Source organism: Streptomyces marokkonensis (genome assembly GCF_039539045.1).
Lineage (GTDB): Bacteria > Actinomycetota > Actinomycetes > Streptomycetales > Streptomycetaceae > Streptomyces > Streptomyces marokkonensis.
This window is the reverse complement of record NZ_BAABCQ010000032.1, coordinates 1-54,207: the sequence shown is the minus strand read 5'-3', so window position 1 is coordinate 54,207 and position 54,207 is coordinate 1. Positions and strand designations below refer to the sequence as shown.

39 protein-coding genes and 5 pseudogenes are annotated in these 54,207 nt (G+C 70.8%); 19 read left to right on the top strand and 25 right to left on the bottom strand.

Annotation, left to right across the window (positions count from 1 at the left end; all coding sequences use genetic code 11):
* Positions 1-38: 38 nt before the first annotated feature.
* Entirely contained in the window at positions 39-473 is a 435-nt protein-coding gene (locus ABEA26_RS11085) for a nuclear transport factor 2 family protein (protein WP_345591482.1), read from the top strand.
* Between the two features lie 35 nt (positions 474-508).
* On the opposite strand, the gene ABEA26_RS11080 is transcribed toward ABEA26_RS11085, so the two are convergent.
* Entirely contained in the window at positions 509-1,174 is a 666-nt protein-coding gene (locus tag ABEA26_RS11080) for an IS5 family transposase (protein ID WP_345591480.1), read from the bottom strand.
* Between the two features lie 744 nt (positions 1,175-1,918).
* Here ABEA26_RS11080 and ABEA26_RS11075 point away from each other — a divergent pair.
* Both ABEA26_RS11075 and ABEA26_RS11070 read left to right on the top strand, forming a co-directional pair.
* Positions 1,919-3,409, top strand: coding sequence for a UDP-N-acetylmuramoyl-L-alanyl-D-glutamate--2,6-diaminopimelate ligase (locus ABEA26_RS11075; RefSeq protein ID WP_345591478.1), 1,491 nt, complete (start codon positions 1,919-1,921; stop codon positions 3,407-3,409).
* 56 nt (positions 3,410-3,465) lie between these two features.
* Positions 3,466-4,734 carry an IS701 family transposase gene (locus ABEA26_RS11070; protein WP_345591476.1) on the top strand — a complete coding sequence of 423 codons (1,269 nt, stop codon included), beginning with the start codon at positions 3,466-3,468 and terminating at the stop codon, positions 4,732-4,734.
* Here the strand turns inward: ABEA26_RS11070 and ABEA26_RS36315 are convergent.
* Positions 4,686-4,838: pseudogene (locus ABEA26_RS36315) on the bottom strand (IS701 family transposase); the annotation flags it as partial. The gene ABEA26_RS11070 and the pseudogene ABEA26_RS36315 overlap by 49 nt on opposite strands.
* A 275-nt stretch (positions 4,839-5,113) precedes the next feature.
* Positions 5,114-6,022: an NAD(P)-dependent oxidoreductase gene (locus tag ABEA26_RS11065; protein WP_345591474.1), complete on the bottom strand. Its 909-nt coding sequence runs from the start codon at positions 6,020-6,022 to the stop codon at positions 5,114-5,116.
* Between the two features lie 59 nt (positions 6,023-6,081).
* Between ABEA26_RS11065 and ABEA26_RS11060 the strand changes: the two genes are divergently transcribed.
* The gene (locus tag ABEA26_RS11060) at positions 6,082-6,555 is read left to right on the top strand and encodes a MerR family transcriptional regulator (protein ID WP_345591473.1); all 474 of its coding nucleotides are present in this window, start codon (positions 6,082-6,084) and stop codon (positions 6,553-6,555) included.
* Here ABEA26_RS11060 and ABEA26_RS11055 read toward each other — a convergent pair.
* Both ABEA26_RS11055 and ABEA26_RS11050 read right to left on the bottom strand, forming a co-directional pair.
* Positions 6,536-6,820 (bottom strand): hypothetical protein, encoded by a 285-nt coding sequence (locus ABEA26_RS11055; RefSeq protein WP_345591472.1) that lies wholly within the window; start codon positions 6,818-6,820, stop codon positions 6,536-6,538. The genes ABEA26_RS11060 and ABEA26_RS11055 overlap by 20 nt on opposite strands.
* Positions 6,798-6,938: pseudogene (locus ABEA26_RS11050) on the bottom strand (LysR family transcriptional regulator); the annotation flags it as partial. The pseudogene ABEA26_RS11050 and the gene ABEA26_RS11055, both read right to left, overlap by 23 nt.
* 211 nt (positions 6,939-7,149) lie before the next feature.
* Between ABEA26_RS11050 and ABEA26_RS11045 the strand changes: the two are divergent.
* The 3 genes from ABEA26_RS11045 (at position 7,150) to ABEA26_RS11035 (ending at position 10,985) form a co-directional block, all read left to right on the top strand.
* Complete coding sequence (locus ABEA26_RS11045) at positions 7,150-8,496, top strand: MFS transporter (RefSeq protein WP_345591470.1); 1,347 nt, start codon at positions 7,150-7,152, stop codon at positions 8,494-8,496.
* Between the two features lie 51 nt (positions 8,497-8,547).
* Positions 8,548-9,615, top strand: coding sequence for a zinc-dependent alcohol dehydrogenase family protein (locus ABEA26_RS11040; RefSeq protein ID WP_345591468.1), 1,068 nt, complete (start codon positions 8,548-8,550; stop codon positions 9,613-9,615).
* Between the two features lie 95 nt (positions 9,616-9,710).
* Complete coding sequence (locus ABEA26_RS11035) at positions 9,711-10,985, top strand: DUF4380 domain-containing protein (protein ID WP_345591467.1); 1,275 nt, start codon at positions 9,711-9,713, stop codon at positions 10,983-10,985.
* Between the two features lie 74 nt (positions 10,986-11,059).
* On the opposite strand, the gene ABEA26_RS11030 is transcribed toward ABEA26_RS11035, so the two are convergent.
* The 9 genes and pseudogenes from ABEA26_RS11030 to ABEA26_RS10990 form a co-directional block, all read right to left on the bottom strand.
* A complete protein-coding gene (locus tag ABEA26_RS11030; RefSeq protein WP_345591466.1) occupies positions 11,060-11,932 on the bottom strand; it encodes an SMP-30/gluconolactonase/LRE family protein in 873 nt (290 codons plus the stop codon).
* Positions 11,933-11,962: 30 nt separating this feature from the next.
* Positions 11,963-12,952, bottom strand: a complete 990-nt coding sequence (locus tag ABEA26_RS11025; protein ID WP_345591464.1) for a sugar kinase — start codon at positions 12,950-12,952, stop codon at positions 11,963-11,965.
* On the bottom strand, positions 12,949-13,617 hold the full coding sequence (locus ABEA26_RS11020; RefSeq protein ID WP_345591489.1) for a bifunctional 4-hydroxy-2-oxoglutarate aldolase/2-dehydro-3-deoxy-phosphogluconate aldolase: 669 nt from the start codon (positions 13,615-13,617) through the stop codon (positions 12,949-12,951). The genes ABEA26_RS11025 and ABEA26_RS11020 overlap by 4 nt, the downstream gene beginning before the upstream one ends.
* A gap of 47 nt (positions 13,618-13,664) precedes the next feature.
* The gene (dgoD, locus tag ABEA26_RS11015) at positions 13,665-14,810 is read right to left on the bottom strand and encodes a galactonate dehydratase (RefSeq protein WP_345591462.1); all 1,146 of its coding nucleotides are present in this window, start codon (positions 14,808-14,810) and stop codon (positions 13,665-13,667) included.
* Positions 14,811-14,890: 80 nt separating this feature from the next.
* Complete coding sequence (locus ABEA26_RS11010; protein ID WP_345591487.1) at positions 14,891-15,667, bottom strand: SDR family NAD(P)-dependent oxidoreductase; 777 nt, start codon at positions 15,665-15,667, stop codon at positions 14,891-14,893.
* 190 nt (positions 15,668-15,857) lie between these two features.
* Positions 15,858-16,595, bottom strand: coding sequence for a FadR/GntR family transcriptional regulator (locus tag ABEA26_RS11005; protein WP_345591461.1), 738 nt, complete (start codon positions 16,593-16,595; stop codon positions 15,858-15,860).
* 87 nt (positions 16,596-16,682) lie between these two features.
* Positions 16,683-17,155: pseudogene (locus ABEA26_RS11000) on the bottom strand (ATP-binding protein).
* A gap of 124 nt (positions 17,156-17,279) precedes the next feature.
* Positions 17,280-19,175 carry a CASTOR/POLLUX-related putative ion channel gene (locus ABEA26_RS10995; RefSeq protein WP_345591460.1) on the bottom strand — a complete coding sequence of 632 codons (1,896 nt, stop codon included), beginning with the start codon at positions 19,173-19,175 and terminating at the stop codon, positions 17,280-17,282.
* Between the two features lie 182 nt (positions 19,176-19,357).
* A complete protein-coding gene (locus tag ABEA26_RS10990) occupies positions 19,358-20,341 on the bottom strand; it encodes a LysR family transcriptional regulator (protein WP_345591459.1) in 984 nt (327 codons plus the stop codon).
* A 294-nt stretch (positions 20,342-20,635) separates the two neighbouring features.
* Between ABEA26_RS10990 and ABEA26_RS10985 the strand changes: the two genes are divergently transcribed.
* From ABEA26_RS10985 to ABEA26_RS10970, 4 genes are all read left to right on the top strand, one after another.
* A complete protein-coding gene (locus tag ABEA26_RS10985; RefSeq protein WP_345591457.1) occupies positions 20,636-21,166 on the top strand; it encodes an ATP-binding protein in 531 nt (176 codons plus the stop codon).
* Between the two features lie 69 nt (positions 21,167-21,235).
* A complete protein-coding gene (locus ABEA26_RS10980; protein WP_425587816.1) occupies positions 21,236-22,681 on the top strand; it encodes an aminopeptidase P family protein in 1,446 nt (481 codons plus the stop codon).
* A gap of 106 nt (positions 22,682-22,787) precedes the next feature.
* A complete protein-coding gene (locus tag ABEA26_RS10975) occupies positions 22,788-23,531 on the top strand; it encodes a GntR family transcriptional regulator (protein ID WP_345591455.1) in 744 nt (247 codons plus the stop codon).
* 351 nt (positions 23,532-23,882) lie between these two features.
* A complete protein-coding gene (locus tag ABEA26_RS10970; RefSeq protein ID WP_345591453.1) occupies positions 23,883-26,477 on the top strand; it encodes a collagenase in 2,595 nt (864 codons plus the stop codon).
* Between the two features lie 72 nt (positions 26,478-26,549).
* Here the strand turns inward: ABEA26_RS10970 and ABEA26_RS10965 are convergent, their stop codons facing one another.
* From ABEA26_RS10965 to ABEA26_RS10945, 5 genes are all read right to left on the bottom strand, one after another.
* Positions 26,550-27,551 carry a proline racemase family protein gene (locus ABEA26_RS10965; protein WP_345591452.1) on the bottom strand — a complete coding sequence of 334 codons (1,002 nt, stop codon included), beginning with the start codon at positions 27,549-27,551 and terminating at the stop codon, positions 26,550-26,552.
* 2 nt (positions 27,552-27,553) lie between these two features.
* Positions 27,554-28,450, bottom strand: a complete 897-nt coding sequence (locus tag ABEA26_RS10960) for a dihydrodipicolinate synthase family protein (RefSeq protein ID WP_345591450.1) — start codon at positions 28,448-28,450, stop codon at positions 27,554-27,556.
* A gap of 94 nt (positions 28,451-28,544) precedes the next feature.
* The gene (locus tag ABEA26_RS10955) at positions 28,545-29,969 is read right to left on the bottom strand and encodes an FAD/NAD(P)-dependent oxidoreductase (protein ID WP_345591448.1); all 1,425 of its coding nucleotides are present in this window, start codon (positions 29,967-29,969) and stop codon (positions 28,545-28,547) included.
* A gap of 56 nt (positions 29,970-30,025) precedes the next feature.
* Positions 30,026-30,283, bottom strand: a complete 258-nt coding sequence (locus ABEA26_RS10950) for a (2Fe-2S)-binding protein (RefSeq protein ID WP_345591446.1) — start codon at positions 30,281-30,283, stop codon at positions 30,026-30,028.
* Positions 30,280-31,452: an NAD(P)/FAD-dependent oxidoreductase gene (locus ABEA26_RS10945; RefSeq protein WP_345591445.1), complete on the bottom strand. Its 1,173-nt coding sequence runs from the start codon at positions 31,450-31,452 to the stop codon at positions 30,280-30,282. Before ABEA26_RS10945 ends, ABEA26_RS10950 begins: the two co-directional genes overlap by 4 nt.
* Before the next feature lie 401 nt (positions 31,453-31,853).
* Between ABEA26_RS10945 and ABEA26_RS10940 the strand changes: the two genes are divergently transcribed.
* Both ABEA26_RS10940 and ABEA26_RS10935 read left to right on the top strand, forming a co-directional pair.
* Positions 31,854-32,699 (top strand): SDR family oxidoreductase, encoded by an 846-nt coding sequence (locus ABEA26_RS10940; RefSeq protein WP_345591485.1) that lies wholly within the window; start codon positions 31,854-31,856, stop codon positions 32,697-32,699.
* 271 nt (positions 32,700-32,970) lie between these two features.
* Entirely contained in the window at positions 32,971-34,314 is a 1,344-nt protein-coding gene (locus ABEA26_RS10935) for an MFS transporter (protein ID WP_345591443.1), read from the top strand.
* Between the two features lie 114 nt (positions 34,315-34,428).
* Here ABEA26_RS10935 and ABEA26_RS10930 read toward each other — a convergent pair whose 3' ends face one another.
* The gene (locus tag ABEA26_RS10930; RefSeq protein WP_345591442.1) at positions 34,429-36,150 is read right to left on the bottom strand and encodes a carbohydrate-binding module family 20 domain-containing protein; all 1,722 of its coding nucleotides are present in this window, start codon (positions 36,148-36,150) and stop codon (positions 34,429-34,431) included.
* Positions 36,151-36,436: 286 nt separating this feature from the next.
* On the opposite strand from ABEA26_RS10930, the pseudogene ABEA26_RS10925 reads away from it, so the two are divergent.
* Positions 36,437-37,855: pseudogene (locus ABEA26_RS10925) on the top strand (UvrD-helicase domain-containing protein); the annotation flags it as partial.
* Positions 37,856-37,990: 135 nt separating this feature from the next.
* Here ABEA26_RS10925 and ABEA26_RS10920 read toward each other — a convergent pair.
* A complete protein-coding gene (locus ABEA26_RS10920) occupies positions 37,991-43,981 on the bottom strand; it encodes an AAA domain-containing protein (protein ID WP_345591439.1) in 5,991 nt (1,996 codons plus the stop codon).
* A 314-nt stretch (positions 43,982-44,295) separates the two neighbouring features.
* On the opposite strand from ABEA26_RS10920, the gene ABEA26_RS10915 reads away from it, so the two are divergent.
* From ABEA26_RS10915 to ABEA26_RS10900, 4 genes are all read left to right on the top strand, one after another.
* Complete coding sequence (locus ABEA26_RS10915) at positions 44,296-45,144, top strand: hypothetical protein (RefSeq protein WP_345591438.1); 849 nt, start codon at positions 44,296-44,298, stop codon at positions 45,142-45,144.
* Positions 45,145-45,260: 116 nt separating this feature from the next.
* Positions 45,261-47,810 carry a GmrSD restriction endonuclease domain-containing protein gene (locus ABEA26_RS10910; RefSeq protein ID WP_345591436.1) on the top strand — a complete coding sequence of 850 codons (2,550 nt, stop codon included), beginning with the start codon at positions 45,261-45,263 and terminating at the stop codon, positions 47,808-47,810.
* A gap of 33 nt (positions 47,811-47,843) precedes the next feature.
* Positions 47,844-48,449, top strand: coding sequence for a flagellar basal body-associated FliL family protein (locus tag ABEA26_RS10905; protein WP_345591435.1), 606 nt, complete (start codon positions 47,844-47,846; stop codon positions 48,447-48,449).
* 6 nt (positions 48,450-48,455) lie between these two features.
* Positions 48,456-49,298 carry a BRCT domain-containing protein gene (locus ABEA26_RS10900; RefSeq protein ID WP_345591434.1) on the top strand — a complete coding sequence of 281 codons (843 nt, stop codon included), beginning with the start codon at positions 48,456-48,458 and terminating at the stop codon, positions 49,296-49,298.
* A gap of 105 nt (positions 49,299-49,403) precedes the next feature.
* Here ABEA26_RS10900 and ABEA26_RS10895 read toward each other — a convergent pair whose 3' ends face one another.
* Positions 49,404-50,057: a PASTA domain-containing protein gene (locus ABEA26_RS10895; protein ID WP_345591432.1), complete on the bottom strand. Its 654-nt coding sequence runs from the start codon at positions 50,055-50,057 to the stop codon at positions 49,404-49,406.
* Positions 50,058-50,795: 738 nt separating this feature from the next.
* Here ABEA26_RS10895 and ABEA26_RS10890 point away from each other — a divergent pair.
* Positions 50,796-52,292, top strand: a pseudogene (locus ABEA26_RS10890) (N-6 DNA methylase); the annotation flags it as partial.
* A 206-nt stretch (positions 52,293-52,498) separates the two neighbouring features.
* Here the strand turns inward: ABEA26_RS10890 and ABEA26_RS10885 are convergent.
* From ABEA26_RS10885 to ABEA26_RS10875, 3 genes are all read right to left on the bottom strand, one after another.
* Positions 52,499-53,083 carry a hypothetical protein gene (locus tag ABEA26_RS10885; protein WP_345591431.1) on the bottom strand — a complete coding sequence of 195 codons (585 nt, stop codon included), beginning with the start codon at positions 53,081-53,083 and terminating at the stop codon, positions 52,499-52,501.
* Positions 53,084-53,185: 102 nt separating this feature from the next.
* A complete protein-coding gene (locus tag ABEA26_RS10880; RefSeq protein ID WP_345591430.1) occupies positions 53,186-53,593 on the bottom strand; it encodes a hypothetical protein in 408 nt (135 codons plus the stop codon).
* A gap of 102 nt (positions 53,594-53,695) precedes the next feature.
* On the bottom strand, positions 53,696-54,207 hold a 512-nt coding region (locus ABEA26_RS10875; RefSeq protein WP_425587815.1), incomplete at its 5' end, for an ATP-binding protein.

Sequence of the window (54,207 nt, the reverse complement as noted above, 5' to 3'; positions counted from 1 at the left end):
AGAACGTTAGTGACTCTAACTCTTTGAAGGGAAGCGTCATGACCAGCATCGAAACGCTGATCCGCGACCTCGCTGACCGCACCGAACTGGCTGACCTGGTCTCCCGCCACAGCTTGTGGATCGACGAGGGCCTCTATGACCAGACCGACCGGCTCTTCGCCCCAGACGTCGTCGTCAAGTCGCTCCGTGGGGAGGCTCACGGCATCGAGGCGCTCATCGAACTCGTCCGCGCGCGCCATGACGACTACGCCCGCACCCTGCACAACAAGTCCAACCTCGTCATCGACATCGACGGCGAGACAGCCACGGTGCGGGCCCACGACATTGCCGTCTTCATCATTGATGACAAGACAGAGGCGATCGCAGCCGCGATCCACCATTACGGAGCGCGCCGCTCCGAGGACGGCTGGCGCTTCGACCGCCTCGAAATCACCCCAGTCACGCTGACTGAGGCCCTCGACCGGGCCCTTTAGGGCGAGACTGCAACAGGGTCACAGCGACTGCCGTATCAGAGTGAGTTGGACGTCGCTTCGTAACGGACGGCCAGCTTGTCGTAGCGGGTCGCGACGCCGCGGGCCTGCTTGAGCAGTCCGATCCGGCACTCGACCTTGTGTCTGGCCTTGTACTTCTCGCGGTCGAAGCCGGGCGGTCGGCCGCCCGCCGAGCCCCGACGGAGCCGGTGTCCGGCCTGGTCACGTTTCTCTGGGATTGTGTGCGGGAGCTGTCGCCGACGCAGGTACTCGCGGATCTCGCGAGAGGAGTAGGTCCGGCTCGGCCGCCAAGCCGTCCGCGGGCGTCCCGCCTGGACAATGAGCCCCCTTTTGCGAGCTCCGGCAGCGTGCTGGTGGGCCCGGCAGACCGTCGAGTCCACCGACACCTCCCACTCGATGTGCCCGGCCGCATCGGCCTTGACCTGCAACTTCTCCAGGATGCGGGCCCACGTCCCGTCGATCTGCCATCGCCGGAAGACCGAGTACGCGGTCTCCCACGGCCCATACCTCTGCGGTATGTCCCGCCACGGCGAGCCCGTCCGAGCTCGCCACCAGATCCCGTCGAAGACCTGCCACCGATCCCGCGGCTTGCGCCCCATCGCCGCCAACGGCGGCAACACCGACTCCAGACGCAGCCATCGGTCGTCCGTCAGATCTCCGCGAGCATCCCGAGATCGTTTCACGGCCTTGATCAACATCTCAAACACGGCCTAGGGGGATGGACGTGGGGAGGTGTTCGACGTCGACCTGGCGGCCGCGGTCCCGAAGTGCTCGGGTGAGCCGGGGCGCGTGAGTTGGAACCCTGGTCTCGTTTGTTGGAACCACTCGGTTCCACTGCCGCTGTCGATCTTCCGGGCGAGGTGATCAGCATGGTGGATGAGGTGATCGCCAAGGCCGCGTGGTGGGGCATCGGATCGGGGCGGGAGAGCTGGGCTCCTGCATCGCCGCGCCGGAGACGCAGGGTATGCATGGGTTCCTTGGGGTGGGCGACTTCGGTCGGTCGCGCACTCCGTTCCCGTAGGCGCGGGCGCTCGGGGCACGTACACTCGCCGTATGGGGCATACACATACGGCGGCGGAGGGCTCGGTCCGGGCCCCTCAACCGCTGGGTCCCGTCGCGCCCCGTGCGCGCTGCCGTGCGCTGCACGGTCACGGCTAGCAACTTTCCCGACGGGCCCGCGCATCCGGTTCTCCCGCCTCCCTCGTCCCGCCGTGCGCAGGCGCCCGCAGGCAGCACCTCCACGGCGGACCCGGCGCGCCGCGGCCTCCTCCTGAGCCTTTGCCGAAGGGTTCCGCGGGCTCCCGCACCGTGTATCCCTGAACCGCACATTCCCCCTCCCGCACTTCCCCCTGCGCCCGCGCCCCTGGCGTGCCGCCGGTGTCGCTTCCCGCGACCCGGCGGGTCGGCCGCATCCTGAGAGGACCCCTGTGAAGCTGAGCGAGTTGCTGGCCGGGCACGATCACGAACTGCTTCTGGGCGATCCGGGGACGAGAGTCACCGCGGGAGCATGCTTGGATGCCCACCGCGTCTCGCCGGGTTCGCTCTTCCTCGCGGTGCCCGGGCACCGCGAAGGCGGCCCCGAGGCCGTCGGTTCCGCGCTGGCGCGGGGCGCCGTCGCGGTGCTCGTCGAGGAGCCCCCGGCCGGTCTTCCCGCAGCGGTATGGCCGTCGGCACAAGGTGCCTGCGTCGTGCGGGTGGCCGACACCCGTAAGGCCGCAGCGCTGATCACCTCGCGCTACTACGGGGAGCCCGGCCGGTCGATGGACATGGTGGCCGTCACCGGCACCAACGGCAAGACGTCCGTCTCGTACATGGTGGAGTCCGTGCTGCGGATCGCCGAGGGCGGGAAGGTGGGTGTGATCGGGACGGGCGGGAACCGGATCGGGGACGAGCTGATCCCGATGCCGCGCTCGGTCCTGACCACTCCGGAGTCACCGGACTTCCAGTATCTGCTGGGGCACATGCGCGATCACGAGGTGGGCACCGTGGTCCTGGAGGCCACCTCGATGGGCCTGCTGAACCACCGGATCGACCACTCCTTCATCGACGTGGGCGTCTTCACCAACCTCACCCAGGACCACTTGGACGACCACGGCACGATGGAGCACTACCGGGACGCCAAACTCCGGCTTTTCGACGGACTCTGCCGGCGCGCGGTGGTCAACGCGGACGACCCGGTCGGCGCGCTGATTCCGGCGATGATGCCGGGTCTGGTCCGTACGTACGCCCTGGACGCCGAAGCCGACTACCGGGCGACCGACCTGGACATGGATGCCTTCGGCACGCGGTTCACGCTCCACCACGAGGGGCGCAAGTATCCGGCCGCGATCCCCGTGCCCGGCAGGTTCTCGGTTTCCAACGCCCTGGCCACCCTGGCCGCATGCCATCTGCTGGACCATGACTTGGCCGGTCTGGTGGCGGCGCTCGACCGGATGCCCCCGGTCCCCGGGCGGCTGGAACGGCTCGAGACCCCGCAGGGCGCTTCCGTGATCGTGGACTACGCGCACTCGCCCGACTCCTTGGACAAGGTACTCGCCGCCATCAGGGACTTCGCCGCTGCACGCGTCATCACGGTCTTCGGCTGCGGAGGAGACCGGGACGTCACCAAGCGGACCCAGATGGGCGAGATCGCCGGGTCCCACTCCGATCTGTGCGTGCTCACATCGGACAACCCTCGTGACGAGGACCCCGAGGCGATCATGGACCAGATCGCTCCGGGACTCACGGCCACCGGCACCCCCTTCGAGCGGATCGCCGACCGCCGCGACGCCATCGCCTTCGCCCTGTCCGCCGCCGGGCCGGCCGACATCGTGCTGGTCGCGGGGAAGGGCAGTGAGCCGTACCAGATCGTCGGCGACCAGCTGATCCCGTTCAGCGATATGGCGACGGTGCGCGAGCTGTCCGCCGTACGGGACTAACTAGTAGCGCTTCGTTACGTTGAGTGATCGCGGCTGATCACGGGCAGCTTCCCGGAATGAGGTTGGGCAAAGTGGAACGGCTCCGGGGCGAGTTTTCGGTCGTTGCCGATGTGTTCGGGTCGTTTCCGCGGCGGGATCACCGGCGGTGGGACGAGTGTCATCTGCGGGGCCTGATGCTCGACGGTCGGCGCAAGTCGATCCAGCCGATGGCCGAGCGTCTGCCGGACGGGAACATGCAGGCCCTGCAGCAGTTCGTGAACCAGTCGCCATGGGATCCGCTGCCGGTCAGGCAGCGGACCGCCGAGCGGCTGTCCGGAGTTGTCAGGCCCGAGGTGTGGGTGATCGACGATGTGTCGTTCCCCAAGTGCGGCAAGGCGTCGGTCGGGGTGGCCCGCCAGTACTGCGGAGCGGTCGGCAAACGGGCGAACTGCCAGGTCGCGGTCAGTGTCCATGCCGCCACCGACACGGCCTCGTGCCCGTTGGAGTGGCAGTTGTATCTGCCGCGTGAGTGGACGGACGAACCGGAGCAATGCCGCAGGGCAGGAGTCCCCGACGACGTGGTGCACCAGGAGAAGTGGCGTCTCGCGCTCGGTCTGCTGGACACACTCGCCCAGTGGCAGTTGAAGGCACCGGTCGTGGTCGCCGACGCCGGCTACTGCGTCAGCACCCCGTTCCGGCTCGGCCTCGAGGAGCGTGGGCTGTCCTATGTCCTGGCCCTGACCGGGAAGGAAGTCGCCCACCCGGAGGATGTTGAGCCGTACCAGCCTGCTTACGGCGGGCTGGGACCGCCCACCCTTCCCCGCTACCGCACCCCACCGCGAGCCGTCTGCGTCCTCGCAGCGGAGGCCGGTGCCGACCGGTTCACCGAGGTGACCTGGAGGCAGAGCAGCAAAGGCGCGATGACCTCACGCTTCGCGGTCCTGACGGCCCGGCCTGCGGGCAAGCAGTCCCTGGCCGCAGCGCAGGAAGCGGGCGGCGGCCGCAACCGGTGGGACGGCGTCCTGCCCGTCCAGACACTCCTGGTCGAATGGCCGGGCGGCCAGGACGCTCCGACGGACTACTGGATATCGAACCTGCCCGCCACCACACCGGCCGCTGACCTGGTGCGGTGGGCCAAGATGCGCTGGCGGATCGAGCACGACTACCGCGAGCTCAAGCACGGCCTCGGACTGGACCACTTCGAGGGCCGCACCTGGCGCGGCTGGCACCACCACGTCACCCTCGTCACCGCCGCCCAGGCATTCCTCACCCTCAGGCGGCTCGACCCAAAAGTCCGTTGCCAACCGCTCTTGCGGCCGACCGGGCCCAGCAGGGCACGGACGTAGTCGCGCATGCGGCGTCACAGGTCGGCGCGGCCGAAGCGGTGGCCGATGCGCAGGAAGAGGTCGTCGAGTTCACAGTCCCAGGTCGCGTCGGCAAGGTCGTCGATCACGCAGGGAGACTGCCCTCATCACAGCTCGGACAGTTCTCGATGCCACTCGTTGGAGGGGCGGTCCGGCAAGACCACCCCTGACATCACATCAGCCCACTACACTCCCCACGATGCCTCTGACCAGGCCAGATAGCGAACCGCTGCTGGAGTATTGGGCATCACGGTCCGGTACTCGAACAGCACGAAGGAACTGAGGGTCCCCACTCGGCGCCGCTACGAAGGAATTGGGCAACGTTCGTCCTGTCAGTAGTGCGCCTCAACGCCACATGAGGTCATGAAGGCGGTGTCGCCTTTTTGAAGACTTCGAGCACGGCCAGGTAGTTCTTGCCGCTGGAGCCCTCGGCGATCGCCTGCTCAGCGATCGCCTTCATGAGCCGCGGCTGTTCGGAGTGAATGCCCTGCTCCACACAAGTGCGGGTGATGTGCTCAAGCGCGTTGAGGTTCATCTCCATGGTGCCCACGTCGCCGGGATAGTTGCCCTTGTCCAGGTCGGGAGCCTGCTCGGTGAGGGTTGAGTCCACCACCGAGGGCATGAACCAGTTGAGCGCGAGATCGGCGAACGTGACCGCCGAGACGTTCGCCGACCCGACCAGCGCGGTGGCGTGCAGAAAGCCGTTCATGGTCGCGTACATCATGTCGAGCAGTGCCGCGTTGTACAGCACCGCCAGGCTCGGGTCGGAGCCGAGGTACCGGGGGTCGCCCATGCCCGCCAGCGTCGCCCGATGCTCGTCGAATACATCCTGTGAACCGCTATAGAGGAAGACGGAGTCGGGGTGCCCGACGAGCGGCGGCGGCACCATGATCGCGCCGTCCATATAAGCGGCGCCTCGCTCGGTTGCCCAGCCGACCGCAGCGTGTGCCTCATTCGGGGTACCGGAGTTGAGGTTTACCAATGCGCGGTCCTTCAAGGCGTCACCAGCGGTGTCGAGGACCGCGTACATGGTCTCGTAGTCCTTCAGGCACACGATCGTGACAGGGCTCGCGGACACCGCCTCGGCGACGGTCCCCGCGCGGTGGACGCCCTTGGTGACGAGGCTGTTGGCTTTCTCCGGGGTGCGGTTCCAGACGGTCGTGGGGTGGCCGTGTTCCAGAAGCGTCTCGGCGAGGGCGAGACCCATGGGACCGAGGCCGATGACGGTAACGGGTGCGTGCTGCGGGCTTGCTGATCGATGGCTCGTCATGCGGCATAGACTGCTTTCTCACATCGATGTGAGAGTCAACTGAACGTGGTGGTCGTCACATGCGCATGGGGGAGTTCTCCCGGCGGACCGGGGTCAGCCAACGCCTGCTGCGCTACTACGAGGAGCAGGGGCTGCTCAAGCCATCGCGGCGGCCAAGCGGATATCGCGAGTTCACGGAAGAGGACATAGCCACAGTGCGGGGCATCCGCATGCTGCTCGGCGCCGGTCTCAACACCGCCACCATCGCCGAACTGATGCCCTGCATGGTCGACGACGGGCAGACTCTGGCGCCGGCCTGTTCTGGCATGCTGCCCGACCTGAACCGGGAACGTGAACGCATCAACGAGGCCGTCGCCGGCCTGCTGGCCGCACGGGACACGCTGGACGCCGTCATCGCCGCCACGGCGCCGACCGGAGGCGACGATCCGGAAGCCTGCTCTGCGGCCGGTGCCGCAAAGCGGCCCGGCGACGCCACTGCGGTACCGCTCGGCATCAGGTCTGACCAGCGTCGGATCAGGCGACGTCGACCCTGATCACGACGGCGCGGAGGCGCCGGTCGTCGGCTGTGGCGGTTTCGCCGGGTGATGTGGAGGCGGAGCATGCTGCCCTGTTCCTTGTGGTCGGCGTGATCGGTGCGTCGAGGGCACCCACCAGCCGCACGGCCGCGCCCGGCGGTCCGCCGTGCGTGTCCGTCACCTCGATGCGCAGGCCCTCGATGCGCAGGCCCTCCGTGCGTAGCGGGAGGCGGAGTTCGAAGTCCCGGGCGGGTACCCGGCCGGGAGGGCATCGAGGCAACATCCAGGCGTCCGGTGCGCAGTTCGTGGACGGCTGCGACGCTCGCGGGTGCGGTCTCCAGGCTGCGCACGGCCGCGCGGGCCGGTTCGATCAGCGCCCTGCCCGCCTCCGTGAGTAGGGCACCGCCGGATCCGGACGGGGGCGGTTCTCGTGGCCAGGGCAGACAGCGTCCCCGGCGTCCGCCCCGCCCACCACAAGCCATGACCACCGACTTCACCGCGTCCTGTGACCGCTACCACCATTGAAACCCCAGATTAATTCATATTTAATGGCTGCGCTGCCGCTTCCGGCTACGTCCCCGGCCTGCCCCGGGCCTCAGGAAGGAACCATCGATGAGCACAGCCCCCGGCGCGCCGACGGTGCCGCGCAGCGCGCTGCCCTGGATGGAGCGCATAGGCATCCCCCGCCCCCTGATGTGGGGATACGTCGCGGTTCTGATCTTCATGATCGGCGACGGCGTGGAGTCCAACTACCTGGAGCCGTACCTCCGCGACAGCGGCTTCACCTCCTCCGGCGCGGGTCTCGTCATCAGCGTCTACGGCGCCTTCGTCGCCCTCGGCTCCTGGCTTTCCGGTGCCCTTTCCAACGTGTGGGGACCGCGCCGTGTGATGCGGATCGGCTCGGTGCTCTGGATCGTCTTCGAGGTCCTCTTCCTCACGGTGGCCCTCCCCAGCGAGAACCAGCTCCTCGTCTACGTCTTCTACGGCCTGCGCGGCATCGCCTATCCGCTGTTCGCCTACGCGTTCCTGCTGTGGATCCAGCTCACCGCCCGCAAGGAACTGCGCGGTTCCGCCGCGGGCTGGTTCTGGTTCGCCTACAGCGCGGGGCTGCCGACCATCGGCTCCGCCATCGCCGCCGTCAGCATCCCGCTGGTCGGCGCCTACTCCACCTTCTGGCTCTCCCTGGGGCTGGTCGCGGTGGGCGCGGCGATCGGCTCCTTCGCCGTCAAGGAGGCCCGCGGCACCCGGCCGATGGTCGACACCACGGCCCCGGACTTCTCCTTCCGAACGGAACTGCTGCGCGGTGTCAGCGTGCTCAAGCGCCACCCGCGCATCGGGATCGCCGCGGTGGTCCGGATGATCAACACCACCCCGTACTTCGGGTTCTTCGTCTTCCTGCCGTCGTTCTTCACCGACGACATGGGCATCAGCGAGTCCAAGTACCTCGCCCTGGTCACCTTCATGGGCGTCATCGGCATCCTCGCCGACCCGTTCTTCGGCCGGATCAGCGACCGGCTGGGCTGGCGCTCCACCATCGCCTGGGCCGGCGGCGTCGGTTGCGCGCTCGGCGTGGCTCTCGTCTACTGGGTGCCGCAGCTCGCACCCGGCAACTACGCCGTCGCCCTGCTGGCCACGGTCGTCTACGGCATCATGCTCGCCGGATACATCCCGCTGTCCGCGCTGCTGCCGTCCCTGGTGCCCGAAGAGGACAAGGGCAACGCCATGGGCATCTACAGCCTCGCCGCCGGACTCTCCACCTTCGTCGGGCCCCTGACGTACTCCGTCGTCGACCCGCTCGTCGGCCACACCGGCGTCGTCATCGTCTACATCGGCATGTACCTGGCGGGCGCCGTACTCACCTGGCGCTACCTGGACGTGCCCGAGGACCCGGGGTCGCACCGCACCGATGGTGCCATGCCGTCGGTCTCCCCCGCGCCGAAGAACCTCCAAGCGTCCTGACCGGCCGCGTCCTCTCCCCCACACCCAGTACCCGAAGCAACGAGGAACGACATGAGCACACCCTCCAGCACCGCCACCATGACCGGCGCCTTCCTGCCCGGTGATGGCACCGTCGACCTGCGCGAGACGCCCCGGCCCCGGGCCGGTCACGGCCAGGTCGTCCTGCGCACACGCGCCTCGGGTATCTGCGGCAGCGACATCCACTACATCTACAACGGCCACATCGGCGAGGGCGGCGCCCGCTACGACGACGTGGTGGCGGGGCACGAGCCGGCCGGCGAGGTCGTCGAAGTGGGCCCCGGCTGCAAGCGACTCAAGCCCAGCGACCGGGTCGCGGTCTACCACATCTCCGGCTGCGGCCAGTGCGACGAGTGCGCGCGCGGCTACTTCATCGGCTGCACCTCCGAGTCCCGCGCGGCCTACGGCTGGCAGCGCGACGGTGGCCACGCCCCGTATCTCCTCGCCGAGGAGAACACCTGTGTCCCGCTGCCCGAGCCGCTCACCTACGTCGACGGCGCCTTCATCGCCTGCGGCATCGGCACGGTCTACGAGGCACTCTCCCGGATCGCGCTGAGCGGGGCGGACCGACTGCTGGTCACCGGGCTCGGCCCGGTCGGCGCGGCGGCGGCCATGGTCGCCCGCGCCTTCGGCGTGCGTACCGTGTACGGCGCCGAGGTCGTCCCCGAACGGATGGAGTGGGCACGCTCGCTCGGGTTGTTCGACGAGGTGCTCGACTCCTCCGCCGAGCCGCTGGACCGGGTGCTGGAGCTGACCGGTGGCATGGGCGTCGAAGCGGCCGTGGACTGCTCCGGTCACCCTGCGGCCCGCTCCCTCGCCCTCAAGGCGCTGCGGGTGCGCGGCCGGCTCGCGCTCGTCGGCGAGGGCGGGCAGATGAATTTCGACGTCTCGGACGACGTCCTGCACAAGCAGGTGCTGATCTCCGGCTCCTGGGTCACCTCCGTGCAGGGCATGACACGGCTGGCCGAGCTGCTCGCCCGGCAGGAACTGCATCCTGAGCGGCTGGTCAGCGACCGCTTCCCGCTCACCGAGGCCCAGCGCGCCTACGAGGCGGCGGCGGGCCGCGCCGCGGGCAAGGTCTGCCTCGTCTTCGAGGACTGACCGCACGCGCCGCGTCATTCCTTTCCTTCCGTACGGCCCGGACGGCAGTGACTCCACCGCTGCCGTCCGGGCCCGTTCTTCAGAGGAGCACCTCCGTGAGCAGTACACCCGCACACCGAGCCGGAGAGGTCCGGGTCAGCGCCGTCCGGCGGGCGCGCGCCGGCCACGAGGTCGTGGAGGTGGACAACGGCCTGGTCCGGTTGGTGATCGCTCCCGCGTTGGGCGGCCGCGTCCTGTCGGCGGTCCGCGACGGCCGTGAGTTCCTCCACCGGAACCCGGACCTTCTGGACGACGCGCTCAACGCCCGGGACCCGCGGGCCGTCGGCCCGCACGACGGCCCGATGTCCGCCTGGCGCAACTGGGGCGGCGACAAGACCTGGCCGGCCCCGCAGGGCTGGTCGGGGCCCGGGGAGTGGGCGGGTCCCCCGGATCCCGTCCTGGACTCGGGCGCGTACACCTGCGAGGTGGATGTCGCGGCCGACGGTTCGCGCGCCGACATCACTCTCGACAGCGGCGACGATCCCCGTACCGGGCTCCGCCTGACCCGCCGGATCACGCTCGCGGCCGGCCGCTGCGACTTCGCGCTGCGGCTCAGCGCCCAGAACGTCTCGGCACGGACCGTTCGGTGGGCGCTGTGGAACGTCACCCAGTTGCCGGGCCACCCCGCCGAGCGGCCGGGTGACGGGGTGTGGCTGGGGACGACCGGGTCCGGCACGCCGGACACCGTGGACCTGGTAGCGGGCACCGGAAGGCCGCGCCTCGAGCGCCACGGCGACGTCCTCCACGTCCCCGCGCAGGACGTGGTCGGCAAGGTCGGCTTCCCCACTGCGGCAGGATGGATCGCCCACGTCGGCCCGGCCGGCACCTGGACCTACCACTTCCCCGTCGACCCCGCCGCCCCCTACACCGATGACGGTTCGCGGGCCGAGGTGTGGATGGAACACCCACTGGACGCGCCGCTGGAACACCTGGGGGGCCTGCGGCCTCGCCACCGGGTCGTGGAGTGCGAGGCGCTCGGCCCCTACCGCGAACTGGCACCCGGCGACACCGCCGCACTGGACGGCACCGTGTCCCTCGGTCCCCGGCTCGGCGCGGTGACCTCGGTCGGCAGGCACGCCTGGTGGAGCGAGCCGCTCACGTACACCGACGACGGGCAGGTGACCGGCGTGTGCGTACCGGCGGGCGCCGGCTCGGCGGCCCTGCTGCTACGGGACTCCACGGGCCGGGTGCTCCGGCGGCAACCACTCGGTGAGTGCGCAGCGGGTACGCCCCTGGTACTGGCCGTCCGAGTGCCGGCCGACCCGGACGCCGTACGCGTGGAGGTGTGCTGCGGGACGGACGTCCTGGGAGCGCTGGTCGTGGCCGGCTGACCCGCTCCGCTCGTACACGTGTGCCCGGGACCACGAGGGATGTGGTACCGGGCACACGTGTACGGGTACTGCGGTCAGGTCGCCATGGAGCGGTAGGCGGCCGTCGGCAGGCCGGGCACCTCCACCCGGGCCCGGAACACGGCCCCGTCCAGCGGCCCGGGCGCGGCGAGTCCCACCCGGGCCGTCGTGACGTACAGGGTGCGTCCGTCGTCTCCGCCGAGGCAAAGGCCCGCGGGCTGGGTCACGGGCAGGCTCAGTACGGTCGCCAGGGTGCCGTCGGGCAGGTAGCGGCGGACCTCGCCCGCGCCCCAGACCGCCGTCCACAGGGCGCCTTCGCCATCCACGGTCATACCGTCGGGGCTGCCCTCGGTGACCCGGGCGAACTCGTCGCCCTCGGTGAGACCGCCGTCGCTCGGGTCCACGGAGTAGCGCCGTACGAGACCACGCGCGCTGTCGGCGAGGTACATGGTGGTGCCGTCCCGGTCGAAGGCGGGACCGTTGGGGGTGGTGATGTCGTCCAGGGCCCGGGTGAGCGTGCCGTCGGGGTCGGTCCGGTACAGGGAGCCGGCGCCGGGTGTTCCGTCGTAGGACATGCTTCCCGCCCAGAAGCGGCCGTGCGGGTCGGCGCAGCCGTCGTTCATGCGCATCGCCGTCGGCGCGTCCTGCTCGGGGTCGGCCAGCCACTCGGGGCCCGTGCCCGGGGTGAGCAGGCAGATCCCGGTGCCGGCCGCCGCGATCCAGGTGCCGGGCCGGCCGGTGACCGGGGCGACTGCGCCGAGCGGCACGTCCAAGTGGGCAAGGACGCGCAGCGGGGCGGCGCCGTCCCCGTCGGGGGTGAGCAGGCGGCCGGTGAGGATGTCGACGCAGAGGAGCCGGCCGTCGGCCCAGCGGATGCCCTCGCCGAGTTCCAGGCGGTCCGGTGCGCCCAGAGGCGACAGATCGGTCATGGTGAGGCGCTCCCGGTGATCGTGGACGGGTCAGCGGATCGTGGCGCCCGGGGCTGCGGTGAGCAGACCCAGTTCGTCACGGCGGGGCAGGCCCTCCCAGTCGCCGTCCGAGGCGACGGCGAACGCGCCGAGGGTGTTGGCGCGGTCGAGGCGTCCGTCCGGAGACAGTCCGTCGAGCAGTCCCGAGAGGTAGCCGGCGCAGAACGCGTCGCCCGCTCCCACCGTGTCCCGTACGGGCACCCGCAGGGCGGGGACCGTGTGCCGGTAGCCGGCCCGGTCACGGAAAGCGGCTCCCTCTCCCCCGCGCTTGACTACCACCTCCCGCACCCCGGTTGCCAGCAGCGCGTCGACGGCGGCTTCCTCTCCCCGCGGCGGCTCGGCGAAGGCGCCGGTGACGACGGGGAGTTCGTCGTCGGAGGCGATCAGGACGGTGACGTGCTCCAGCAGCGGCAGCAGTGCCTCTCCCGCGTCCTCGGCACTCCACAGGCGCTGCCGGTGGTTGACGTCCAGGGCGACGGTCCAGCCGTGGGCGTGCGCGTGGGCGGCGGCCTCGTGCACCGCCTCCAGCGGGCCGGGGCCGAGGGCGCAGGTGATGCCTGTCAGATGCAGGACGCGGGCGCCGGTGCGTAGAGCGGGTGCGAGGTCGGCCGGGGTGAGCAAGGAGGCGGCGGAGTGGCGGCGCCAGTAGTGGACGCGGACCAGGTCGGCGACGCGTCGCTCGCGGAGCATGCCGCCGGTGGGGGCCTCGGGGCGGACGCCGGCGGGGGAGGTGTCCACGCCTTCGCCACGCAGCGTGCGCAGGATCAGCCGGCCGGGTTCGTCGCCGCCGACCAGGCCCGCCCAGGCGGCCCGGTGGCCCAACCGGGCCAGGCCGATGGCCACGTTGGACTCGGCACCGGCGATGGTGGTGCGGGCCTCGGCGCCGATGGCGAGCGGCCCGGGCAGTTGCGCGGCGAGCATGGTCTCGCCGAACGTCAGGACGTCGGCGGCTGCCTGTCCGGTGTGCGGACCGGTACTCATGCCCGCCCCCGCGTGGTGTCACCGGCGCAGAGCGCGACGAAGCGGCGGGCGCGTTCGCGCAGGGCCTCCAGATCGCCGCCGCGCGCGGCGTCGCCCACCAGTGGGGAGCCGACGCCGACCGCGACGGCGCCGTGCGCGAGGTATTGCTCGGCGCCGGTCAGGTCCACCCCGCCGACCGGTACGAAGGGCAGGTCCGGGAAGGGGTCGCGGAGCGCCTTGAGGTAGGAGGGGCCGCCGAGCGAGGCGGGGAACAGCTTGACGGCGTCGGCTCCGGCGCGCCGGGCGGCGACGGCCTCGGTCGGGGTGAGCGCGCCGGCCAGCACCGGCAGTCCGACGCGGACCGAGGCGGCCAGGGACTCCGTGAGCGCGGGAGTCACGATCCAGCTCGCGCCGGCCTCCCGGGCGCGGGCGACGTCGTCCTCGGTCAGCACGGTGCCCGCTCCGACGAAGGCCGAGGGGCCGGCCTCGGCGACGGCCCGGCGGATGACACCGAGGGCGTCGGCCGTGTTGAGGGAGACCTCGACGAGGGACACGCCCTCGTCGAGCAGGGTCAGGACGGTGCGCAGCGCGGCGTCGGCGTCAGGGCCGCGCACGATGGCGGCCAGCCGGGTGCGCCGCAGCACGGCGGAGAAGCTGTCGGTGGCGCGGGGCTGCGGGGCGTTCATGGTCACGTCCAGGAAGGTCGGGGTCGGGCGGGGGTCACCGGGCGGGGTCACCATTCGGCGAAGGAGCCGTCGGTGTGCCGCCACAGCGGGTTGTGCCAGTCCGCGACGGTGTTGTCGGCGGCGCGGACCGCCTTCTCGTCCACCTCGATACCGAGGCCGGGGACGGCGGTGCGCAGCAGGTGGCCGTCGTGGAACCGCAGCGGCGTGGTGTCGATCAGGTAGTCCAGCGGACCGGCGCCCACGTTGTAGTGGATGCCTATGCTCTGCTCCTGGATGAGGAAGTTCGGGGTGCCGAAGGCGACCTGGAGGCTGGCGGCGAGCGAGACGGGTCCCAGCGGGCAGTGCGGGGCCAGCAGTACGTCGAAGGTCTCGGCAAGCGCGGCGATCCGACGGACCTCGGAGATGCCGCCGGCATGAGAGAGGTCGGGCTGGAGGACGGCCACCCCAGCGGTGAGAGCGGGCAGAACGTCGGTCCGCGAGTAGAGGCGCTCGCCGAGGGCCAGCGGTACGGGGGACGACGCGGTCAGGTCCCGCAACCGGTGGGTGTACTCGGGGAGTACGGGTTCCTCGACGAACAGCGGGTTGTACGGGGCCAGGTGCGGCAGCAGCTTGGCGGCGTTGGCGAGGGTGAACCGGCCGTGGAAGTCGACGGCGAAGTCCCGGTCGTCGCCGAGGGCCTCGCGGGCGGCCGCCGCACGGGAGACGATCTCGTCGATGTCTCGGACGGTCGCCAGCCGGTTCATCCGGCCTCCGGCGTTCATCTTGACGGCGGTGAAACCGGCTTCCACCTGCTCCCGGACGGCTTCGGCGATCTGGCCGGGCTCGTCGCCGCCGACCCAGGTGTAGGCCCGGACCCGGTCGCGCACGGGGCCGCCGAGCAACTGGTACACGGGGGCGCCGTACACCTTGCCGGCGATGTCCCACAGCGCCTGGTCGAGTCCGGCGACCGCGCTGGAGAGAACGGGGCCGCCGCGGTAGAACGACCCCTTGGTCATGGTCTGCCAGTGGTCCTCGATACGCAACGGGTCCTGGCCGACGAGGAGTTCGGACAGCTCTTGCACGGCGGTGCGTACCGTGGCCGCACGGCCCTCGACCATGGGCTCGCCCCAGCCGACGACGCCGTCGTCCGTCTCGACACGGCACAGCAGCCAGCGCGGCGGCACGGCGAACGTCTCGACGCGGGTGATCTTCATGCTTCTCCTTTGTGCGGCCGGGTGCCGTCGGCCGGTCGGGATACCGGACACGGGCGTCCTCCGCGGGGGGCAGGCACGGTTCAGGCAGAGGTCTTGTAGGCGCTCCAGCCGCCATCGACGACCAGCGAGGCGCCGGTGACGAAAGAGGCGTCGTCACTCAGCAGAAAAGCCGTGGCCCCGGCGATCTCTTCGGGACGGCCGAGCCGTGCGGCGACGGTCTGCCCAGCGCTGCGCTGCCGGTCCTCCTCGCCGATGCCGTCCCAGGCGCGCGTGAGCACGGGCCCGGGCAGCAGCGCGTTGACCCGTACGTCGGGCCCGTACTCGACGGCCAACTGGCGGGCCAGTCCGGTGAGTCCGGCTTTGGCGGAGGCATAGGCGGGGCGGCCGGGCAGTCCGACGAGGGCGTGGACCGAGGAGACGAGGACGGCGCTGCCACGGGTGGCGCGCAAGTCGTCCAGGCAGGCACGAAAGCCGAGGAAAGCTCCGGTCAGCGTTACTCCGAGCTGCTGGTTCCACTGGTCGAGCGTGGTGTCGTGGGCGGGCGCCACACGCACGGAATAGGCGTTGGAGACGAGAGCCGAGACGGGGCCGTAGGCGCCGCGAACGGCGTCCAACGCCGCGGCCCAGGACCCTTCGTCGCTCACGTCGGTCGGGTGGAACATCGCCTCCCCGCCGGCGTCCCGGATGGCGCGGGCCGTGCGCTCCCCTTCCGACGCGTCGATGTCGGCGACGAGAACGCGGGCCCCCTCGTCGGCGAGCCGTCGGGCTACGGCCGCACCGATCCCCCCGGCCGCGCCCGTGACCACGGCGACGCGCCCGTCAAAACGGGGCCAGGCCCCGGAAGGCTGCGGATACATGGACGGCATGGGCGGCTCCGAAGGCTGCGGCGCGGACGGGACGGTTGTGGTCGGCGGTCATGGCCGCCTCCCCAAGGATATTAAATATGAATTATTGAGTGAGGCCAAGATGCCTCAGCGAGGCACCGATCACAATGGAGGAACGCGCCGCCCCGGCGTACCGGCGGCGGCGCGTCGAACCGGCGCCGAATCAGCGGGCCCGGGCGGGGCTGCCACCTGCGGCGCCGACCGCCCGCCCAGCGAGCTGATCCAAGTCTTCGACCGCCTTCGCCAGGAGATCGAGCATGGCGAGTTCGGCTCGGGCGGCGTCACCGTCGCGCACGGCATCGAGGACGGCACGGTGGCTGGGCACGGGATCGTCGACGGACTCATGGGCGTGAACGAGACGGTCCCGCTCCCGCAGGCCCGGTTCGAGCAGCATGTCCATGCGTGCCAGCATCTCGTTGCCGGTGGCCACGAGAAGCGCGCGATGGAAGGCCGCGTCGGCCTCGGCCGCGTCGGACGAGTCCGTTCGAGCCCGCCCCATGAGGCCGAGTGCCGCCTCCAAGGCGTCGAGGTCGGCGGCGGTCCTGTGCAGGGCGGCACGGTGGGCAGCAGCGGGCTCGATTATGGACCGGACATCGGCGAGGTCTCGCATCAGATCCTCGCCGGCGCCACCTTCGACGCGCCAACGGATGACATCCGCGTCGAGCAGGTTCCAGTCCTTGCGCGCCCTGACGAACGTGCCCCGCTTCTGCCGTGCGTCGACGAGCCCCTTGCCGGCAAGGACCTTCAGCGACTCCCGCATCACGGTCAGACTGACATCGAGCTCCTCCCCCAGCGCCCGCACATCCAGCGTGGTGCCCTCCGGTACGGCGCCGCCCACGATGCGCGCTCCGAGCGACTGGACCACCTGTCCGTGCACGCCGCGAGTACTGTAGGCCGCCATGTCGCCATCTCCTTGACATCGGGCGCACCCGAGGCGCGCGGGGTTGGCGCCGCAGGCGCGATCGCGGGCCCATGATAGCGCCACACATTAATTATTAATACATGACAGGCCCGTGAAGGCGCGAGTGAAGTGCGGCCCGGTCCAACCGGTGGCGGTGGCCACCTCCCGCGCGATGTCGACGACGAGCCGCCCGTCCGTCGCCTTCGCGGGCGGTGGCATCGGAGGCGGTGAGCAGGACTCGTGTGATCCCCGCCCCCGCCCCCATGGCGCGCTGGAACATGCCCGTCGCCTCCGGCAGCACGCTCATGGTGTTCGTATAGATCAGGCGTCGGTAGCCGCGTTGGGCGAAGTTCGCCCACACGGCAGTCAGATTGCTCTCGGTGATCTCCGCGCGGTGGGGGTCTCCCTCCGGAGCCGGATGGACCTGGCCCATGAAGTCGCCCGTCGATGATCGCGTGAGCGACCGCCTCGGAGCGCAGCAGCGCCGAAACCTCCCATCCCACCGTCGTCTTGCCGACACCGGCTCGTCCTCCGATGAGCAGTACTTCCGTGTGATCCATGGGAGCAGCGTGTCAGCGGCGGCCACCTCACGCGATCCGATATCGATCCGGTCACCGGCCCCGGCCATACGGTCTTCCGCCATACGATCTCCGGTCAGCGATCCGGCCCTGCCGGGCCTGTTCGTCAGTCCTTGCCGATGACGATCACCTCGTCCTCGGCCGTCCACCGGCGTCGCTCGCCCTTGGGTGGATTGATGCGCACGCCGCCGGAACCCGTCTGTGCAAGTGCGCGGCTTCGGTAACCGATGGCGCATTCACCCCGACGACGTGCCGCGGCCACCACTGTGGCGAAGGCCGTATCGCTGCCTGGCAGCACGTAGTCAGTGGCCGGCCGCAGGCGGACCCCGGTGCCGTCGGCGGAGAACAGTTCCTCGAACACCGCCGCCAAGTGCCGGTTCTGGGAGATCTGCGTCATGAGCAGGCCAATGAGCTTGCCGCTGATGATCACGTCGGCTCCGGGGCTGATGGGGGCCAGCGCCCGGTTCCGGTCGTCGGTCAGTTCGGTGACCACCGGCAGTTCCCGCCCGGTGGTTTCCTCCAGTTGACGCAGGAGCAGCAGGGTGACGAGCGTACGGTTGTCGGGTTCGTCCGTCGGCTGTCCGGGGGCGGGGTCACGGCCGAGCACGATCACGCTGTCGTAGGAGTGAACGTCCAGGCGTCGCAGGGTCTCGGGACGGGTGATGTCCCCGTGGCGCAGTGTCAGGCTCAGACCGGTCCCGCCGCACTCGTCGGCGTCGCTCACCTGACTGATCGTCGCCTCTCCGGGTTCCGCCACCACGTCGACGACTGATCCGGGCCGGGCCCGGCGGCGCAGCTGGTCGACCATGAGCGGTGCTCGGCGGTTCCAGCCCAGCAGGAGGACCCGCTCCGCGCGGGCGGGCGTCGCGGGGCCGGATGCCATGGCCGCCTCCTCGGCCAACTCTTCGCAGTCGTCCAGCCAGACCGTGTCGTCGTCGTGGGAAACGACGACGAGCAGGTCGTCGGGAACGATGGGTGTCTCCGGCGGCGGGTTGAGCAGGGGACTGTCTCCTCGCACCAGTCCGACGACACTCGACGTCGAGTAGGACAGCAGCGCGTCGCCGAACGGGCGGCCGATCAGGGCCGGCTCGGTGATCAGGTAGAACTCGTCGCCGGCGAAGTCGAGCAGTTCCTGGTGGACGAGGGAGATCCCGGGGCGGCGGGCGGCCTGGACGATCAGCCGGGCGGTGATGGTGTCGCTCTCCAGGACGACGCCGCCCGGCCCGGCGGCGAGCCGCGCGGCCAGGCGGTACCGGTCGTCGCGGAGGGCGGCGACGACGGGCGGACGGGTTCCCTCTCCGACCAGAGCCGCCCTGAGCGCCAGCAGCGTCTTGACCACCTCGGCGTCGGCGTCCGGCTCGTCGTGCGGCAGGATCAGCACGACACCCGCCGTGGCCGGACTGGTCAGAGGGAGCACTGCCGGGTCGGTGGTGGGGCCGCTGCGGCAGATCAGCCGAGTACGGCCGAAGGAGCCCACCTTCGTGCTCAGTGCCTCCTCCATGACGGTCTTGTCCCGGTCGGCCAGCACCACCACCGCCGCACGCCGCTGGTTGGCGTTGGCGGCCACCAGCTCGCTCACCACCGTGAAGACCTGTTCCGACCACCCCAGGACCACGGCATGCCCCTGTTCGAGCACGGTGGAACGGCCCCGCCGCAGCGCGTTGAGTCGCTCCGTGAGCGCCGTCGTGATCAGGCCGACGAGCGTCGAGACGTACAGCAGGGTGACCAGTGCGAGCAACACCGACGTCAGCGCCCGCAGCGGCGTACCCGTCGCACCGCCCAGCCGCAGTGTCTCCCCGGTGAGGTGCCATACCTCCGCCAACCGGTCCCTCAGGGACGCCGGTGCGTCGGGGTCGGTCCACACCACCACCGCGCTGGCCGGGACGACGACGGCCAGGCACAGAAGTGCCATCCAGCCGACCAGAGCCGCAGCGCCGCGGGCCAGCGTGCTGTCGAACCAGTAACGGGCTCTGTCCTTGAACAGCGTGTGCCGCTGCGCCACCCTTCCCCCTCCATCGCCTCGCACTCTCGCGAGGGCGCGTCGGCGCCACGTACGCGGTGCGCCGCGCAGGCCCGCCGGGGAGCACGGATGTGGATACGCACGTCGCAGTCTGGAGGATCGATCACAAGGGCAGACGGAGATCCCTCAGCGTTCATCCTTTCGGGTTTCCCGGGCCGTTCCCCTCACGGTCCGACGGCATGGCGTGGCGACGGCGGGCGGCCGCCGTAGGCCCGGGCCGCCCAGCTCTGCAGGTGGGGGGCCTGCGCCAGGAGGTGCCGGTAGACGCGCACGGCGTGGTGGTGCAGTGCCTCGGCCACCGCCGGCTCCACGGCCTCCCGGCGCCAGACAAGCAGGTGGCGCTGCCAGAGGGGGTCCCCGGCCAGCGGTTTGACCAGGACGCCGTCGATGGGCCGGATGGTCGGCTGCACGACAGCCACCCCGAGGCCCATGGCGATCATCGCCTGGAGTTGTTCGAGGATGTGGAACTCATGCGTGCTCTCTGGGACGAAGCCCGCCGCGTCGCACGCGTCGAGGAAGGCGGCGGGCCACCCCACTCCGTCGTCGGAGGAGACGAACCAGGTGTCCTCGGACAGTTCCTCCAGGGGGACCTCCACGCGGTGTGCCAGGGGATGGCCGGAGTGCATGGCCACGAAGACCGGAACGGTGTTGATGGCGCGGTGCGCCAGGGCGGCGGAGTGGCGCAGGGGCAGGCCGGGATAGTCCATGCCGAGTGCCGCGTCGAGTTCACCGGCCTCCAGGAGCCTGAGGAGCTCGCCGGTGGCGTACACACTGCAGACGGAGACCGTGAGGTCCGGGCACCCTTCGCGCAGGTTGCCCAGCAGGTCGGGCAGCACGGGGGTGTTGGTGACTCCCAGCCGCAAAGTGCGGCCTCCCGCTCCGGGCGAGCCGTTGCCGTGCCGTCGGCCGAGCGCCTCGGCCCGGGACAGTATGTCCCGTGCCCGGCTGACGACCTCGACGCCGTACGCGGTCAGTTCCACGCCCGTGTTGCCGCGCACGAACAGCCCCTCGCCGAGCAACCGCTCGATGCGGCGCAGCTGGGTACTCAGCGCGGGCTGCGTGAAGCCGAGTACGGCAGCGGCCCGTCCGACACTGCCGGAGTCCGCGATCGCGCACAGGACCCGCAGATGACGCAGCTCAAGTTCCACAGCACACCTCGACGCTCGGGAAGCCCGACCATTATGCGACGGGCGGACGGACGCGTGGACGCGGCGCCCCGCCTCTGCGTCCGTGCACTGCGGTCCGGTGTCCCAGGGGCTGCGTGGCGGGTCGGGGTTATGCCTCGTCCGCCCCTTCTCTTATGGCCGGACCCGTTGTCGGAGCGGATCCGGTCGTGGAAATCTCCATGTCGCGCGCTCACTCCCCTGGAGCGCGGACCTCGTCACCGGCCGCTGTGCCCGCCGACGGCAGTGCGGGGACATCATCTTCCGAGGAGACGCACCATGCCCTCCCCCCAGCTCCGCTTCACCCTCGAGGCAACCGCGGCCGCGGTCCGCGGCGCCCGCCACCGTGTCTCGGCGGCCGTGGTCTCGCTGGGGGTGCCCATGGACGAGGGCCTGCTCTTCCGTGTGGAAGTGGTGGCCTCGGAACTGCTCACCAACGGGCTGCGGCACGCCGGCGGGCCCCTGACCGTCGAGGTGTCGTGGGATCAGGGCCTGCTCGTCGTCGCGGTGCTCGACGGCAGCCCGGTGCTGCCGGGCCGCCGCGAGGCGGACGGCGACCGTGAAGGGGGCCGTGGTCTCGCCCTCGTCGACGGACTCTGCCTGCTCCACGGTGCCGAGCGCACCGCCGGCGGCAAGCGCTGCTGGGCCGTCGTACCGGTCCCCGCGGCGGTCGGACGCAGTCCCGAGGCGATGTGCGAGGGCGGTCGCGACGTCGGTGATCCGGAGCGCTCCGGACTCTGGTCGATCACTCCCGGCGGAGTCGAACTGCTGATGAGACTGCTTCCGGCGACGTACGCCCTGGAGCCGTGACGCGCCTCGTCCGGACGGTGCCCGGCGCCGTCGGGCATCCACGTACACGAACATGGAGGTGATCCGGTGATGGAACAGCACAACGGCCCGCCCGGGCCGGACGGTCGCGACGGTGGGGCTCCCGCCCCGGCGCGCGATCCCTTCCGCGGCGGGTGGGCGGACACTGGCATGAGACCGCCGCCACTGTCGGGGGCGGCGTGGGCGGCCAAGCGGCGCTCCGCGGTGTCCGAGCGGTTCCCCGGCGAGCGGATCGTCGTGCCGTCGGGCGGGCTGAAGGTCCGCAGCAACGACTTCGACCACGCCTTCCGCCCCCACTCGGCGTTCGTCCATCTCACCGGCGAGCAGGGCACACAGGCGGTCCCGGACAGCGTTCTCGTCTTCGAGCCCACCGGCAGCGGGCACGCGGTCACGCTGTTCACGCGGCCGCGATCGCCGCGTGACGGCGGGCCGCACGGCGCGGAGTTCCACAGCGACCGGCGGTACGGCGAGTTCTGGGTGGGACGGCGGCGGACACTGACCGAGACGGCGGACGCTCTCGGCCTCGAGGTCGCCGCCCGCGACGGCCTGGAGCGGGCCCTCGCGCACCGTGTCCCGACCCGGGTGGTGCGCGGGCAGGACTCCCTGGTCGACACACTGGTGCCGTCCAGCGGTCCGGCGGAGGCGGAACTGGCGAGCTTCCTGGCGGAGTCGCGGCTGGTCAAGGACGAGTGGGAGGTCGAGCAACTCCGTGCCGCCGTGGGCAGTACGGTCGCCGGGTTCCACGACGTCGTGGGCGATCTGCCCTGCGCCACCCGCCTGGCGCGGGGTGAGCGCTGGATCGAGGGCACCTTCAACCGGCGCGCCCGGCTGGACGGTCACGGCCTGGGTTTCGAGACCATCGCGGCGGCCGGGACGCATGCCTGCGTTCTGCACTGGATGCGCAACGACGGCCCGGTGCGGGACGGTGATCTGCTGCTGCTCGACGCCGGCGTCGAGGCGGACTCCTTCCACACGGGCGACGTCACCCGGACGCTGCCGGTCGGCGGCCGCTTCACCGATGCCCAACGGCGCGTGTACGACCTCGTGTTCGCGGCCCAGTCGGCCGGCATCGCCGCGCTGCGGCCCGGCGTCCCGTACGGAGAGTTCCACGAGGCCGCGATGCGTGTCATCGCCGAAGGGCTCGACGGCTGGGGTCTGCGACCGCCCGGCGGTACGACGTCGACCCCCGTGTCCGAGCGGTACCGCAGGTACACGGTGTGCGGCTCGGGCCATATGCTCGGCCTGGACTGCCACGACTGTACCGGCGCCCGCGACGAGACCTACCAGGGCGGGAGGCTGGAGGCCGGTCATGTCCTCACCGTCGAACCCGGTCTGTACTTCCAGCCCGACGATCTGACGGTGCCCGAGGAACTGCGCGGTATCGGCGTGCGGATCGAGGACGACTTCGTCGTCACGGCCGACGGGGCGGTGTGTCTGTCCTCGGGTCTGCCGCGCGGTGCCGACGAGGTGGAGGAGTGGGTGGCGTCGTCCCGGTGAGCGCGGAGGCGAGCAGAGGTCTCCGGGGTCGAGCCCAGGACCGAGCCTGAACAACGTGACATTGTATGGTGGGAGGTGATCGGACCGAGGGCTCGGAGGAGCGCAGATGGCTCATCTCACATCACAGACGATCTCGGTCCAGACACACCTGCGCGACCAGGTGGCCGACGCGCTCCGGGCCGCGCTCATCGCCGGCGAACTGCGTCCGGGTGTCGTCTACTCCGCTCCCGCCCTGGCGGCCGAGCTGGGTGTCTCCGCCACTCCGGTCCGGGAGGCCATGCTCGATCTGGCCCGGGAGGGTCTGGTCGAGGCGGTCCGCAACAAGGGGTTCCGCATCACCGAGATGACGGACCAGGACCTCGACGAGTTCACGGAGATCCGTACGCTCATCGAGGTTCCCATCGTGGGCCGGGTCGCCGGGACGGCGTCCGCGGAGCAGTTGGAGGCGCTGCGCCCGCTCGCGCGGGAGATCGTGACGGCGGCCCGGAAGCAGGACATCCTCAGGTACCTGGAAGCCGATCACCGGTTCCATCTCGAACTGCTGTCACTCGCCGGGAACCAGCACCTCGTCGAGGTGGTGGCCGACCTGCGCAAGCGGTCGCGACTGTACGGGCTCGGCCATCTCAACGAGTCCGGGCACCTGGTGGCCTCCGCTCAGGAGCACGTCGAGCTCCTCGACCTGATGGTGGCCGGCCGGGCGCGGGAGGCCGAGGACTGCATGCGCCGCCACCTCGCGCACATCCGCACTCTGTGGGCGGACGGATCGGCGGACGGATCCGCCACCGGGTCCGCGGGCGGATCGGCCGGCACCGAGGGCGGCGAGCAGTCGCTTCGGACCGGCAAGCGGTAGGTCCCGCGCACCTCGCCGGGCGGCGAACGGGCGCGGCCCGTCCCTTCCCGCCCTGTCGTGTCCGACAAGGACACCGCAACATCACGACACTGCCGAACCAGGCCCGTTCACCGTTCCCCGTGCACCGGTCGTCGGCGATGCGGTAACCGCTCGTTCGGTCGGACGGCTTCCCTGAAACATGCCAACTGTGCAATGGTACATGTCACAGATTAGTCGTGGGCATGCCAAGCAAGCACTCTGCCGGCGTTCCGTTCAGCCGAAGGCGCGGCCCTCTCCCCCGACTCGAGACCCCGTCAGTTCATCCCATCGATCACGCGGTCGCGTGACCCGATCCCCTCATGGGAGGCACCAGTGAGAACCACCCTCGTCCGGCGATGTCTGGGTGCGGTACTGCCCCTGACCCTCGCCTGGGCACTGGGCGCGAGCCTGCTCGCCCACCCGGCCGATGCCCGAGCCGGCACCGCCGAGCCTTCCGCGTCCACCGCGTCCCGAGGTGAGCGGCACTCCGGTGCCGCGCCCGTGGCGCAGACCGCCACCGCCGACGGCGCGCATGTCGGTGAGGGGCGCCTGGAGGCGTCCCTCATACCGCCGTTGGCGGCGGGCAAGGACGTGCTCAAGCAGCCCTACGGCAGGACGGCGGCGCCACCGCCCCGGCCCTCCGCGTCGAAGGACGCCACCGCCGACCGCGGCCGGAGCGCGAAGGAGTCCGCCGCCGCCTGCGACACGTCCGACTTCACCGGCCGTACCGGCGGCGAACTGGTGCGGCAGATCAAGGCGTCCACGGCCGACTGCGTCAACACCCTGTTCAGCCTGACCGGAAGCGACGCCCACGGCGCCTTCCGGGAGGCCCAGATGGTCTCCGTCGCGGGAGCGGTGCGCGACGGGTCGGCGTCCTACCCCGGTGATGCCAGTACCGGCATGCCCCAGCTCGTGCTGTACCTGCGGGCCGGCTACTACGTGCACTATTACAACCCGGACGCCGTCGGCGCCTACGGCGACACCCTGCGGACCGCGATCCGCTCGGGCCTGGACGCGTTCTTCGCCGCCGCCCACTCGCACGACGTCACGGACGCCAACGGCGAGACCCTCGCCGAGGCCGTCACCCTCATCGACAGCGCCGAGGAGAACGCCCGCTACATCCCCGTACTGAAGCGGCTGCTGGCGGAGTACGACTCGTCGTGGAACGCCTCCTGGTGGATGCTCAACGCGGTCAACAACGTGTACACGGTCACCTTCCGCGGTCATCAGGTGCCCGCGTTCGTCGCCGCCGTGGAGTCCGACCCCGGCCTGATCGACGCGCTGTACGGCTTCGCCTCCCGCCACCTCGCGCTGCTCGGGACCGACCAGTCCTACCTCACGTCGAACGCCGGACGTGAACTCGGCCGGTTCCTCCAGCACCCGGCCCTGCTCTCCAAGGTCCGTCCTCTCGCGGCCGGACTGCTGAACTCGTCCTCGATCAAGGGAGCCGGCGCCCCGCTCTGGGTCGGCGTCGCCGAGATGGCCGACTACTACGACCGGGCCAACTGCGCCTACTACGGCACCTGCGACCTGCAGGACCAACTGGCCGAGGCCGTACTGCCGGTGACGTACGCGTGCGGTTCCGGCATCACCATCAGGGCGCAGCAGATGACGTCGGCCGAGCTGTCGTCCAGCTGTGGCAGCATGCGCGAGCAGGACGCCTACTTCCACGGCCTCGTCCGGGACAGCGGCCCGGTCGCGGACGACCGCAACGACACCATCGAGGTCGTCGTCTTCGACTCCGGCACCGACTACCAGACCTACGCCGGCGCTCTGTACGGAATCGACACCAACAACGGCGGGATGTACCTCGAAGGCGACCCGGCGGCCGTCGGCAACCAGCCCCGCTTCATCGCATACGAGGCCGAGTGGCTGCGTCCGGACTTCCAGATCTGGAACCTGAACCACGAGTACACCCACTACCTCGACGGCCGGTTCGACATGTACGGCGACTTCGACACCAATGTCAGCACCCCGACCATCTGGTGGATCGAGGGCTTCGCCGAGTACGTCTCCTACTCCTACCGCGGTCTCGCCTACGACGAGGCGATGACCGAGGCGGGCCGCGGCACCTACTCCCTGAGCGCCTTGTTCGACACCACTTACAGTCACGACACGACCCGTGTGTACCGCTGGGGCTACCTCGCCGTCCGGTACATGCTGGAGAAGCACCCCGCCGACATGCGGACGGTGCTCGGCCACTACCGCTCCGGCGACTGGAACGCCGCGCGCACCTATCTGACCCGCACCATCGGCAGCCGCTACGACACCGACTGGTCTGCCTGGCTGGCCGACTGCGCGGCAGGTGACTGCGCCGGTGGCACCAACCCGCCCGGCAACAAGGCCCCGACCGCGGCGTTCGACGCGACGGTGCAGGGCATGAAGGCCACGTTCGCCGACCGTTCCACCGACGCCGACGGCACCGTCGTCTCCCGGTCGTGGGACTTCGGCGACGGCACCACCTCCACCGCCACCAGCCCCGCCAAGACGTACGGGACGGCGGGTACGTACAGCGTCCGGCTCACGGTCACCGACGACAGGGGCGCGACCGGCGCGGTCACCAAGTCCGTCACGGTGGGCTCCGACGGCGGCGCCGTGACCGAGTGCGCCGACCAGGACGCCAGGGTCCTGGGCCGCGACTGCCGGCGGAGCGACCGGTCCGCGGGCGCCGGCGACAACGACTACCTGTACCTCTATCTGCCGTCCGGCGTGGACCGGTTGACGATCACCACGTCAGGCGGGACCGGTGACGCCGATCTGTACTACGACGGCACCGGCTGGGCCACCAGCACAAGCCACACCGCCCGTGCGACCGGCAGCGGCAACACCCACACGCTGACCGTCACCAGTCCGCCGGCCGGCTACAACTACATCACCTTGCACGGGGTGCGGGACTTCTCCGGAGTCACCGTGACCACCCGGTACTGACCGGATCCGCTCCCGTGCGCCGCGCGAGGGCGCACGGGGGCGGACACGGTGCGCGGCAGCGCACGGGGGCGCTCAGAGCGTGAAGCCGGCCGGGTACGGGTCCGACGGGTCGAGCAGGTACTGCGCGGTGCCGGTGATCCAGGCGCGTCCGGTGACGGCCGGCCGGACGGCCGGCCGGTCCCCGACCGTCGTCTCGCCGAGAAGGCGACCGGTGAACCGGGAGCCGATGAACGACTCGTTGACGAAGTCCCGGCCGACCGGCAGCCGGCCGCGGGCGTGCAGCTGCGCCATCCGGGCGCTGGTGCCCGTGCCGCACGGCGACCGGTCGAACCATCCCGGATGGATCGCCATGGCATGCCGCGAGTGCTCCGCCGTCGATCCGGGGGCTTCCAGATAGACGTGGTGGCAGACGTCGATGGCGGGGTTCTCCGGGTGGGTCACCGGGTTCTGCTCGTTGATCGCTTCCATGACGGCCAGACCGGCGTCGAGCATCCGCTGTTTCTGCGCCCGTTCGAAGGGGATATCGAGATCCTCCAGCCGGACGAAGGCGTAGAAGTTGCCGCCGTAGGCGATGTCGTAGCGCACCGGGCCGTAGCCCTCGACGTCGACGACCTGGTCGAGCGCGTGGCAGTACGACGCCACGTTCTCCAGGGTCACCGACTCGGCGTGGCCGTCGCGCACCCGCACCCGGGCCGTTACCAGCCCCGCCGGAGTGTCGAGACGGACCAGGGTCTCCGGCTCGACGGCCTCGACCATGCCCGTCTCGACGAGGACCGTCGCGACGCCGATGGTGCCGTGTCCGCACATCGGCAGGCAGCCGGACACCTCGATGTACAGGACTCCGTAGTCCGCGTCCGGACGGGTCGGTGGCTGCAGGATCGCACCGGACATGGATGCGTGTCCTCGCGGTTCGCACATGAGAAGAGTGCGCAGGTGGTCGCGTTCGGCGATGAAGCGCTGTCGCCGTTCGAACATGGTCGCCCCGGGGAGGACACCGACACCGCCGGTGATGACCCGGGTGGGCATGCCCTCGGTGTGCGAGTCGACGGCGTGGTAGCAGACGGCCGAGCGCATCGTCAGTCGGTCCCGGCGTCGATGAGGGCCTGGGTGTCGGCGCGCACGACGGCCTCGGTCCGAGAGGTGAGCGGCTGCCGGGGCGGGCGGCAGCCGCCGCCGTACCGGCCGGTCATGTCCTGGCCGAGCTTGATGGCCTGGACGAACTCGGTCCTGCTGTCCCAGCGCAGGATGGGATGCAGCCGGCGGTAGAGCGGCAGGGCCGTCTCCAGGTCGCCGGCGACCGCCGCCTCGTACAGGGCGAGGCAGGCTCGGGGGAAGACCTGCGGATAGCCGGCGACCCAGCCCCTGGCGCCGGCGACGGCGACCTCCAGCACGGTGTCGTCGGTGCCGATCAGGAGGTCGAGGCCGGGAGCCAGCTCGGCGATCTCGTAGCAGCGCCGGACGTCCCCGGAGAACTCCTTGACCCCGACGATGAACCCTTCGGCGTGCAGTTTGGCCAGCAGCTCCGGGCGCAGGTCGACCTTGGTGTCGATGGGGTTGTTGTACGCGGTGACGGGGAGACCGGCCGAGGCCACCAGCTCGAAGTGCTCCAGCACGGCGCGGTCGTCGGCACGGTAGGCGTTGGGCGGCAGGCACATGACGGCCTGACAGCCGGCGTCCCTTGCGAACTCGGCGTGCCGCCGGGCCTCGACGCCGCCGTACGCGCCGACGCCCGGCATCACGGTGAAGCCCTCGGGGGCGCTCGCGACGGCCGTCTCCACGACGCGGTCGCGCTCCTCGTACGTCAGCGTCTGGTATTCCCCCAGCGATCCGTTCGGCGCGACGCCGTGCAGTCCCTGCTCGGCGAGATGGGCGACGCTGTCCGCGTAGGCGCCGTAGTCGACCGTGAGATCGGAGGTGAACGGCAGACTCGTCGCGACGACGACACCGTGCCAGGGCTTGCGGTTCCCGCTCATGGCTGCTCCTTCTGTGTTCTCGCTGGTCTTTCCGTCGTGCTCTCGCCGGCCCTTGTGCTCTCGCTGGTCCTCGTGTTCTCACTGGTCTGTGTTGTCACCGGCGTGCGTCCAGATCCGCGAGCGCGCCGAGGGTGACGGGTGTCGCGATGAGCCGTTCCGCGGGTTCGTAGGCCCGGTCCGTCGCCGCGAGGCAGTGCACGGCGGGCCCGCAGACCCTGCCCTGGCACCACCCCATGCCGGCCCGGGTCAGCTGTTTGACCTGCCGATGGTCGTGAGCCCCGTCCTCGGCGCAGGCAGCGCGGACGGCGCCCGCGGTCACCTCCTCGCACCGGCACACGACGGTCTCGTCGGTCAGCCACGCGGGCCATGCCGCCGGAAGGGGGTGGGCGAGGGCCATCGCCCGGGCGAAGGCGCGGTGCCTGGCCACCGTGGCGCGCACCGCGGCCAGGCGCCTGCCGCGCGGTACGGGAGGTGCCGGGCCGTCGGCGAGGACCGACGCGGCGGCGAGGCGACCCTCGGCGAGGGCGAGGGGCGCTCCGCCGACGCCGCAGACCTCGCCCGCCGCGTAGAGACCGGGGACGGTGGTGCGCTGCCCGTCGTCCACGGTGACGACCGCGTTGCCGTCGGCGGCGTCGGTGAGGGCACAGCCGAGGGGGGTCAGCAGGTCGAGTTGGGGTGCGAAGCCCCAGCCGACGCCCACGGCGTCCACGTCGACGCGTCGCCCCGTACCGGGGCGCGGGGCGCCGCCGGGGGTGAGCGAGGCGATGCGGACCGAGGTCACCCGGTCGGTTCCCTCGGCGCCGACGATGGCCGTGCGCGGGCGGAACCGGACGCCGTGGCGGGCGAGGGCGGCACCGTAGCGCGCTCCTTCGGCCCATTTGGCGGGGTTGCGCAGCAGCGGGCCGGGGTGCCTCAGCCACGCCAGTGGGTGGGCGGCCTCGCAGACGACGACGACCTCGACTCCGCGGGCGGCGAGGCCGGCGGCGACCGGCAGCAGGAACGGACCGGTGCCGCCGAGTGCCACCCGGCGGCCGGCCGTGACGCCGCCGCCCTTGAGCAGGGCCTGGAGGCCGCCGATGGTGAGCACGCCGGGCAGGTCCCAGCCGGGGAAGGGCAGTTGACGGTCGTAGGCCCCGGTCGCCACGAGCAGCCGGGGTGCGCGCAGGGTGACGGCGGACTCCTCGGGGGCATGGCGCCGGTCGACGGCGTGCACTGTGAAGGCGTCGTCCTCCCGGGTCACCGACCAGACGTGGTGCGCCGGACGGAGGTCGAGCCGGCCCCGGTCCCGGCCCGTCGACAGTGCCTCGGTCAGGGTGCGGTACGCGCCCAGCCCGTGGTGGAGGTCGCCGGTCGGAATGGCCGCCCGGGCCGGCTCCGGCGGGTGTCGCCAGTACTGGCCGCCGGCGGTGGTGCCCGAGTCGGCGAGCACGACGCGCAGTCCGCCGGCCAGGGCGGTGGCCGTCGCCGCCATGCCGGCCGGTCCCGCGCCCACGACGAGAAGGTCCGCCGGTTCAGTCATCGCTGTTCCTTTCGGATCCGCCGGTCGGTCATCGCCGTCCTCCCGCGTCCACCGGTTCACTCATCGCCGTCCTCCCGCGTCCTGACGGTCATGTCCGCACGTGCCGGGACCAGGCAGGCGCGCTGTCCGGCGGTGCCGTCGATGGTCACGAGGCAGTCGAAGCAGACGCCGATCCCGCAGAAGACACCGCGTGGGCGGCCTCCGACACGGGTGGTACGCCAGGCGACACGGCCCGCGGCCACGAGGGCGGCGGCGACGGTCTGGCCTTCGACGAACGGCAGCGGTTCGCCGTCGACGGTGATCCGGCTCTTCACTGGAGGGCACCTCCGGTGGTGAGGAATCGATCGGGCAGGAGTCCGGTGTGCGCCGCCGGATCGGCTCCGCGCCAGGACCGGCCGAGCAGGTGGGCCGTTACGAGGGCACCCGTGGCGGGGGCGAGGCCGATACCCGCGCCCTCGTGTCCGCAGGCGTGGAGAAGTCCCGGGACCCTCGGGTCCGGTCCGACCACCGGCAGATGGTCCGGGCAGTACGGGCGGAAGCCGCGGTAGGCGCGGATCAGGTGAGTGTCGCGCAGGAAGGGGAACAGCGTGCACGCCTGTGCGGCGAGCCGGGTGACCACGGCGGGGTTCATGGTGGTGTCGAAACCGACGCGTTCCCGGCTGGCGCCGATGAGAATCGTGCCGCCGCGGGTGCCCTCCACGACGCACGAGGTCTCCAGTCCGGCGTCACCGGAGGCGACGTTGGCGACGTAGTCGGCCGAGTAGACCTTGTGCCGCACCATCGGTGGCAGCGGTTCGGTCACGAGGACGAAGCCGCGCCGCGGGAGCACCTCGACGGGTGCGCCGAGCCGGCGGCCGACCTCGCCGCCCCAGGTGCCGGCGGCGTTGACGACGGCTTCGGCGCTCAGCGTGTCGCCGGTGGTCGTCCGGACGCCAGTGATCTCGCCGTTTCGGCCGGTGACGGCGCCGACGACCTCTCCCGTGCGCCAGCGGGCCCCCCGCTCCATGGCTGCGCGCAGCAGGGCGGCGGCTGCCAGTACGGGCTGTACCTGGGCGTCCTCGGGGTAGTGGACGCCGCCGGGGATTCCGGGGGCGAGGTGGGGTTCGAGGTCGTGGACGCGGTCGACCTGTTCGGCACGGACGCCGACCTCGGCCTGCCGGGCGGCGAACTCGGCGAGCGCCACGAGGGCTTCGGGGGTGCTCGCCACCACCAGACCGCCTTTGGCCTCCAGTTCGAGGGTGTCCGCTCCGAGTTCCTCGCCCGCCTCGTCCCACAGTGTGCGGCTCAGGCGGGCCAGGTCGAGTTCGGGGCCCGGTTCCTTGTCGGACAGGAGGACGTTGCCCTCCCCCCGGCTCGTCGTGCCGGCGCCGATGGGTCCGCGGTCGACGACCGTGACGTCCAGGCCCGCCGAGGCGGCGTGGAAGGCACACGCGGCACCGACGACGCCCGCGCCCACGACGACGACCTTCGAGGTCTGCCCCACCCCGCCCCACCCCCATCAGTGCAATGTCACATGACATCGCTCAGGTTATACATCTGTTCGGCCGTACACAATGACGCCCGTACGACGGCGGAACGCAGGAACGCGGAGAGGCAGACACCGTTCACGCACCGGCGACTCCCGGCCGCGGGCGGGTTTCGGGGTTGTGCGGTGGTCACCCGAGTGCCCGGACCAGCGGCGCCCCGGCCGACGGACGGCCTTAACGTCGTCCCAAGCGCACTCCCCCGCGCCGTGCGTCTCGCCGAAGCCGACAGGTCACCGCGGGTGAGCACGGCGACCGTGGCGGCCCCGTAGCAGGTGGGCCGGCTCGCTCCGCGTGTCGGTGGCGCCTTTCGCCACGGTGCTGGGGCCGGCCGTACCAGCAGAGGAAGGGCATGACGCAGATGGCGGGACCGATTCTCATCACCGGCGCGGGCAGCGGCTTCGGCAAGGAGGTCGCGCTGAGGCTCGCGAGGGCCGGACACCGGGTGATCGCCGGAGTGGAGATCATCGCCCAGGTCAGCGCGGTCCGAGCCGAGGCACGGGAGCGGGGCGTGGAGCTGCGCGTCGAGAAGCTCGACGTCACCGATGCCGGAGACCGGGAGAACGCCTGGACCTGGGAGGTCGACGTCCTCCTCAACAACGCGGGCGTCTCCGAGGGCGGAGCCTCCGTCGACATCCCCGAAGAAAGGCTGCGCCGCCAGTTCGAGGTCAACGTCATCGGTCCCGTCCTGCTCACCCAGGGCATCGCCCGGAGGATGGCCGCCCGCCGCAGCGGCCGGATCGTCTTCATGTCGTCGGTCGCCGGTCTCACCGTCGACCCGTTCACCGGCGCCTACGCGGCTTCCAAGCACGCCGTCGAGGCCTTCGCCGACGCCCTCGACCAGGAGCTCGCCGAATTCGGCGTCACGGTCGCCACGATCAACCCGGGCCCGTTCCTCACGGGTTTCAACGACACCATGTTCGAGACCTGGAAGGAATGGCGCGACGATCCGGCCGACCGTCTCCATGACTACGCCCAGTTGGCCTTCCCCCACGAGCAGTACGACCCCGAGCCGGTCTACGAGCGGACGGTCCAGGTCCTGCTCGGCGAGACACAGCGCTACCGAAACCTGCTTCCCACCGAGATGGAGCCCCAGGTCCGCGAACAGACCGACGCCCAGTGGAACCGTCGGCTCAACGACGGCTCTCGCCCCGCTCTCGTTCAGAAGGCCCACACCATCGGCCCCGGCACGCCCGTCCGACCCTGAGACGGGGTCCGTCATCGGCTCCGGTACCATCGGCGTCATGTCTGCTGCCTCCTGCGCGGCTTGTGCCGCGGTGACGAGGACGCTCCGCTAGCGGCGGGGCGTTCGTCTCACTTTCGTTGAACGCTCTGTCGCTTCGTGGTCGAACCGGAGCGGCACGTTCGTGCTGCTCGGACTTCTTCTGAGCAACGGAGCATTTTCGGTGTCTTCAGGCATCCTTTTCGCGCGCCGGGACGCGTCGTCCCCGGTGCGTGCGTGGCTGACTCTGTGCTGCATGGCCATGCTGCAGTTCTTCATCGCGGTCGACGTCACCGTGGTCAATGTCGCCCTGCCCTCGATCGGCGCCGACTTCGGCGTCGACGGTCACGCGCTGACCTGGGTCGTGGTCGGGTACACCATCACGGGTGGCGGGCTGCTGATGCTCGGTGGCCGGCTGGGTGACGTATTCGGCAGGCGCCGCGTCCTCCTGCTCGGCACGGCTCTCTTCGGTGCCGCTTCTCTACTGGCCGGGCTCGCCCCCTCCTTCGCCGTGCTGGTGACAGCGAGGCTGCTGCAGGGGGTCGGTGAAGCGATCGCGCTTCCCGCCGCGATGGCGGTGATCGTGCTCATGTTCCCCGAAGGGCCACGCAGGTCGCGGGCATTGAGCGTGTGGGCGGCCGTCGCGAGCTGTGGCCTCGTTCTCGGGTTCGTGGTCTCCGGGTTCATCACCGAGCTGCTCGGCTGGCGGTGGATCTTCCTGGTGTCCGTGCCCTTCATCCTGGTCGTTCTCGCGGCAGCGGTCGTCCTCGTGCCGGCCGAACGGCCCGCCGGGTCGGCGGCGTTGGACCTTCCCGGTTCGTTCCTGCTGGTCGCCGCTCCGCTGCTGTTCACCCTCGGGGTCGTCGAGGCGGGCGAGGGGGACGGCACGGTGCCGTGGTTGCCGCCGGTGGCACTGGTGGGCGCGGTGGTGGCCGGGGCCCTGTTCGTCAGGGTCGAGCGGCGTGCCGGCGAGCCGCTGGTGCCGCTGCGGTTCTTCCGCAACCGTCCACGCGTCCTGGCCAACCTGGCCACCGCTCTGGTGAGCGCGGCACTGTCCACCTCGTTCCTGCTGTTCACCTACTACCTGCAGGACCGGTCGGGTGCCGGTCCGCTCCAGGCCGGTCTGACCATGCTGCCTTTGGCCGTCTCCCTGATCGGGGCCTCGGTGCTGGTTCCGCGGTTGCTCGGACGGTGGGGCGCCCGGGCCTGCGTCCTGGCCGGAATCAGTTGCACCGCGCTGGCGATGGCCGCCATCGCCCTGGTCTCCCGCCTCGGTGCCACCGGTCCGGCGATGATCCCGGCCATGGTGTTCATCGCGGCCGGGATGGGGCTCGGGATCGTCGGGCTGCAGTACGTCGCGGTCACCGGAGTGACCGAGGACGATGCCGGCATCGCCTCCGGCGTACAGCGCGCCGCCGACCAACTGGGCGGCGCCACCGGGGTCACGGTCTGCGTCGGCCTCGGCTTCGCTCCCGCCATGGGGGGCACCGACCCCTACCTCACCAGTAGCCTCCTGGCCGTCGTCGGGCTCGCCGTGGCCGGATTCGTCACCTGGCGGATCTCCATGCCCGCGGCGGTGGCGGAGGACGCGGTCGGCTGACCTCGGACAGGGCCGCGCCACGGCCTTGCGAGCGGGTCGGCGTTCGCAAGGCCGTGGCGCGCGGTGGACCGTCCCCGACGGAGGAGGCGGGGACGGCCACGGGGCGGGGGCGGGTCAGCCTCGCCAGGTGTCGTTGAGGGTGATCTTGGTTGAGGTGGTGGTCGCGGTGCGGTTGGCGCCGGTCTCCCAGGTCACGTTCCCCGACCCGTCCTTGCGGAGGTACTTGTACTCGAAGGACGTGCCTTCGGGGAGTTCCACGTTCCGCTTCCACACCGGGTAGGCGGCCGGGTCGAGCTTGAGGGCGCTGCCCGGGTTCCAGTTGCCCAGTTCCGGCCTGTTGCCGGTCACGTAGATGTCCTGGCCCCAGTCCGTGGTGGCGTTGACGGCGAAGGACACCCCGGAGGTCACCGGGTCGGGGTCGGGGGTGGAGCCGCCGTCACAGGTGCGGGCACCGACGTGCAGGGCCAGGGCCGTGTTGGCGCCGAGGGTGGCGGTGAACCTGCCGGATCCGTCGACGGTGACGCCGTTGCCGGACTGGACGTCGCAGTAGTCACCGGCGGGCAGCGACGTCTGGAACGTACGGCTCAGCGAGGAGCCTTCGTGGTTGATGGCGACGTACGCCTTGTCGCCGCGGCCGAAGGCGATCCGGTCGCCCCCGTTGTCCCACCAGTCCGTGACCGACTGGCCGCGGGCGGCGTTGCGCAGGCCGACCATGTAGGAGATCTCGCGCCAGGCGTGCTGGCACTTCCAGCCGTCGCTGTAGCAGGCGTTCACCTGGCCGCCGTTCGGCGGACCGGCGTCGCGGTCGGAGAACTCGTAGCCGGAGTGGACGTCGGGGTTTCCGTACGGCCAGGCCAGCATGAAGACGTGGGCGAGCGTGTAGTTGGCTCCGTCCTTGTAGCTGAGGGTGTCGCCGCCGCGCTCGGTGTCGTGGTTGGCGACGAAGACGTTGGACTTGTCTGAGGCCATGTAGCCCCAGCCTTCGCCGAAGTTCTTCAGGTGAGCGAGGTTCTCGCTGTTGAAGACGCGCTTGAGGTCGCGTCCGTAGCGGAACTCCTGGACGTCGCCGCTGCCGAGGTACTCGGTCGGGGAGACGGCCTCGCCGGCGCCGAAGATGGCCTCGTGTTTCCAGTAGACGTTCGGGTCGCTGAGCCGGGACTTGATGTCGGCCAGGTCACCCGCGGCCATGTGCTTGGCCGCGTCGATCCGGAAGCCGTCGACACCCAGGGACAGCAGGTCGTTGAGGTAGCCGGCGATCCTGCCCCGTACGTAGTCCTCGCCGGTGTCCAGGTCCGCGAGCCCGACCAGCTCGCACTCCTGGACGTTGAAGCGGTCGCGGTAGTTGTTTATCTCCGAGGTGCAGTTGTCGAAGTCCGGCGCCGAGTAGGTGCCCGGGTAGTCGTACTTGGTGTACGCCGAGCCGCCGGTCCCGGTGCCGTCGCCGGCCGACATGTGGTTGATGACCGAGTCGGCGACGACCTTCACACCCGCCGCGTGACACGTGTCGACCATGCTCTTGAACTGCCCGCGGTCGCCGAGGCGGCCCGCGATCCTGTAGCTGACCGGCTGGTAGGAGGTCCACCACTGTCCGCCCTGAATGTGTTCCTGGGGCGGGGAGACCTGGACGAAGCCGTAGCCGGCCGGGCCGAGGGTGTCGGTGCACGCCCTGGCGACGGAGTCGAACTTCCACTCGAACATCACCGCGGTGACGTCCTTGTCACCGGGTGGGGAAGCCTGCGCCGGTGCCGCGGTGGTGAGAAGACTGCCGGCCACGCCGGCGGCGAGGGCGAGCGCTGCCGCGGTGCTTCTTCGGGCTCTGCTGGTGCTCCCGTGCATGAAGTCTCCCGTGTGAGGATGCGGGGTCGCGTCGGTGCCGACCGGCGACGGACTGGGGAGTCGGCACACCCTTGCAATGCGTTGCTGCAAGATGACTGCAAGGTGTTGCGGTCGTGACCGTAAAGGCGCCGTTCAACTACCGTCAACCCCTTGGACGAGTCCGACTGGGCGCGTCACGCCGCGTCGGCCGGCGTGCCGGTCAGGGGTGTCGCACGGCAGCGGAGAGGAAAGTTGTCCAGTGCCTGTCGATGACGACGTCGGCCGAGGCGCGCAGGTCGTCGGGGAGCGAACGGGCCTCCACCCCGCCCAGCGCCGTTACGCCTACCACCCCGGTTTCAACGGTCCCGCCCAGGTCACCGGCGGTCCCGGCACCGGTAGGACGGTGGTCGCCCTGCACCGCGTACGGCACCTGCTGCGCACCGGCCGCGAAGGCGACCCGATCCTGCTGACCACCTTCACCAACGCGATGGCGGCCGCCCTGCGGGACAGCCTCGCGCTGCTGCTCGGCGACGCGGACGCGCACCTGCTGGGGCGCGTCGACATCACGACGGTGGACTCGCTCGCCGCGCGGGCCGTCCGGGAGGCACGGGGAGATTCCCCGAAGCCTCTCTCGGTCGCCGCCGAGAAGAGCGCCTGGACCCGCGCCGCCGCACGCGAGGAACTGCCCTGGACGGAGCAGTTCCTGTCGCAGGAGTTCCGCAACGTCGTCCTGGCGCAGGGCCTGCGCACACCGGAGGAGTACCTGCGCTGTGTACGGCGGGGCCGGGGCACCCAGGTCGGTCGGGTGCAACGGGCCCGGCTGTGGCGGGTGATGGAACGGTTCACGGCGGACCTCGCTTCACGCGACTCGGCGACGTACACGCAGCTGTGCGACCAGGCGGCACGCATCCTGGCCGAAGGCGCACCGCGCTACCGCCACGTCATCGTGGACGAGGCGCAGGACCTGCATCCGGCGCAGTGGCGCGTACTGCGCGCCTGCGTCGCCGACCAGGCCGATGACATGTTCCTGGTCGGCGACCCACACCAGCGCATCTACGACTCCCGCGTCTCGCTGCGCTCGCTGGGCGTCAACGTCCGGGGACGCACCGCCCGGCTCCGTCTCAACTACCGCAGTACGGAGGAGATCCTGCGCTGGTCCGCGTCCCTCCTCGACGGCCGGCCGGTGGGCCGGCTCGGCGAGGACGACGACGACGGCGGCCGGGACTCCCTGCGCGGTTACCGGTCCCAGCTGCACGGCCGGGTGCCGGTGGCGCGCGGTCACGGCAGCCAGGACGAGGAACTGCGGGCGCTGGTCGAGCAGGTGCGCACCTGGATCGAGCAGGACGGGGTCAAGCCGTCCGAGGTGGCGGTGTGTGCCCGGTTCAACACCCTGGTCGACGCGGTCATCACGCGGCTGCGCCGGGAGCGCATCCCCGCGGTGGCGGTCAAGGACAATCCCGGGCCGGACGTGTCCGGCGTGCGCGTGGCCACCATGCACGCGATGAAGGGACTGGAGTTCCGGTGCGTGGCGGTGGTGGGCGTGACGTCCGCCGTGCTGCCGTTCGCCCCGCAGGTGACGCCCGCGGAGACCGATCCCGTCCAACACCAGTCGGACCTGCTGGCCGAGCACTGCCTGCTGTTCGTGGCGTGCACACGTGCCCGCGACGCGCTGGCGATCTCGTGGAGCGGTGAGCGCAGCCCCATGCTGGACCCGGTCGCCGGCTGACCCGGCCGCAGGCCGACCCGGCAGAGCCTCGGTTCCTCGGACCCTGTCACGGGTGCGAGGAACCGAGGCTGTCGTCACAGGCGCCTTTGCGCACCAGCTCCCGCTCCCGCTCCCGCTCCCGCCCTGCGTACGGCGTCAGACCCGTATCTCCCGGACGACGACCGAGTGCGCCCTGCCCTGGGAGGCGTCGTACGAGATCTCCCGGCCCGTCGGCTGCCACATCAGCGCGTGGCCCAGCGGGGACGACGGGGAAATGACGTCCGCGTCGTCGGTGGGCAGCTCGGCGACGGTGTACAGGGTCGTCTCGTCGGCCTGTCCGTCGAACTCGAGGACGAGCAGCGCCCCGGGGAACACCGCCTTGGGCGTTCCCCCCTCCTGGCCGACGCGCACGGCGTCGAGGAAGGTTCGCAGGAAGCCGATCCTCTTCGTCCGGCGCTCCCGCTGATCGGCCCGCGTCTTCCTGAGGAAGACGAGGTTCGCCGCGTCCGCGTCCACGGGTGTCTCGTCGGCCGCGTCGATGGCGGCCTGCAGCTCCTGCATCTCGCGCACCAACCGGTGGAACGCGGCGGCGGGTATCTCCTGGACGGGCAGGGAACTCCGCGCGGCGGAGTGCGCGGAACGGGGCGCGGGCTCCGTGACCGCGCCCACCGCGGGGGCCGGCCGGCGCGTACGCGGTTCCTCGGCCCCGACGGCGGAGGACGCGACGGCCTCCGGCACCCCCACGACGGGCGCCGCGTCGGGTGCCGCCTCCGGGGCCGCGTCGGGTGCCGCCTCGGTCATCGGGCTCGGGTCCTGCGGACGCTCACCCTCCGCCGATTCCCCCGCCCCGTCGTCCTCGTCCCGGCCGGCGGCCGAAGGCAGCCGGGAGTCCGCCGCCTCGGCGGGGGAGCCGGGAGCTTCCGGCTGTTCGGGCAGCGGCTCGATGCCCAGCCGTTCCAGTTCCGCCCAGAGCGGGGCGAGAGCCTGCTCCCGGTCGAGGTGGAAGCGGCTGCCGCGGATCCGGACGAAGGTCCAGTCGACGCGTTCGAGGTCCCGCTGCCGGGCGGCTGCGGTGGACGCGTCCTCCCCCTCGGCGAAGGCGTCGCCGTCGCAGGCGACCGCCAGTCTGCGGGTGCCGCCCTCGACGACCAGGTCGATGGTGTGGCGGCCGACCCGGTAGCCGGGCCGCACCCGGTGGCCGCGGGACGTCAGCTCCAGGTACACCTTCTGCTGGAACAGGCCGTCGAAGGCCTCATGGCGTACGTCGGGCCGCACCTCGCCCTCCACCGCGGCGGTGTCCTCCTCCGCGGGCCGGGTGAGATGGTCGAGCCAGCGCCGGCGCAGGTCGTTCTCGTGGAGCTGCTCCGGGCGGGCACTGTGGAACACCCACAGCTGGTCCTGGGCGCGGGACGCGGCCACGTTGAGCCGCTGCTCGTACGTCTTGCCGTTGAAGCCGCCCGGCACGGTCCCGGCCGCGGTGGTCGCCGAGTTGACGCAGGACACGAACATGACGTTCCGCTCGTCGCCCTGGAAGTCCTCCGCGTCGCCGACCCGGATGCGCCGCTCCTCACGCTGCTCGTAGTCCAGGCGCTCGGCGAGCAGGTTCTCCAGTTCCGTCAGGTGGCCCTTGGCGCCGCGTAGGCTGATGACGCCCATGGTCCTCCCGTCGTACGCGGAGTCGGCGCAGCAGCGCACGACCGCGTCGACGAGGGCGCCGGCCTCCGCGGCGTTGACCAGCCGGTCGTTGCCGCCGAGGGCTTCCCCGTCCTCGACGTGCACGGTTCGGACGGGCGGCAGCCGGTCGGCGCCGTACTGCCGCAGCGGCTGGAGCCGGCCGTTGTAGCAGAGGTCGTTGGAGAAGGAGATGATCTCCGGCATGCACCGGAAGTGCTCCTTGAGCATGAGCGTGCCACGGCCCGCGGACAACGCCTCGGTGAGGTCGAAGAAGCTGGACTCGGGGCCGAACAGGCTGCGCACGTCCGGCTCTAGCGCGGTGAGAAGCCGGTCCCGCAGATGGAAGTACTCGTCCTGCTTGAGGCCGACGTTGGACGGACTGACCTGCTTGCTGTCGCCGACGACCACCATCCGGCCGGCGAGCCAGCTCAGCAGCATGGCCTCCAGACCGGACTGGCTGGCCTCGTCGACGATGACGACGTCGAACATGCCGGGCCGGTCCATGGGCACGGTCTCCGCCACCTGGTGCAGCGGCATGATCCAGGCCGGCACCGCAGTCTGTGCCTTGCGCAGTGCCGCCTGGGCGTCGCGCCGGTAGCGGTGCTGGTACTTGCCCCTGATACGGCGGGCGGCCTGCTGGTACGCGCTGAGGGCGCGGGACTGGTCGCCGGTGAGCAGCCCGAGGCAGCGGTGCCAGGCGCGGGCTGCGGCGAGCCGGGCGAGCATGATACGCGCCTCGTCGTCGGCCTCCGTCAGCCGTCGGCGCAGGCTGCGCTCGGCCTCCGGATCGGTCAGCCGCTCCATCCGCTCGCGCCACGCCGACCAGGCCCAGGCCTCGGCGAGCAGCGGCAGCCGGGCGTCCCACGCGATGTCCTGCGGGGAGCCGGTGACGCGCTCGGCGAGCGAGGGGAACGCCTCGCGCACGCGTGCGTGTGCGGCGTGCTGCTCGGCCCGCAGCCGGGCGGCCTCGCGTACCTCGGCGATCTCGTCACTGAACTCCCGGTAGCCCCGCGGGTCCTGGGCGCGCACGGCGTCGAGCGCGCGGGCGACGGCGGGTGCCACGCCGGGCCGGTCGCTCCACGCGCGCAGCAGTTCCCCGGCGTCCGCGATCACCTTGCGGGACTGCCCGGCGGCACGCAGCATGGTCGCCGCGCGCAGCAGGGCGCGTACGGCGTTCTCGACCGACGCGTCGTGCCAGGCGGCGACGGCGAGTTCGGGCGAGGTGGCGGCGGCGGTGAGTACGTCGGTGCGGGCGGCGGCGACGGTGAGCAGTGCCTCCAGCACGTCGGCGTCCTGCCGTAGGCGAGCCAGGCGCGGACCGTGCCCCTGCCAGGCACCGACGGGGCTTCCCCGCTCGGACTCCACCTGGGACAGGAGAAGTTCGAGCCGGACACGGGCTGCGACGACCGCGGCGGTGGCGGCGTCCTCGGGGGTCCGCCCGTCGACCCGTACGGCCTGCGCGAACGCGCCGACGGCCTTGGCGAGCTTCGATCGGGTGCCGAGCGGTCCGCGCAGCCTCTGTCCCTGGGCGAGGCCGTCGTGCAGGGTGGTGGCCTGGCCCAGCGCGGTGGCCGGATCGTACTGCTCCAGACCGCTGACCATCGCGGTTCCCAACGTGGCGACCGAGGTGTCGAGCGCCGCGAGGGCGTCGGTGACGGCGGCGTGCCGACTGCGCGTCTGCCAGTCCTGCCCGGCCGTCACCTCCCCGAGGAGTACGCCGGCCCACTCTCCGGCGGCGGCCGCGAGGGAGGCGGCACGGGCCCTGGCGGTGGAGAACGTGTCGAGGGCGGTCGTCAGACGCTGCTGCTCGGCCTGGCTCAGCTGCCGCACGGCCGCGTCGTACTGCCGGTTCAGCGGGTCCTGCCGTACTGCCTCGTGTGCCTCGTCCGCGGAACGCACGACCGTGACGGCTTCCTCGAAGTCACCCGGGCCGGGCAGTTCGGAGGGGCCGGGCACCTCGGCCGCGAGCAACCGGTGGTGCGGTGTGAAGGCGCGCGTGGTGTGCAGCAGCCTCAGCGTGTCCTCGGCGGTCAGGGAGGGCTGTTCCCGGGGCACCCGCCCCAGCCAGTCGTACCGCTCCGTCTCGGCGGTGAGGCGCTCGGCGATCTCCTGCAGGCTGCCGGTGTAGTCGCCGATCTCCGCCTCGAAGCGGTGGGTCTCCTGTTCGCGCAGTACGGCGAGGTCGCGCAGCATGGCCTGCTGGGCCGACCGGGCCGCGGCGAGCCGTGCCTGGAGCGTACGGATCTCGCTCTGGGAGGCCTTGGGGTCGTAACCGGCGTACTCGCTCAGGATCTTCTGCACGGACGCCTCGAGCTCCCGCTGGGCGGCCGCGCCGTCCTCGGTGCGGCTCACGCACAGGTCGCGGATGCTCTCGGGCAGCTTGTCCCGCAGGACACGCAGGGCACGCGGGGTGTGGCTGGTGATGAGGACCCGCTTGCCCTGGGCGAGCAGGTCCGTGACCAGGTTCGCGATGGTGTGCGTCTTGCCGGTGCCGGGCGGGCCCTGCACCACGACGAGCCGGTTGGCGCGCAGCCGTTCGGCGATGGTGCGCTGCTCCTCGTTGGCCGGCAGCGCGAAGTACGTCTCGCCGGGGCCGGCGTCCGGACCGTCGTCCTCGGCCGCCGCGAGGTCGGCGGCGGTCAGCGCCCCGTCGCGGCCCGCGATGTAACCGAGCAGCTCGGTGGGGGCCGTACCGGCGTCGATCTGCCGCGCGATGGCCTTGAGGGCGTCCATCGTCGAACGGCGGTTGCGCTCCCGCAGGACGAGTGCGGGAGTGAGTCCCACCCGGGGCACGTCGAGCGTGCGCGGCCGGGCGCGCTCCACGGTCGGCGAGTAGCTCCCGGCACTGTGGGCCGCGTTGACCCAGCTGCGGAGGGCGGTGTGCACGGCGTCGAGGTATGCGGGGTCCGTGGCGTCCAAACCCTCGTCCAGGACACCGACGATCTGTTCACGCACGGGCCCCGGCACGTGCTGGGCCCCCTCCAGCATGCCCTCTTCCAGCTCCAGGCCCGGACCGGTGGGGTCGGGGTACGCGGTGAGGGTGCCGGTGGCCGGGTCGAGGTGGAGGGCGGCCCGATGGGTGACGAGGTGGCGTTCCACGCGCTGGCCGCCGGCCGTCTGCCAGGTGAGCCTGCCGAGCCCGAGGACGAGTTCGTAGGCCTCCCCGAGGTTGGCGGCGTCCTCGTGCATCTTGTGCAGCCGGTCGTACAGCTTGACGACGGGGTCGATGGCGCGCCGCCGCCCGGCCCAGGCCAGCCATTCCTGTTCCCAGGCGGTGTACAGCTTCTCGATCTTCTCCCGCTTCGGGTGGTCGTCGAGCTCGTGGTACGTCTTGTCGAGCGGGATCCCCTGGGACCAGTCGGGGAATTCGGGCTCGATCCTGCGGCGCAGATGCGGGGCGCGGGTCTGCTGGAAGTCCCGGATACGGCTCTCGTCGATCCAGGGCGCGAGCAGCGGCTTGGGGTGCGGGACGTCCTCACGTTCCGGGCGGTCGAGGGTCAGCCAGGCCGGCATGTCGGTGCCGAGAGCGCCGTCGAGCATTACGGCGACCTCGGGGGCATCCGGCAGTTCCTCGAACCACACGGTGCCGGCGGCGCCGTCGAGCGTGCGGACGGGCCGTGCCTTCGACTCCTCGGCCTCGGCGAGGAACCGGAAGATCTGGCGGACGCGGGCCGCGTCGAGCTCGTCGGGGGTGAGTTCCCGCTGCCGGGGGGACGCGTCGGCCGGCCGTGTTCCCGTCGGCCGCGCCGCGGTGGGCGTGCCCGGCCGCTCGGAGTCCGTGGGCTGTGCCGGTACGGCCCCGAGCACGGGTCGGCCGGGGGCGGCCTGGCCTCCCCCCGCGCCGAAGAGGCCGTCGGGGCCGTTTCGCGGCTCCGACTCGGTGCAGGCGTTGACATCGGTGTCGACATCGGTGTCGGTGTCGGTGAACAGTGAAGGCTGCTGCTCGCCGAACAGCGCTCCCTGGTCCGGGAGCAGCCCGGACGCCGCACGCGTGGCCGTCGTGCGGGGCTCGGCCGGCGCGTACGCCGCGGCCCGCGCCGTGGTGAAGGTGACGCTCTCGCGGTCGTGCGAGTAAGGGAACCTCACCTCGATGTCCAGCTCGGCGGCGGTGCCGGCGGGGATGCTGTAGGCCCAGGTCACGGAGGCTCGGCGGCCCTTGCGCAGGGTGCCTTCGAGGTCCCCGTCGAGCAGTTCGCCGCGGTAGTCCTGTATCTGCCGCCCCGTTTTTCCGTACGGCCCGCCACGCACCAGCAGGGTGATGTCCTCGACGTCGATGGGCCGGGCGGTGCCGTTGCTCAGGCAGAGCGTGCACCGGACGAGGTCGTCGCCCTGCCGGTACCCGTCCGACTCCTCCGGATCGATCAGCTCGTACGGCACCACGTCGTCGACCCGGACGTGCAGCCCGTCGCCGTACTGATAGTCCGAGCCGACCGGCCACACACCGTCGTCGAGGCCACTCTCACCCTGGCTCACGCGCCACCCCCTGCCGTTCAGGGCCACATGGGTGGCCACTTGGTGTCATCCCGCCCCGACCAACCCGAGCACGCACACGACGCGCCCCCCGACGCGTCGACCCGAGTGTGAACTGAGCACACGCGAGGGTATCAGCGGCGCCGATCCCACGGATTTGCCGGGCACACCCCGGGCATTCGCCAGGCAACCGCACCGGATCCGAAGCAACACTAGACTTATTCCATTGACTCAGTTCACAGCAATACACATGATGGCACTGAGCGTCACACTCGCGAGCTCTCTCCGCGCACTCCGACAGAAAGAGGCCGTACACCATGCACATGGAAGTACTCCAGGTCAGTCCCGAATTGGCAGCGGAGTGGCTCACCCGCAACACCAGCAACCGGCCCCTCAGCAAGAGCGCCGTACAGCAGCTGGCCGGCCGGATCCAGCGAGGCGAGTGGCAGCTGACACACCAGGGCATCGCGTTCGACGAGGACGGCGTACTGATCGACGGACAGCACCGCCTGGCGGCCATCGCCAAGGCGGGAGCGACGGTGCCGCTGACCGTCACCCACGGCGTCCCGCGCACCTCCTTCACGGTGATGGACACCGGGCGCAAGCGCACCGGCCGCGACGCCCTCGCACTCGTGGGAGAGGCCAACTCGACGCACCTGGCGGCAGCCCTGCGCGGCCTCCACCTGTACCTCAACGCACCCAACTCAGCCTGGAGCGGCGGCTCTTCCGTGACCAGCAACGACCAACTACTGACCATGCTCGTCCAGCACCCCGGCATCCGTGACGCACTGCAGCACGGCATCGCTCTCAACCGCGCCTGCCGCATCACCGTCACCGCGGCGGCCATCGGCTGGTACGTGACCACAGAGACCCGGCCCGACGTCGATCAGGGCTCCTGGAAGGAGGGAATCGTCACCGGCGCACGACTCGAGCCCGGCGACCCCCGCCTCACCCTGCGCAACACGATGCTCAGCCTCGCCACGGGCAAGGCCCACCGACGCCGCGACGACTCACGCGAGCACCTGCTCTACTACCTCAAGGCCTGGAACGCGTGGGCCGAGGACCGGCCGATCAAGCTGCTGCGCCGGTCCCCCAACGAGACCATGCCCCGGATCACCAAGCAGACGACGGCAGTCGTGACACACAGGGTACTCCGTCAGTCGTAAGTGCCGCGAAAATCATCGCCGTTGACTAAGTTCACTGTAGATTGACGGAACCGTGAGGGCCTGGAGACCGTCGGACAAGCCGTCAGACCGCGCCCACCCGGCAGGAAAGGAAGCGCATGCGCGCGCAGGAGATCACCTTCCTCAAGCTCGTCCAAGGCGACAAGCAGTTTCAGGTGCCCCTCTACCAACGCACGTACAGCTGGGGCAGGGAACAGCTGAAGCGGCTGTGGGAGGACGTCGGCGAGCTCGTCGACCAGCATCTGACGGGAGAGGTCACCGCCCCGCACTTCCTGGGCTCCGTGGTGCTGGCCCCCGGCCAGATCCAGGCCGGCGGTGTCCAGCGGTGGCTGGTCGTGGACGGTCAGCAGCGGCTGACGACACTGATGCTGGCGTTCACCGCGTTGCGCGACCATCTCAAGGAGACCGGTGATCCGCGCGGTGTGGACCGGGTGCACCGACAGACTCTGGTGAACGAGTTCCACGAGGGCCTCGACCACTATCGTCTACTGCCGACACAGGCCGACCGCGAGGCCTACACGGCCTGTGTCCAGTCCCGTGCCGAAGCCGGCGGCGGGGACAACATCGGTGCCGCCTACCGGTTCTTCCTCGGCGCGCTCGCCGAGGGCCGGGAGGCCGCCGGCGACGACCGGTGGATCGCGACGGTCGAGACCGTCCTCAAGGACCTGCTGTCGATCGTGGAGATCACCGCGGAGCCCGGTGACAACGTCTACCGGATCTTCGAGTCGATCAACAACACGGGCGTCGGGCTGAGCCAGAGCGACCTGCTGCGCAACTACGTGTTCATGCTCCTGCCCAAGCGGGGCGAGCGGGTCTACCAGGAACTGTGGCTGCCCATGCAGCAGAGCCTCGGCCCCAAGAACCTCGAACTCCTCGTCTGGCTGGACCTGGTGGTGCGCGGCCACCACAAGACCAAGCAGAGCGAGATCTATCGGGAGCAGCAGAAACGGCTCCAGCCGCTGGTCGGCGACGAGGACGCGCTCCAACGCGAGGTCGCACAACTCGCGGAGCGCGGACGCCGGTTTCTGCGCATCATCGAGCCCTCGCGTGAGCGGTCACCCGCGCTGCGCGCCGTACTGGAGCGCCTCACCGCCTGGGGCGGCCAGACCCACTACCCACTCGCCCTCCACCTGCTGGACCTGGTCGACAGGGGAAGCACGACACCCGAGGACGCGGCGGAGGCGTTGCGGTACGTCGAGTCCTATCTGGTGCGGCGACTGGTCTGCCAGACACCGACCACCGGTCTCAACCGCATCTTCATGGAGGCCCCGAAGGAGCTGGAGACGGACCGCCCGGCCGCCGAGGCGGTCCGGCGGTTCCTGTCCGGCCGACGCCGCCGCTGGCCGAGCGACGAGGAACTGCGCGAGGCGATCCGCAGCAAGCCCTTCTACTGGAGTGGCCGTCCCCCGCAGCGGAGTTACATCCTGCGCCGTCTGGAGGAGAGCCATGGTTCGACCGAGCCCGTCGACTTCGTCAAGGCGTCCCTGAGCGTGGAGCACGTACTCCCACAGCGACCGGCCGCCTCGTGGTTCGACCTGCTCGCCGACGAGACCGAGCCGGACCAGACTCCCCAGGAGCTGCACGACCTGCTGGTGCACACGCTCGGCAACCTCACCCTCACCGGGGACAACGCGAAGCTGTCCAACAGCCCGTTCGAACGCAAGCAGCAGCTTCTCGACTCAAGTGCCCTGCGCATGAACCAGGAGATCGCCGCGGAGCGGCGCTGGGGCAAGGCCGAGATCCTGGCCCGCGCCGACCGTCTGACGGAGCGGGCGGTGGAGCTGTGGCCCGGACCGATCGGCGGGCTCAAGCCGGCCGGCGAGGAGTGGCCGGGCTGGGCGGAGCTGCGGGCGGCCCTGGTGGCGATGCCGAGCGGCACATGGACGACGTACGGCGATGTCGCGGAGCTGATCGGCAGCCACCCGGTGCCGGTCGGTACGTACCTGGGCTCCAACCCCACGGTGATCGGGGCCTACCGGGTCCTCACCGCGGACGGCAAGATCTCCCCGGCGTTCCGCTGGGCGGACGGCAGTGACCGGCAGCCTCCGCGGGAACTTCTGATGAGTGAAGGAGTGAGGTTCGACCCGTCGGGCCGCGCGCACGGTTCGCAGCGCCTGAGCGCGGCGGAGCTCGCGACCCTGCTCGGCAAAGACGTCACACAGACCGCCTCGCACGACCCGCTTCCCGACGGGGAGGACGCGGCGGCGGCCGAGCGCTTCCGCACGCAGTTGCGGGAGCACTTCTCGGAGGCTTCCGCCGGGGTTCTGGACGCGCTCGACTACTGGCGCCTGCAGGGCGGTCACGTCACCTACGGCAGGCACGAGGAGACGACCTGCTTCCCGATGCTGGACGCCGGGACCAGTCGCCGGCCCCACCTGCTCTGGCCGGTCGCGATCTACCCGGTGAGCGGAACGGTCGAGGTCGTCTTCCAGTACCTCAAGGACCGCAGCCCCTTCGACGACACGGAACACCGCCGCGAGCTCCTGAACCGCCTCAACAAGATCGAGGGCATCGATCTGCCCGAGGCGAAGCTGGAACTGCGCCCGTCCTTTCCGGTGCGGGTGTTCGCGGAGCACGAGGAGGAGATCTGCGGCGTATTGGACTGGTTCGTGCACACGGCGGCGCTGGATCTCGCCCAGCGCGACTGAGCGAAACGACCATCACGAACGAGGGAGACATCCGTGCAGGTACTGAGCGCGCTCGAGCTGATACGCGGCACTGACCGGGTGACGAAAACCGGCACGACGCTGTCCGGCGAGACATCGGTGGCGAGCGCCGTCGAGTGGGAGCTGCGCCTTCCCGGACATCCGACACTGAGGATCCACGACAACCACTGGCGCAACGGCGAGAGGGACCTGGGGCTCCACAAGCCCCCGGTCATGCCCGAGATGCCCGCGGCTCTGTCGAACCTGCACGGCCGACTGCGCTCCGGCATAGCCCCCACGCCGGGGCGGCGGGAGCTCCGCGTCATGCTGTATCCGACGTACGTCGACAAGCACGACAGGCCGCGGGTCAAAAAGTCCTTGACCACGGAAGACCTCGCCGACCGGATGGGACTGTTCGTACTGCGGGAGCTGACCGCGCGGGAGGGCGTCACGCTGGAGCCCGCTCACGACCGCCCGGACCTGCCGCCCGTCGATCTGGACGACCCGCAGGACGAGAAGTCCCTCCAGCACGCGCTGTTCTTGCCCACCGAGGACGACGAGACGCCGGTACTCGGCTTCGTTCACTTCCGTGCCGTGCCCGTGCTCCGCCACATCGGCTGGCTGTCTCCGGACGGCGGCTGAGGAAAGATGGCATCGGGCAGGACATGCCACGGGACGGTCCGCAACCTCAGCGGCCACACGGTCTGCTTCACGGGTCGCGTGCTCGTCCACGGCGAGTGGACGGTCAGGCCGCGCTGCGAGCAACTGGCCAAGGATCGCGGTGCGGATCCCAAGACTGACTTCTCCCGGAAGATCACCCTTGTCGTCTACGGCGACCTGGCCAGCAAGGTGGTGACGGACAGCCGCCGTGCGTACAGCAGCAAGCTCGTCGACGCCGACACCTCGCGCAACGGGGGACGGCACGTATGTGTCGTGGACGCCGACGGCTTCTCGAGATTGCTCAAGCGACGGCCCGCCCCGTGTCTGAAGCTGAGGAGGTCGAACGCCGGGCGCGTGCGCCCCGTGGCGGCCGCCCCGGCCGAGAGTGAGATCCTGGGCGGCCGCCTCCGGGGACGCAGACCGGGCCGACGCCCGTCCGCGGATCTCACACTCGATCTGGGCCGTCTCGACAAGGCGACGGCCGTGCACGAGGCGACGGTCGGTGCGCTCCTCGTACACCTTTCCGGTCAAGGCATCGACGTACGCACCCACGCACCGGGCGCTCCCGCGTTCGACGCAGGGTGGTCACGCGGGGCTGACGTGTTCATAGCCGAGGTCAAGAGCCTGACAGGAGCCCGGGAGGACCAGCAGATCCGCCTGGGCATCGGGCAGGTCCTCGACTACGCGCACCAGCTCCGAACCACCCACCCCGGTCGCCGCCTGCATCCCGTCCTGGTGCTGGAGAAGCGCCCGGTGGACCCCCGATGGGCCTCATTGGCCCGGTCCGCCGGCATACGGCTTACGTGGGCACCCGGTTTCCCGGACCTCTGAGGAGCCGTTGCCCTGCCGATCAGGCTCGCGTCCTGGCCGGCAGGGCAACGGCTTCTTGCACGAAGAGGACCGAGGCTCCAAGGCAGACACCGGGGCCCGCCCGTGTCAGCAGCTCTCGCCGAACTTGACGGCCCCGATCGTCACCGGCTGTCCGTCGAGCTTGGCCCCGGCCGCCGGGGCGGTCGAGCAGATCTGCCAGTTCGACTCGACGAGCACCATCCGGTCCTGACCGGACACGTCGTCGACCGTGATGCCAGTGGAACCGTCGAGCGCCTGACGGGCGACCTTGACGGACTTCCCGACGAAGTCCGGCATGGTGGAGTCGGCCTCCTCGGGCTCGGCCCGGTCACCGCCCGCAGGGCAGCTCTCCTCCAGCTTGACGGTGCCGAAGGCGACCTTCGCGTCCGTCGCGTGCGTGCCGGGCGCCGGGCTCTGGGAGCAGACCTTCCAGTTCCTGTCGAGGACCTGGTTGCGGCCCCGGCCGAGCGCGTCGTGGGACGTGAGGTGGTAAAAGCCGGCGGCCTGCGCCTCGTCCTGAGCGCTCTGCAGCCCCTTGCCGGCCATGTCCGGAAGCGTCGCGGCGGACTCGGTGTCGGCCGAGGGATCTGCGACCTTCTCACCGGTTTCGGCAACTGATCCCTCGGGAGTCGACGGGGCTGAGGACGTGGCATCGTCCGTGCCGGTGTCGGCGGTCGGGCCACAGGCGGTGAGCGCGGCGAGCAGGAGCGCCGTGGCTGCGGAGACACGAGTGATGCGCATGGTGAACCCCAAAGGTGTTGCAGATGAGAGTGGGCCGTCGTGCGGACACGGGCGGGACCCGTTGCCCCACCGGTCGCCTCCGGAAGAATGCTCCACCGCGGCAAGTCAGACCTGCTCGGCGGCATCGGTCGGCCCAGTATGACGTTCGTGCACTCAGTTCACAACTTCAGTCAGAAATTGGGCGTGCACCCTTTCCCTTGGCGCGTGGAACGCTTGGGCTGATGAAGAACGCTCGGATACGAACGGGCGCTGGACGCCGTGGTCGACACCCTGCGGGAGCAGCGCGCGACCTGGCCGAGTTCCTGGACGTGGCGGCCGCGTGGACCACGCGACAACTGCCCGGCCACACGGCCCCGGCAACGTCCACCCTCGCCCGCACCCTGTTCCTCCGTGCCCCCCTTTCCACCCTGCACACAAGCTGCCGCCCCGCCGTCACCTGCGCGACGACAGCGGGCGGGGACGACCCTCGTGGGCAGCACGGCTTCATGTACTGAGTTCACGAAAAACCCTGCGAGGTGACGCGCACACGCTTGCCTTCCTGGTGCGGCTGCCGCACACTCACGACGCATACACACCGGCGACAGGACGGGAACTGCGCCCCGGACGCCCGTACGAGCGCGTAAGCCGGGCGCACCCACCGATGTACGCGCCCTGCCGTTTGGTCAAATACTGCCCCATACTGCGCATCAGGAGGGGTCGGCTCCGTGTCACATCCGGGGCCTGAGGTCTGGGGGGACCATGGCTGACGCACGCCTGCAGTGGTTACAGGACGCCGTCTCCGCGTTCGGCGCGGAGTGCAAACGCAGTTTGGCGGGGCCGGGTGATCGCGAGGCGGCGATCCGGGGCCCGCTGGAGGAGTTGTTCCGCGCCATGGGGAAGCACCACGCCCTGCGCGAGATCAGCTGGCACCCGGAGACCCGCGTACCGCACCTCGGCGTGCGGCCCGACTACGCCGTACGCGTCGACGCACAGATCACCGGCTACATCGAGGTGAAGCAACCCGGCAAGAGCATCGACCCCGACACCTTCACCGGTCACGACAGACGGCAGTGGCAGCGCCTGCGCGACCTGCCGAACCTCCTCTACACCAACGGCACCCACTGGCGCCTCTTCCAGTACGGCACGCAGATCGGCGAGGAGGTCGTGCTGTCCGGGGCACTGAAGACCGCCGGGGCGAGAGCCGCCTCCGATCCGGCCGCCTTCGACGCGCTCGCGCGAACGGTGCTCTTCTGGAGGCCGCAGGAGGTCCGCCGGGTCTCGGTGCTCGTCCAGCACATCGCCCCGCTGTGCCGGCTCCTGCGCGAGGCCGTGCGGGAACAACTGCGCGCGGAGAGTGGGACGGAAGCCGACGACCCCACCGTCGAGCGCCCCTTCACCGGCCTGAGAAGCGACTGGCGCCGCCTGCTCTTCCCCACCGCCGACGACGCGACCTTCGCCGACGGCTACGCCCAGACCGTCACCTTCGCCCTGCTCCTCGCCCGCACGGAAGGCATCCGGGTCGCCGACACGGGCTTCCACGAGATCGGACGACGGCTTCACGCCGGTCACGCCCTGATGGGCAAGGCACTCCAACTCCTCACCGACAACGTCAACGAGCGGTTCGCGGTGACCCTGGACCTGCTGGCCCGCACCGTCCAAGGCGTCGACTGGGAGACCATCCGGCAGGGCAACCGGGACGCGTACCTCCACCTCTACGAGTCGTTCCTCTCCGTCTACGACGACGACCTGCGCCGGCGCAGCGGCTCCTACTACACCCCGCACCAGGTGGTCGAGGAGATGGTGCGCCTCACCGAGGAGATCCTGCGCACCCGTCTGGGCAAGACCCGCGGTTACGGCGACGACGGCGTCCACATCGTCGACCCCGCGATGGGCACCGGAACCTACCTGCACACGGTCATCGAGCGGGTGGCGCGGCAGGCCGCCGAACGCTCCGGCGACGCCATGGCGCGCGACGCGATCGGCTGCCTCGCCGGGCGCCTGTACGGTTTCGAACTGCAGATGGGTCCGTTCGCGGTCGCCGAACTCCGCGCCGCCGACCTGCTCAAGAAGCACGGCGCCCAGCTCCCGCCGGGCGGACTCAACCTCCATGTCACGGACACGCTCGACGACCCCTACGTCCAGGAGGAGCAGCTCGCCTCCACCTACGCCGCCCTGTCGGTCTCCCGTGCCCGCGCCAACCACATGAAGGCCAACGTTCCCGTCACCGTGGTCATCTCCAACCCGCCCTACGACGACAAGGCCGAGAACCGGGGTCGACCTCGGTCCGGCACAGCAGGCCCTCACCACGAAGATCGTGAGCTCCCCGGTCGTCACCGTCACCGACCTCATGTCGGCGGGCGTTCTTCCGCCGCAGCCCAGAGCCGACCGTGCCCGGCGACGCGTCGTGCTCGACTTCGACCGACCGGCGGACGAACCGTGACCGGCTGTCGGGACCAGCAGCTTCACGCCTCGACGATGATGGTGCCTATGGTCGATTCCGGGCCGGGCCCTTCCGGACGGTCGACCTTCCACCAACCCAACACGTCCTGGTACTCCGGCTGTGGCCTAGCACGTCCCTCGACGGTCATCAGGCGCCCCTGATACGCCTGGGCGTAACGTGCTCGAACCGAGTAGACGCCGGGTTCGTCGGGAACAACAAGGTCGCACGACACACTTACCCACTCCGCCGGACCCGGATTGTCTTCCGCCAGCGCCTCGACGTGCGTGCCGGCGTTGACCACCTTCAAACCGCCCCCGCTGCGCTGCTTGCCGTTCCATACCGACGCCTGGGCTCGATCCTGGCCCGCCAGACCAACGATCACCTGGTTGACGGCGTTGCCACACTCCGAGCAATCATGCAGCACGTCGAAACTGACCTTGTGCGAACCTCCTTCGCGGACGTGTACCACGCCGGCCTGGCCATCGATCTTCACGTTGCGGATCTTGAACCGAAATCCCGTCCCGCCTCCGTACAGCTCGACCATCTCGGGGCCGGGAGTGAGATCCGCGGTTCGGTGGTCATCGCTGAGACTCATCTTGTCGGTCATGTGCCAAGTAAACAGGTGGCCACTGACAAGGGCGGGCCCGCCCTTCAACGAGGTTGACACGTCAGCGTCAGGACACTGCTTCCGAGCGGCCGGTGACCGCGGCTACGCACCATCGCCGGCCGAGACGTGGGCCTCGGCCTGCTCCAGGTCCCACGTCCCCTCCGCGAGCCGTTTCAGGGCGTGTCCGGCGGACCTGGGCGCCGTACCGCGCGCCACGGTGTCGGCGAAGGACACCACGGCGCTCAACCGTGCCGCCAGCTCGTCCCACTCCGCCGTACGCAGAGCCGCCGCTCCGGTGGCGGTGAGGCGAAGCGTGCCCCGGTCCCCGTCCCGCTGCTCGACCAGCCCGGCCCACAGCAGCGTCGGCAGGACGTCCCGAACCTCGTCCGTGTCGAGGTCCCGGGCCGCGTAGGAGTCCGGCCCGACTTCGGGTGCCGGGAGGTCGCAGAGGTCCAGTTCCCGCAACAGGTGGTGCTGGAGCGGCGTCAGCTGTCCGATGGGATCGAGCATGGCCCCAGTATGGCCCGCGCCGCGTGGGGCGCCGGCTCTCCTCGCGGCACGCGCGCCACGGTGTCCACAGGGGCTCGACCCGACTGCCTGCGCGACAGCGGATCAGCTGGGGCGTCCGACCTCCGCCCAGACCGTTTTCGTGTAAGCGTCCCGCACCTCGCAGCCCCACCGTTCGGCGTACGCCGCCACAAGCAACAGTCCACGCCCCGACAGGGCGTCGGGCGCCGCCGGTTCGGCCGCCGGCTCGCGGGGGAAGCGCCCGGGGCGGGTGTCGGTCACCTCGACGCGGACGACACCGCGCTCGGGCAGGTGGAGCAGCGTCAGGCGGAAGTCCCGACCGGGGGTGCGCCCGTGGGTGACTGCGTTGGACGCCAGCTCGGCCGTGACGAGGGCGACGGCCTGTGACGTCTCGGAGTCGTACGTGATTCCCCAGGCCGCGAGCTGCTGTCCGGCGAGGCGGCGGGCGAGACGGGCCCCGCGACCGGTGCTGCTGAGGCGGGTGGTGAACTGCGGGACGCGGATGGGTGGTTCGGCCCCGGGCGTCCCCGCGGACAACCATGCCACCATGTTCCTGGCGCTCACCTGCGGCGACGCCGAATGGCCGCACGACGTCG

Excerpts from the sequence above, each read along its gene's own strand:
- ABEA26_RS11085 (WP_345591482.1), top strand. The coding sequence starts at position 39 with ATGACCAGCATCGAAACGCTGATCCGCGACCTCGCTGACCGCACCGAA.
- ABEA26_RS11070 (WP_345591476.1), top strand. The coding sequence starts at position 3,466 with ATGAGGTTGGGCAAAGTGGAACGGCTCCGGGGCGAGTTTTCGGTCGTT.
- ABEA26_RS11065 (WP_345591474.1), bottom strand. The coding sequence starts at position 6,022 with ATGACGAGCCATCGATCAGCAAGCCCGCAGCACGCACCCGTTACCGTC.
- ABEA26_RS11060 (WP_345591473.1), top strand. The coding sequence starts at position 6,082 with ATGCGCATGGGGGAGTTCTCCCGGCGGACCGGGGTCAGCCAACGCCTG.
- ABEA26_RS11055 (WP_345591472.1), bottom strand. The coding sequence starts at position 6,820 with ATGTTGCCTCGATGCCCTCCCGGCCGGGTACCCGCCCGGGACTTCGAA.
- ABEA26_RS11045 (WP_345591470.1), top strand. The coding sequence starts at position 7,150 with ATGAGCACAGCCCCCGGCGCGCCGACGGTGCCGCGCAGCGCGCTGCCC.
- ABEA26_RS11040 (WP_345591468.1), top strand. The coding sequence starts at position 8,548 with ATGAGCACACCCTCCAGCACCGCCACCATGACCGGCGCCTTCCTGCCC.
- ABEA26_RS11030 (WP_345591466.1), bottom strand. The coding sequence starts at position 11,932 with ATGACCGATCTGTCGCCTCTGGGCGCACCGGACCGCCTGGAACTCGGC.
- ABEA26_RS11025 (WP_345591464.1), bottom strand. The coding sequence starts at position 12,952 with ATGAGTACCGGTCCGCACACCGGACAGGCAGCCGCCGACGTCCTGACG.
- ABEA26_RS11020 (WP_345591489.1), bottom strand. The coding sequence starts at position 13,617 with ATGAACGCCCCGCAGCCCCGCGCCACCGACAGCTTCTCCGCCGTGCTG.
- dgoD (WP_345591462.1), bottom strand. The coding sequence starts at position 14,810 with ATGAAGATCACCCGCGTCGAGACGTTCGCCGTGCCGCCGCGCTGGCTG.
- ABEA26_RS11010 (WP_345591487.1), bottom strand. The coding sequence starts at position 15,667 with ATGTATCCGCAGCCTTCCGGGGCCTGGCCCCGTTTTGACGGGCGCGTC.
- ABEA26_RS11005 (WP_345591461.1), bottom strand. The coding sequence starts at position 16,595 with ATGGCGGCCTACAGTACTCGCGGCGTGCACGGACAGGTGGTCCAGTCG.
- ABEA26_RS10985 (WP_345591457.1), top strand. The coding sequence starts at position 20,636 with ATGCCCTCCCCCCAGCTCCGCTTCACCCTCGAGGCAACCGCGGCCGCG.
- ABEA26_RS10980 (WP_425587816.1), top strand. The coding sequence starts at position 21,236 with ATGGAACAGCACAACGGCCCGCCCGGGCCGGACGGTCGCGACGGTGGG.
- ABEA26_RS10975 (WP_345591455.1), top strand. The coding sequence starts at position 22,788 with ATGGCTCATCTCACATCACAGACGATCTCGGTCCAGACACACCTGCGC.
- ABEA26_RS10965 (WP_345591452.1), bottom strand. The coding sequence starts at position 27,551 with ATGCGCTCGGCCGTCTGCTACCACGCCGTCGACTCGCACACCGAGGGC.
- ABEA26_RS10960 (WP_345591450.1), bottom strand. The coding sequence starts at position 28,450 with ATGAGCGGGAACCGCAAGCCCTGGCACGGTGTCGTCGTCGCGACGAGT.
- ABEA26_RS10955 (WP_345591448.1), bottom strand. The coding sequence starts at position 29,969 with ATGACTGAACCGGCGGACCTTCTCGTCGTGGGCGCGGGACCGGCCGGC.
- ABEA26_RS10940 (WP_345591485.1), top strand. The coding sequence starts at position 31,854 with ATGGCGGGACCGATTCTCATCACCGGCGCGGGCAGCGGCTTCGGCAAG.
- ABEA26_RS10935 (WP_345591443.1), top strand. The coding sequence starts at position 32,971 with ATGGCCATGCTGCAGTTCTTCATCGCGGTCGACGTCACCGTGGTCAAT.
- ABEA26_RS10930 (WP_345591442.1), bottom strand. The coding sequence starts at position 36,150 with ATGCACGGGAGCACCAGCAGAGCCCGAAGAAGCACCGCGGCAGCGCTC.
- ABEA26_RS10915 (WP_345591438.1), top strand. The coding sequence starts at position 44,296 with ATGCACATGGAAGTACTCCAGGTCAGTCCCGAATTGGCAGCGGAGTGG.
- ABEA26_RS10910 (WP_345591436.1), top strand. The coding sequence starts at position 45,261 with ATGCGCGCGCAGGAGATCACCTTCCTCAAGCTCGTCCAAGGCGACAAG.
- ABEA26_RS10900 (WP_345591434.1), top strand. The coding sequence starts at position 48,456 with ATGGCATCGGGCAGGACATGCCACGGGACGGTCCGCAACCTCAGCGGC.
- ABEA26_RS10895 (WP_345591432.1), bottom strand. The coding sequence starts at position 50,057 with ATGCGCATCACTCGTGTCTCCGCAGCCACGGCGCTCCTGCTCGCCGCG.
- ABEA26_RS10885 (WP_345591431.1), bottom strand. The coding sequence starts at position 53,083 with ATGACCGACAAGATGAGTCTCAGCGATGACCACCGAACCGCGGATCTC.
- ABEA26_RS10880 (WP_345591430.1), bottom strand. The coding sequence starts at position 53,593 with ATGCTCGATCCCATCGGACAGCTGACGCCGCTCCAGCACCACCTGTTG.